Annotated in this window: 58 protein-coding genes, 1 tRNA gene and 1 riboswitch (2 of these 60 only partly in view); of the genes, 41 read left to right on the top strand and 18 right to left on the bottom strand. The window is 66.0% G+C overall.

Annotation, left to right across the window (positions count from 1 at the left end; all coding sequences use genetic code 11):
- Positions 1–925, bottom strand: partial view of a sialic acid TRAP transporter substrate-binding protein SiaP gene (locus QTH90_RS23390; RefSeq protein ID WP_286666956.1) — the 5' portion only. The gene continues 71 nt to the left of window position 1, outside the view; the window shows 925 of its 996 coding nt (coding positions 1–925); its start codon is at positions 923–925; the stop codon falls past the left edge of the window.
- 47 nt (positions 926–972) lie between these two features.
- Positions 973–1,680 carry a FadR/GntR family transcriptional regulator gene (locus QTH90_RS23385; RefSeq protein ID WP_286666955.1) on the bottom strand — a complete coding sequence of 236 codons (708 nt, stop codon included), beginning with the start codon at positions 1,678–1,680 and terminating at the stop codon, positions 973–975.
- A gap of 161 nt (positions 1,681–1,841) precedes the next feature.
- Between QTH90_RS23385 and QTH90_RS23380 the strand changes: the two genes are divergently transcribed.
- From QTH90_RS23380 to QTH90_RS23310, 15 genes are all read left to right on the top strand, one after another.
- Entirely contained in the window at positions 1,842–2,576 is a 735-nt protein-coding gene (locus tag QTH90_RS23380; protein WP_286666954.1) for an SDR family oxidoreductase, read from the top strand.
- Positions 2,573–3,319, top strand: coding sequence for an SDR family NAD(P)-dependent oxidoreductase (locus QTH90_RS23375; RefSeq protein WP_286666953.1), 747 nt, complete (start codon positions 2,573–2,575; stop codon positions 3,317–3,319). The genes QTH90_RS23380 and QTH90_RS23375 overlap by 4 nt, the downstream gene beginning before the upstream one ends.
- A 19-nt stretch (positions 3,320–3,338) precedes the next feature.
- On the top strand, positions 3,339–4,187 hold the full coding sequence (locus QTH90_RS23370) for a fumarylacetoacetate hydrolase family protein (RefSeq protein WP_286666952.1): 849 nt from the start codon (positions 3,339–3,341) through the stop codon (positions 4,185–4,187).
- A gap of 165 nt (positions 4,188–4,352) precedes the next feature.
- On the top strand, positions 4,353–5,114 hold the full coding sequence (locus tag QTH90_RS23365; RefSeq protein ID WP_286666951.1) for a carbonic anhydrase: 762 nt from the start codon (positions 4,353–4,355) through the stop codon (positions 5,112–5,114).
- Between the two features lie 56 nt (positions 5,115–5,170).
- Positions 5,171–5,689 carry a hypothetical protein gene (locus tag QTH90_RS23360; protein ID WP_286666950.1) on the top strand — a complete coding sequence of 173 codons (519 nt, stop codon included), beginning with the start codon at positions 5,171–5,173 and terminating at the stop codon, positions 5,687–5,689.
- A gap of 23 nt (positions 5,690–5,712) precedes the next feature.
- Positions 5,713–6,207: a hypothetical protein gene (locus tag QTH90_RS23355; RefSeq protein WP_286666949.1), complete on the top strand. Its 495-nt coding sequence runs from the start codon at positions 5,713–5,715 to the stop codon at positions 6,205–6,207.
- Between the two features lie 154 nt (positions 6,208–6,361).
- The gene (locus QTH90_RS23350) at positions 6,362–7,051 is read left to right on the top strand and encodes a TetR/AcrR family transcriptional regulator (protein WP_286666947.1); all 690 of its coding nucleotides are present in this window, start codon (positions 6,362–6,364) and stop codon (positions 7,049–7,051) included.
- A gap of 64 nt (positions 7,052–7,115) precedes the next feature.
- Positions 7,116–8,912 carry an acyl-CoA dehydrogenase C-terminal domain-containing protein gene (locus QTH90_RS23345; RefSeq protein WP_286666946.1) on the top strand — a complete coding sequence of 599 codons (1,797 nt, stop codon included), beginning with the start codon at positions 7,116–7,118 and terminating at the stop codon, positions 8,910–8,912.
- A gap of 5 nt (positions 8,913–8,917) precedes the next feature.
- Complete coding sequence (locus QTH90_RS23340) at positions 8,918–9,352, top strand: DUF2147 domain-containing protein (protein ID WP_286666945.1); 435 nt, start codon at positions 8,918–8,920, stop codon at positions 9,350–9,352.
- Between the two features lie 124 nt (positions 9,353–9,476).
- Positions 9,477–11,876, top strand: coding sequence for a 3-hydroxyacyl-CoA dehydrogenase/enoyl-CoA hydratase family protein (locus tag QTH90_RS23335; RefSeq protein WP_286666944.1), 2,400 nt, complete (start codon positions 9,477–9,479; stop codon positions 11,874–11,876).
- Between the two features lie 11 nt (positions 11,877–11,887).
- Positions 11,888–13,087 (top strand): acetyl-CoA C-acyltransferase, encoded by a 1,200-nt coding sequence (locus QTH90_RS23330; protein ID WP_286666943.1) that lies wholly within the window; start codon positions 11,888–11,890, stop codon positions 13,085–13,087.
- Between the two features lie 77 nt (positions 13,088–13,164).
- Positions 13,165–13,995: an acyl-CoA thioesterase gene (locus QTH90_RS23325; protein ID WP_286666942.1), complete on the top strand. Its 831-nt coding sequence runs from the start codon at positions 13,165–13,167 to the stop codon at positions 13,993–13,995.
- Positions 13,996–13,999: 4 nt separating this feature from the next.
- Positions 14,000–14,746: an SDR family oxidoreductase gene (locus QTH90_RS23320; RefSeq protein ID WP_286666941.1), complete on the top strand. Its 747-nt coding sequence runs from the start codon at positions 14,000–14,002 to the stop codon at positions 14,744–14,746.
- A 13-nt stretch (positions 14,747–14,759) separates the two neighbouring features.
- Positions 14,760–15,356: a 2-hydroxychromene-2-carboxylate isomerase gene (locus QTH90_RS23315; RefSeq protein ID WP_286666940.1), complete on the top strand. Its 597-nt coding sequence runs from the start codon at positions 14,760–14,762 to the stop codon at positions 15,354–15,356.
- Between the two features lie 26 nt (positions 15,357–15,382).
- Entirely contained in the window at positions 15,383–16,147 is a 765-nt protein-coding gene (locus tag QTH90_RS23310) for an enoyl-CoA hydratase (protein WP_286666939.1), read from the top strand.
- Between the two features lie 21 nt (positions 16,148–16,168).
- Here the strand turns inward: QTH90_RS23310 and QTH90_RS23305 are convergent, their stop codons facing one another.
- Complete coding sequence (locus QTH90_RS23305) at positions 16,169–16,591, bottom strand: acyl-CoA thioesterase (protein WP_286666938.1); 423 nt, start codon at positions 16,589–16,591, stop codon at positions 16,169–16,171.
- Between the two features lie 40 nt (positions 16,592–16,631).
- On the opposite strand from QTH90_RS23305, the gene QTH90_RS23300 reads away from it, so the two are divergent.
- On the top strand, positions 16,632–18,464 hold the full coding sequence (locus QTH90_RS23300) for an ABCB family ABC transporter ATP-binding protein/permease (protein WP_286666937.1): 1,833 nt from the start codon (positions 16,632–16,634) through the stop codon (positions 18,462–18,464).
- A gap of 79 nt (positions 18,465–18,543) precedes the next feature.
- Positions 18,544–19,482 carry a 2-hydroxyacid dehydrogenase gene (locus QTH90_RS23295; RefSeq protein WP_286666936.1) on the top strand — a complete coding sequence of 313 codons (939 nt, stop codon included), beginning with the start codon at positions 18,544–18,546 and terminating at the stop codon, positions 19,480–19,482.
- Here QTH90_RS23295 and QTH90_RS23290 read toward each other — a convergent pair.
- Positions 19,479–20,933 (bottom strand): amidase, encoded by a 1,455-nt coding sequence (locus QTH90_RS23290; RefSeq protein ID WP_286666935.1) that lies wholly within the window; start codon positions 20,931–20,933, stop codon positions 19,479–19,481. The two genes, QTH90_RS23295 and QTH90_RS23290, sit on opposite strands and share 4 nt — an antisense overlap.
- 58 nt (positions 20,934–20,991) lie before the next feature.
- Here QTH90_RS23290 and QTH90_RS23285 point away from each other — a divergent pair, with 58 nt between their 5' ends.
- The 5 genes from QTH90_RS23285 (at position 20,992) to QTH90_RS23265 (ending at position 25,316) form a co-directional block, all read left to right on the top strand.
- Positions 20,992–21,966 carry a LysR substrate-binding domain-containing protein gene (locus QTH90_RS23285; protein ID WP_286666934.1) on the top strand — a complete coding sequence of 325 codons (975 nt, stop codon included), beginning with the start codon at positions 20,992–20,994 and terminating at the stop codon, positions 21,964–21,966.
- A 202-nt stretch (positions 21,967–22,168) separates the two neighbouring features.
- Positions 22,169–23,071, top strand: a complete 903-nt coding sequence (locus tag QTH90_RS23280) for an amino acid ABC transporter substrate-binding protein (RefSeq protein WP_286666933.1) — start codon at positions 22,169–22,171, stop codon at positions 23,069–23,071.
- A 90-nt stretch (positions 23,072–23,161) separates the two neighbouring features.
- Positions 23,162–23,887 carry an amino acid ABC transporter permease gene (locus tag QTH90_RS23275; RefSeq protein WP_286601109.1) on the top strand — a complete coding sequence of 242 codons (726 nt, stop codon included), beginning with the start codon at positions 23,162–23,164 and terminating at the stop codon, positions 23,885–23,887.
- Position 23,888: 1 nt separating this feature from the next.
- Positions 23,889–24,554 carry an amino acid ABC transporter permease gene (locus tag QTH90_RS23270; protein WP_286666932.1) on the top strand — a complete coding sequence of 222 codons (666 nt, stop codon included), beginning with the start codon at positions 23,889–23,891 and terminating at the stop codon, positions 24,552–24,554.
- Positions 24,555–24,578: 24 nt separating this feature from the next.
- Positions 24,579–25,316, top strand: a complete 738-nt coding sequence (locus tag QTH90_RS23265) for an amino acid ABC transporter ATP-binding protein (protein WP_286667013.1) — start codon at positions 24,579–24,581, stop codon at positions 25,314–25,316.
- 143 nt (positions 25,317–25,459) lie between these two features.
- Here QTH90_RS23265 and QTH90_RS23260 read toward each other — a convergent pair whose 3' ends face one another.
- On the bottom strand, positions 25,460–26,305 hold the full coding sequence (locus tag QTH90_RS23260) for a GNAT family N-acetyltransferase (RefSeq protein WP_286666931.1): 846 nt from the start codon (positions 26,303–26,305) through the stop codon (positions 25,460–25,462).
- A gap of 46 nt (positions 26,306–26,351) precedes the next feature.
- Here QTH90_RS23260 and QTH90_RS23255 point away from each other — a divergent pair, with 46 nt between their 5' ends.
- On the top strand, positions 26,352–26,570 hold the full coding sequence (locus tag QTH90_RS23255) for a SlyX family protein (RefSeq protein ID WP_286666930.1): 219 nt from the start codon (positions 26,352–26,354) through the stop codon (positions 26,568–26,570).
- Between the two features lie 87 nt (positions 26,571–26,657).
- Positions 26,658–27,491 (top strand): DUF4399 domain-containing protein, encoded by an 834-nt coding sequence (locus QTH90_RS23250; protein WP_286666929.1) that lies wholly within the window; start codon positions 26,658–26,660, stop codon positions 27,489–27,491.
- On the opposite strand, the gene QTH90_RS23245 is transcribed toward QTH90_RS23250, so the two are convergent.
- From QTH90_RS23245 to QTH90_RS23235, 3 genes are all read right to left on the bottom strand, one after another.
- Positions 27,478–28,284, bottom strand: coding sequence for an HAD-IIB family hydrolase (locus tag QTH90_RS23245; RefSeq protein WP_286666928.1), 807 nt, complete (start codon positions 28,282–28,284; stop codon positions 27,478–27,480). The genes QTH90_RS23250 and QTH90_RS23245 overlap by 14 nt on opposite strands.
- Entirely contained in the window at positions 28,284–29,912 is a 1,629-nt protein-coding gene (locus tag QTH90_RS23240) for a peptide chain release factor 3 (RefSeq protein WP_286666927.1), read from the bottom strand. Before QTH90_RS23240 ends, QTH90_RS23245 begins: the two co-directional genes overlap by 1 nt.
- Positions 29,913–30,014: 102 nt before the next feature.
- A complete protein-coding gene (locus QTH90_RS23235; RefSeq protein WP_286666926.1) occupies positions 30,015–30,662 on the bottom strand; it encodes a hypothetical protein in 648 nt (215 codons plus the stop codon).
- Between the two features lie 100 nt (positions 30,663–30,762).
- Positions 30,763–30,832: riboswitch (S-adenosyl-L-homocysteine riboswitch) on the top strand.
- Between the two features lie 63 nt (positions 30,833–30,895).
- On the opposite strand from QTH90_RS23235, the gene ahcY reads away from it, so the two are divergent.
- The 4 genes from ahcY to QTH90_RS23215 are packed head-to-tail and all read left to right on the top strand — an operon-like array spanning position 30,896 to position 34,636.
- Entirely contained in the window at positions 30,896–32,332 is a 1,437-nt protein-coding gene (gene ahcY, locus QTH90_RS23230; RefSeq protein WP_286567922.1) for an adenosylhomocysteinase, read from the top strand.
- An 18-nt stretch (positions 32,333–32,350) separates the two neighbouring features.
- Positions 32,351–33,148: a TlyA family RNA methyltransferase gene (locus tag QTH90_RS23225; protein ID WP_286666925.1), complete on the top strand. Its 798-nt coding sequence runs from the start codon at positions 32,351–32,353 to the stop codon at positions 33,146–33,148.
- A complete protein-coding gene (metF, locus tag QTH90_RS23220; RefSeq protein WP_286667012.1) occupies positions 33,126–33,959 on the top strand; it encodes a methylenetetrahydrofolate reductase [NAD(P)H] in 834 nt (277 codons plus the stop codon). The genes QTH90_RS23225 and metF overlap by 23 nt, the downstream gene beginning before the upstream one ends.
- Positions 33,960–33,985: 26 nt before the next feature.
- Positions 33,986–34,636 carry a septal ring lytic transglycosylase RlpA family protein gene (locus QTH90_RS23215; protein WP_286666924.1) on the top strand — a complete coding sequence of 217 codons (651 nt, stop codon included), beginning with the start codon at positions 33,986–33,988 and terminating at the stop codon, positions 34,634–34,636.
- 133 nt (positions 34,637–34,769) lie between these two features.
- Here the strand turns inward: QTH90_RS23215 and QTH90_RS23210 are convergent, their stop codons facing one another.
- Entirely contained in the window at positions 34,770–35,720 is a 951-nt protein-coding gene (locus QTH90_RS23210; RefSeq protein WP_286666923.1) for a 23S rRNA (adenine(2030)-N(6))-methyltransferase RlmJ, read from the bottom strand.
- A gap of 194 nt (positions 35,721–35,914) precedes the next feature.
- Here QTH90_RS23210 and rplM point away from each other — a divergent pair, with 194 nt between their 5' ends.
- From rplM to mdtD, 4 genes are all read left to right on the top strand, one after another.
- A complete protein-coding gene (gene rplM, locus QTH90_RS23205; protein WP_028249522.1) occupies positions 35,915–36,346 on the top strand; it encodes a 50S ribosomal protein L13 in 432 nt (143 codons plus the stop codon).
- A 12-nt stretch (positions 36,347–36,358) separates the two neighbouring features.
- Complete coding sequence (gene rpsI / locus QTH90_RS23200) at positions 36,359–36,751, top strand: 30S ribosomal protein S9 (protein WP_093109516.1); 393 nt, start codon at positions 36,359–36,361, stop codon at positions 36,749–36,751.
- Between the two features lie 115 nt (positions 36,752–36,866).
- The gene (gene erpA, locus QTH90_RS23195; protein WP_007827949.1) at positions 36,867–37,232 is read left to right on the top strand and encodes an iron-sulfur cluster insertion protein ErpA; all 366 of its coding nucleotides are present in this window, start codon (positions 36,867–36,869) and stop codon (positions 37,230–37,232) included.
- 75 nt (positions 37,233–37,307) lie between these two features.
- The gene (mdtD, locus tag QTH90_RS23190) at positions 37,308–38,726 is read left to right on the top strand and encodes a multidrug transporter subunit MdtD (protein ID WP_286666921.1); all 1,419 of its coding nucleotides are present in this window, start codon (positions 37,308–37,310) and stop codon (positions 38,724–38,726) included.
- Between the two features lie 34 nt (positions 38,727–38,760).
- Here the strand turns inward: mdtD and QTH90_RS23185 are convergent, their stop codons facing one another.
- Together QTH90_RS23185 and QTH90_RS23180 are read right to left on the bottom strand one after the other, a co-directional pair.
- Positions 38,761–39,873: an anhydro-N-acetylmuramic acid kinase gene (locus QTH90_RS23185; protein WP_286666920.1), complete on the bottom strand. Its 1,113-nt coding sequence runs from the start codon at positions 39,871–39,873 to the stop codon at positions 38,761–38,763.
- Positions 39,874–39,922: 49 nt separating this feature from the next.
- On the bottom strand, positions 39,923–41,272 hold the full coding sequence (locus tag QTH90_RS23180) for a M23 family metallopeptidase (RefSeq protein WP_286666919.1): 1,350 nt from the start codon (positions 41,270–41,272) through the stop codon (positions 39,923–39,925).
- A gap of 159 nt (positions 41,273–41,431) precedes the next feature.
- On the opposite strand from QTH90_RS23180, the gene tyrS reads away from it, so the two are divergent.
- Positions 41,432–42,664 (top strand): tyrosine--tRNA ligase, encoded by a 1,233-nt coding sequence (tyrS, locus tag QTH90_RS23175; RefSeq protein WP_286666918.1) that lies wholly within the window; start codon positions 41,432–41,434, stop codon positions 42,662–42,664.
- A gap of 139 nt (positions 42,665–42,803) precedes the next feature.
- Here tyrS and QTH90_RS23170 read toward each other — a convergent pair whose 3' ends face one another.
- A complete protein-coding gene (locus QTH90_RS23170; RefSeq protein ID WP_286666917.1) occupies positions 42,804–43,412 on the bottom strand; it encodes an OmpA family protein in 609 nt (202 codons plus the stop codon).
- On the bottom strand, positions 43,409–43,897 hold the full coding sequence (locus QTH90_RS23165; RefSeq protein ID WP_286666916.1) for a FecR family protein: 489 nt from the start codon (positions 43,895–43,897) through the stop codon (positions 43,409–43,411). The genes QTH90_RS23170 and QTH90_RS23165 overlap by 4 nt, the downstream gene beginning before the upstream one ends.
- Positions 43,898–44,028: 131 nt before the next feature.
- Between QTH90_RS23165 and QTH90_RS23160 the strand changes: the two genes are divergently transcribed.
- Together QTH90_RS23160 and dtd are read left to right on the top strand one after the other, a co-directional pair.
- Positions 44,029–44,949, top strand: coding sequence for a cation diffusion facilitator family transporter (locus QTH90_RS23160; protein WP_286666915.1), 921 nt, complete (start codon positions 44,029–44,031; stop codon positions 44,947–44,949).
- The gene (dtd, locus tag QTH90_RS23155; RefSeq protein WP_286666914.1) at positions 44,946–45,389 is read left to right on the top strand and encodes a D-aminoacyl-tRNA deacylase; all 444 of its coding nucleotides are present in this window, start codon (positions 44,946–44,948) and stop codon (positions 45,387–45,389) included. Before QTH90_RS23160 ends, dtd begins: the two co-directional genes overlap by 4 nt.
- A 13-nt stretch (positions 45,390–45,402) precedes the next feature.
- Here the strand turns inward: dtd and ybeY are convergent, their stop codons facing one another.
- Together ybeY and QTH90_RS23145 are read right to left on the bottom strand one after the other, a co-directional pair.
- Positions 45,403–45,855 carry an rRNA maturation RNase YbeY gene (gene ybeY / locus QTH90_RS23150; RefSeq protein ID WP_286666913.1) on the bottom strand — a complete coding sequence of 151 codons (453 nt, stop codon included), beginning with the start codon at positions 45,853–45,855 and terminating at the stop codon, positions 45,403–45,405.
- A gap of 114 nt (positions 45,856–45,969) precedes the next feature.
- The gene (locus QTH90_RS23145) at positions 45,970–46,908 is read right to left on the bottom strand and encodes a PhoH family protein (RefSeq protein WP_286666912.1); all 939 of its coding nucleotides are present in this window, start codon (positions 46,906–46,908) and stop codon (positions 45,970–45,972) included.
- Positions 46,909–46,943: 35 nt separating this feature from the next.
- Between QTH90_RS23145 and ruvA the strand changes: the two genes are divergently transcribed.
- On the top strand, positions 46,944–47,516 hold the full coding sequence (ruvA, locus tag QTH90_RS23140; RefSeq protein ID WP_286666911.1) for a Holliday junction branch migration protein RuvA: 573 nt from the start codon (positions 46,944–46,946) through the stop codon (positions 47,514–47,516).
- Positions 47,517–47,525: 9 nt separating this feature from the next.
- Here ruvA and QTH90_RS23135 read toward each other — a convergent pair whose 3' ends face one another.
- Positions 47,526–47,960: a hypothetical protein gene (locus QTH90_RS23135; protein ID WP_286666909.1), complete on the bottom strand. Its 435-nt coding sequence runs from the start codon at positions 47,958–47,960 to the stop codon at positions 47,526–47,528.
- Positions 47,961–48,047: 87 nt separating this feature from the next.
- Here QTH90_RS23135 and ruvB point away from each other — a divergent pair, with 87 nt between their 5' ends.
- Positions 48,048–49,103 carry a Holliday junction branch migration DNA helicase RuvB gene (gene ruvB, locus QTH90_RS23130; protein ID WP_286666908.1) on the top strand — a complete coding sequence of 352 codons (1,056 nt, stop codon included), beginning with the start codon at positions 48,048–48,050 and terminating at the stop codon, positions 49,101–49,103.
- Here the strand turns inward: ruvB and QTH90_RS23125 are convergent.
- Positions 49,100–50,857 (bottom strand): lysoplasmalogenase family protein, encoded by a 1,758-nt coding sequence (locus tag QTH90_RS23125; protein ID WP_286666907.1) that lies wholly within the window; start codon positions 50,855–50,857, stop codon positions 49,100–49,102. The genes ruvB and QTH90_RS23125 overlap by 4 nt on opposite strands.
- Positions 50,858–50,994: 137 nt before the next feature.
- On the opposite strand from QTH90_RS23125, the gene QTH90_RS23120 reads away from it, so the two are divergent.
- The 3 genes from QTH90_RS23120 (at position 50,995) to QTH90_RS23110 (ending at position 53,442) form a co-directional block, all read left to right on the top strand.
- Complete coding sequence (locus QTH90_RS23120) at positions 50,995–51,873, top strand: UDP-2,3-diacylglucosamine diphosphatase (RefSeq protein ID WP_286666906.1); 879 nt, start codon at positions 50,995–50,997, stop codon at positions 51,871–51,873.
- Complete coding sequence (locus QTH90_RS23115; RefSeq protein ID WP_286666905.1) at positions 51,870–53,069, top strand: glycosyltransferase; 1,200 nt, start codon at positions 51,870–51,872, stop codon at positions 53,067–53,069. The genes QTH90_RS23120 and QTH90_RS23115 overlap by 4 nt, the downstream gene beginning before the upstream one ends.
- Positions 53,070–53,232: 163 nt before the next feature.
- The gene (locus tag QTH90_RS23110; protein WP_286666904.1) at positions 53,233–53,442 is read left to right on the top strand and encodes a hypothetical protein; all 210 of its coding nucleotides are present in this window, start codon (positions 53,233–53,235) and stop codon (positions 53,440–53,442) included.
- A gap of 63 nt (positions 53,443–53,505) precedes the next feature.
- Here QTH90_RS23110 and QTH90_RS23105 read toward each other — a convergent pair.
- Positions 53,506–53,582, bottom strand: a tRNA-Met gene (locus tag QTH90_RS23105).
- A gap of 172 nt (positions 53,583–53,754) precedes the next feature.
- On the opposite strand from QTH90_RS23105, the gene QTH90_RS23100 reads away from it, so the two are divergent.
- Positions 53,755–55,448, top strand: partial view of an RNA polymerase sigma factor gene (locus QTH90_RS23100; RefSeq protein WP_286666903.1) — the 5' portion only. 103 nt of this gene lie beyond the right edge of the window; the window shows 1,694 of its 1,797 coding nt (coding positions 1–1,694); the start codon lies at positions 53,755–53,757; its stop codon lies beyond the right edge, outside the window.

Below are 55,448 nucleotides of genomic sequence, written 5' to 3'. Positions count from 1 at the left end.
GCACCGCTTCGCGGAACGCGTTCTTGTCGACCGTGATCACGTTGTTGCCCTTCTTCTTGAACTCCTCGGTCAGGCGGGCTTCGGAGGCGATGATTTCGCGGCCGGTCTTCTCGGCGGCCTCCTGCATCACCTCGGTGAAGATCTTCTTCTCGTCGGGCGTGAGCTTTTGCCACAACGGGCCGGAGACCACCGTGAGCAGCGAATCGACGATGTGGCCGGTGAGCGAGATGTTCTTCTGCACTTCATAGAACTTCTTCGCCTCGATGGTGGGCAACGGGTTCTCCTGTGCGTCGACCGTGCCGTTCTGCAGCGCCAGATAGACCTCCGCGAAGGCGATCGGCGTCGGGTTCGCGCCGAGCGACTTCGGGAAGGCCAGGTAGGCCGGGGCGTCAGGCACCCGGATCTTCAGGCCCTTCATGTCTTCCGGCTTGGCGACCGGCTTTGCCGCCGAGGAGGTGACGTTGCGTGCGCCGTAGTAGTTGAGTGCGACGATGTGGTTGCCGCTCTTTTCGTCGTAGCCCTTGGCCAGCTCCGCGAACACGTCGCTCTTGGCGTACTTCAACAGGTGTTCCGAATCACGGAAGATGAAGGGGAAGTAGGTGACGGCCAGCGGCTTGTAAGTGTTGCCCGCGAAGCTCGCGCCGGTCAGGATGATGTCCACCGTGCCCAGCGTCAGGCCCTGGTTGATGTCCGATTCCTTGCCCAGGCTCGACGCCGGGAACACCTGGATCTCGTACTTGCCGTTGGTGCGCTTCTTGATCTCGTCGCCCGCCCACACCGAGTACTTGTGGAAGGGCTCGGAAGTTTCATAGACGTGCGCCCACTTGAGCTTCGTCTGCGCCTGCGCGACGCCGAAGGCGCCGAGCGCGCTGGCAGCGATGGCGCAAGCTGCGATGGTCTTGATGGCGAAACGTTTGCTGGTCATCGGTTGTCTCCGTTGTGGGTTGGAAAAGAGAACACACTGCTGGCGGATCAGGAAACCTTTGCGCGGCGCCAGCTCGCGCTGAATCTCTGGTGCGACTTGTCCATGTGCTCGTGCATCGCCCGGCGCGCGCCGTCTGCGTCGCGTGCGGCGATGGCATCGCGAATGGCTTCGTGCTCCTGGATGGCCGAGCGCCACGACTTCACGGTCTCGAAGTAGCCGCCGAGGCGCGTGAAGATCGGACCCTTGCGCGAATCCCAGAAGCCCTGCACGGTCTCGGACAGCACGACGTTGCCGCAGGCGTCGACGACGGCCAGGTGGAAGGCCCTGTCGCCTTCGAGCGGCATCACGTTGCGGTCAGCCATCTCGCGCATGGTTTCGATGGCGCGGGTCATGGCGTCCACGTCCTTGCGCTTGCCCATCGTGGCGGCTAGCGCCGCGGTTTCGCCTTCGACCACGCGGCGGGCGCGGATCAGCTCCAGCGGACCCCACTCGGCCCCCTCTACCGGCTCGGACGCGCGGTGCGAACGATCGAGCACGTAGACCCCGGAGCCCGTTCTCACTTCGACCCAGCCCTCGACCTCCAACGCGATCAGCGCCTCGCGCACCGAAGGGCGGCTCACGCCGAGTTGCTTGGACAGGTCGCGTTCCGCCGGCAGCCGTGCACCGACCGCGAACTCGCCGCCGGCGATCAGCGCGCGCAGCTGATCGGCGATCTGGCGATAGAGACGGCGGGGTTCGACGGTCTGTAGCGGCACGAGATGCGTATTGAGGGGGCTTAAGGGTTGTCCTGAATTGGACAAGTGGTCAGGCCAATTCAGAATACGATTGGCACCGCCCGGCAGCCATCCGGCGAAACCCTGAACGCTGCGGACCCCGGTGGCGCGACCATCCGACAAAGCTTCAACGAGGACATCCCATGAGACTCCAGGGCAAGACCGCACTCGTCACCGCGGCCGGACAGGGCATCGGCCACGCGAGCGCGCTCGCACTCGCGGCCGAGGGCGCCCAGGTGTGGGCCACAGACGTCAACGAGAAACTGCTCGATCGCTATGCGGGCGTCGCCAACATCAGGACGGCACGGCTCGACGTGCTCGACAAGGCCGCCATCGACGCCTTCGTGAAGACGCTACCCTCGCTCGATGTGCTGTTCAACTGCGCGGGCGTGGTGCACAACGGCACGGCGCTGGATGCCACCGATGCCGATCTCGAATTTGCCTTCCATCTCAATGTTCGCGCACAGTTCTGGACCATCCAGGCCGTCCTGCCGGGCATGCTCGCCGCCGGGCGTGGCAGCATCATCAACATGGCGAGCGTGTGCTCCAGCATGAAAGGCCTGCCGAATCGCTTCGTGTACGGCACGACCAAGGCGGCGGTGCTCGGCCTGACGAAGAGCGTGGCCGCCGACTTCGTGACCAAGGGCATCCGCTGCAACGCGGTGTGCCCCGGCACGGTCGATACGCCTTCGCTCGGCGATCGCATCAACGCCAATGCCGACCCGGAAGAAGCGCGCAAGGCCTTCATCGCGCGCCAGCCGATGGGCCGGCTCGCGAAGGCCGAGGAGATCGCGCCGGTGGTGGTGTTCCTGGCGAGCGACGAATCGGTCTTCGCCACGGGTCAGGCGTTCACGGTCGACGGAGGCATCACCATATGAACCAACTCGACTTCGCAGGGCGGCATGCCGTCGTCACGGGAGGCGCGACCGGCCTCGGGTACGGCGTCGTGCAGCGCCTGCTGGCGTCGGGCGGCAGTGTGACGATCTGGGACCGCGACGGCGAAGCCGCCACGAAGGCCGCGTGGTCGCTCGGTGCCAAGGCCTTCGCGCTCACCGTCGACGTGACGCAGCAGCCGTCCGTGGCCAAGGCCGTTGCCGCCACGCTCGCGCAGGCCGGGCGCATCGACGCGCTCATCAACAGCGCCGGCATCACGGGGCCGAACACCAAGCTCTGGGAGTACCCGGTCGACGCATGGCGTCAGGTGATGGACGTGAACCTCACCGGCCCGTTCATCTGCTGCCGGGAAGTCGTCTCGCAGATGCGCATGCAAGGCTACGGCCGCATCGTCAACATCGCCTCCGTGGCGGGCAAGGACGGCAACCCCAACGCCAGCGCCTACAGCGCCAGCAAGGCGGGTCTCATCGCACTCACCAAGTCGCTCGGCAAGGAGCTGGCCGACACGGGTGTCCGCGTGAACTGCGTGACGCCGGCGGCGGTGAAGACCGCGATCTTCGACCAGATGTCGCCGGACCACATCGCGTTCATGCTCTCGAAGATCCCGATGGGCCGCTTCGGCAAAGTGGAGGAGATCGCCGCGATGGTCGCCTGGCTTTGCACCGAAGATTGCTCGTTTTCCACCGGCGCCGTTTTCGATCTTTCCGGCGGTCGTTCCACTTATTGATCTCAGAAGAAAGGACAACATGAAACTCGTTCGCTATGGCAACCCGGGCAAGGAAAAGCCGGGACTCGTCGACGACGGCGGCCAACTGCGCGACCTCAGCGCCGTGGTCAAGGACATCGGCCCCGAGCAACTCGGCGATGCCGCGCTGGCCAAGCTGCGCAAGCTCAAGGTCGACAAGCTGCCGCTGGTCCGAGGCAAGCCGCGCTATGGCTGCCCCGTGGCGAGCGTCGGCAAGTTCATCGCCATCGGCCTCAACTACGCGGACCATGCGGCGGAATCGGGCATGCCCATTCCGAAGGAGCCGGTGGTCTTCACCAAGGCCATCAGCTGCATCCAGGGGCCGAATGACCCCGTGATGCTGCCCAAGGGCTCCGTCAAGGGCGACTGGGAAGTCGAACTCGGCGTGGTGATCGGCACCCGCGCGCGGTACGTGTCGCAGAAGGATGCGCTCAACTACGTGGCGGGCTACTGCACCATCAACGACGTCAGCGAGCGCGAATGGCAGCTCGAGCGCGGCCTGACCTGGGACAAGGGCAAGGGCTTCGACACCTTCGGCCCGATCGGCCCCTGGCTGGTCACGCGGGACGAGGTGCCCAATCCGCAGAAGCTCGCCATGTGGCTCGATCTCAACGGCAAGCGCGTGCAGACCGGCAGCACCAAGACCATGATCTTCAACGTCGCCAAGCTCGTGAGCTACGTCAGCCAGCTCAATACCCTGGAGCCCGGCGACATCATCACCACCGGCACGCCACCCGGCGTGGGCATGGGCATGAAGCCACCGGTCTTCCTGAAGAAGGGCGATGTGATGACGCTCGGCATCGAAGGCCTGGGTGAACAACGCCAGGAAGTCGTGCCTTTCAAGCTCTGACTGCAGGATCTGCACTCGGCACCAAGCCGTTTGCCTGCGAAGAATGAGACGAGTCCCGTCTCATTTTCAGACCGGTTGACCTTTGCTCCGGGTGAGACTTGAATAGCTTCCACGCAGTCGTGCTGCGTGAGGGGCCCATTCAATTCTCATTTCAAAGGTCACTCCATGTCCTGTGTCGAACGTCTCGCCGTTGCGGGCCTCCTGGCCTTCAGCTTCGGTTCGGTCGCGTCTGCGGCCGAACACTCGCACTGGTCCTACGCCGGCAAGACCGGTCCGAAGGAATGGGCTGCACTGGCTGAGGAAAACCAGCTTTGCGCTATCGGCCAGCAGCAATCGCCCATCGCGCTCCAGCGCAACAAGGCCAGTCACCTGGCGGACCGCGAGGTCGCGATCCGCTTCGGCAAGACGGCCGGCAAGCTGGTCAACAACGGCCACACCATCCAGATGGATGTGGGCGACAGCGCTCCCCAGGTGCTTGGCTTCAAGGGCGTCGACTTCAAGCTGGCCCAGTTTCACTTCCACACGCCGAGTGAACATCATCTCGACGGCAAGTCCTTCCCGATGGAAATGCACCTGGTCAGCAAGGACGCCAGCGGAAAGATCATCGTCGTCGGCGTGCTCATCAAGACGGGCAAGGAGAACCCGACCCTCGCGCCGCTGTTCGCCGATCTGCCGGCATCGGAAGGCGCCTCGCGCGACGCGGAGATCGACCTCGCAGCGCTGATGCCGTCCAGCCACAGGGCGTTGCTCTACGCCGGTTCGCTGACAACGCCGCCGTGTTCCGAGAACGTCAATTGGGTGGTGATGGAGCAGCCGATCCAGATGTCGCGCCGGCAGATCGCCGCCTTCCAGAAGCTGTTCCACGACAACCATCGCCGGATCCAGCCGACCAACAAGCGCAAGGTCGTCGAAGAGACAGCAGGCTGAACGCGGGCATACATACAGATTGAAGAGGGCCCGAAGGCCCCTACAGGGAAGAGCAGATGAAGAGATGGATGGGGGGCTGCGTATTGGCCGCCTCCGTGTTGAGTCTGAGCGGTTGCAGTTCACTCCTCGCCGAAAGCGCCTCGGCCGGCGCCGGCATTGCGGGCGGCGCCATTGCCGGCGCGATCACAGACAGCGCTGCAGTGGCCTCCGGCATCGGCATCGCCGTGCAGGCCATCGCGCGCGCCGGCGTTCAGTATCACGAGCGCAAGATCCACAGCGAAGTGCAGGAGCAGATCGCGCAGGTCGCCGGCCCGCTCAAGGTCGGCCAGGTCAAGGCGTGGAAGACGGTGCTTTCGCTTCCCCTGGAGCCTGAGGAATCCGGCCGGGTGGCGGTCAGTCGCATCATCAGTTCCGGCGAACTCGACTGCAAGGAGATCATTGTCTCGGTGGAGCAGAGCGGCAAGGATGCATTACCGGCCAGTGAGTTCTACGTGGCGGCCATCTGCCGCAGCGGCAGTCGCTGGGCCTGGGCCTCGGCGGAACCGGCCACCGAGCGATGGGGTTCGCTGCAATGAGAGGCCGGCATCGGGGGGCCAGGTTGGCGGGGCTGCTCGTTGCGTTTGCTGCCGTGGCTGCATTGACGGCTTGCGGTGCCGCCGGCGGACTCACTGGCGCGGTCGCGGGCCTTGCATCCGGTGCCGCCACTTCCAATCCGGCGGTGGGCGTGGCGATCGGGATCGGCGTACAGGCCGGGGTTGATGAATCCGTCAAGGCCGCGATGCGCTATTTGAGCCGTGAGGAGCAGGATCGCATTGCCGCGCTGGTGGGGGAAATGGCGGTTGGTGAGCGCCGGCCATGGGAAGTGCGCCATTCGGTGCCCTATGGCAACAAGCAGGGCGAGGTCACCGTGGTGCGCGCGTTCGCAACGCCGTTGGCAGCGTGCAAGGAAGCCGCGTTCTCGGTGGAGGACATCGATGCCGAGCCGACCGACGCGCCGCGGCCCCGATTCGTCACAACGGCTTGCCAAGGGGCGAATGGGTGGAAGTGGGCGATAGCGGAGCCGGCCGTCCCGCGCTGGGGCGCGTTGCAGTAGACGCCGGCACCGAGCCGTACCGACAAGCGGGGCGCGCTCCCCGAATTCCAAGCTTCAGACGAAAGACCTGCAACTATTGCAGGTCTTTCGTCTTTCCGAAGCCCCGAAACTGCTGCAAAATAGAACGACCGTTCGTATTATTTTCAGCCAACCGATGCCCGACACCGTCGCCACCGCCAAGACAGCCCGTGCGCCCCAGAAGGGCCAGCAGACCAAGGCCGTCATCATCGACGCGGCGTTGAACCTTGCCGCCCAGATCGGGCTGGAAGGCCTGTCGATCGGCGCATTGGCCGAAGTCACGCAGATGAGCAAGTCGGGCGTCTTCGCCCATTTCGGCTCGCGCGAGGAACTCCAGATTTCGGTGGTGCGCGAGTACCACACGCGTTTCGAGCAGGAAGTGTTCTACCCCGCACTCGATGCCGAACGTGGCCTGCCGCGCCTGCGCGCCATGTTCGCGAACTGGATGAAGCGCACCTCGGCCGAAATCGATTCCGGCTGCATCTACATCAGCGGCGCGGTCGAGTTCGACGACCGGCCCGGACCCGTGCGCGATGCGCTGGCGGATTCGGTCAACACCTGGCTCGCGGCGATGTACCGCGCCGTCGTGCAGGCCAAGGCCGAGGGCCACCTGCGCACCGATGCCGACGAGAAGCAGATCGCCTTCGAGATCCATGCCCTGATCCTCGCGCTTCACTATGAGGCGCGGTTCCTGCGTTCGCCCGATTCCCTGGCGCGCGCCAATGCCGGCTTCGACAACATCCTCGCGCGCTGTGCATCGCCTGATGCACCGCCCGCCGCCGCGACCGCCGCTCCGGCGCGCCGCCGCCTGAAGACCGTGCGCTGAGCGCACGGCCCAAGCGCCTCTTTCCTTTTTCTCATCAAACTTTTATTTCCCCGGAGATCCGCACATGCCCGCCTATACCCCTCCTCTTCGCGACATGCAGTTTGTGATGCACGAGGTGCTGAACGTCACCGAAGAGCTCAAGGCGCTCCCCAAGCATGCCGAGGTGGATGCCGAGACCATCAATGCGGTGCTGGAGGAGGGCGGCAAGTTCGCTTCCGAGGTGACCTTCCCGCTCAACATCAGCGGTGACGAAGAAGGCTGCGTGCTCGACAAGACCACGCACGAGGTCAAGACCCCGAAGGGCTTCAAGGACGCCTATGCGCAGTACGTCGAAGGCGGCTGGGCGGCGCTCTCCTGTGATCCGGCCTATGGCGGCCAGGGCTTGCCTTTCGTCGTGAACCAGTGCTTCTACGAGATGCTCAACTCGGCCAACCAGGCGTGGACCATGTACCCGGGCCTCTCGCACGGCGCCTACGAAGCCCTCGCGGCGCATGGCACCGACGAGCAGAAGAAGACCTACCTGCCGAAGCTCACGAGCGGCGAATGGACCGGCACGATGTGCCTGACCGAGCCGCACTGCGGCACCGATCTCGGCATGCTCCGCACCAAGGCCGAACCGCAAGCCGACGGCACCTACAAGCTCACCGGCAACAAGATCTTCATCTCGGCCGGTGAACACGACATGGCCGCGAACATCATCCACCTGGTGCTGGCTCGCCTGCCGGACGCGCCCAAGGGCAGCAAGGGCATCAGCCTGTTCGTGGTGCCGAAGTTCAACGTCAAGGCCGACGGTTCGCTCGGCAGCCGCAACGGCATCTACTGCGGCGGCCTGGAGCACAAGATGGGCATCCATGGCAATGCCACGGCCCAGATGGTGCTCGAAGGCGCTACCGGCACGCTGGTCGGCCAGCCCAACAAGGGCCTCGCCGCGATGTTCGTGATGATGAACGCCGCCCGCCTGGGCGTCGGCAACCAGTCGCTGGGCCTGACCGAAGTGGCCTTCCAGAATGCGCTGGCCTACGCCAAGGACCGCATCCAGATGCGCTCGCTCTCCGGCGTGAAGGCCAAGGACAAGGATGCCGATCCGATCATCGTGCACCCCGACGTGCGCAAGATGCTGATGACCGCCAAGGCCTACGCCGAAGGCGGCCGTGCGCTGGCCATCTACTGCACGCTGCTGCTCGACAAGGAACACCACCACCCCGACGAGAAGGTGCGCAAGGACTCCGGCGAAATCGTCGCGCTCCTGACGCCCATCGTGAAGGCCTTCATCACCGACAACGGCCACATCTCGACGAACGCCTGCATGCAGGTCTTCGGCGGCCACGGCTTCATCAAGGAATGGGGCATGGAGCAGTTCGTGCGCGACAACCGCATCAACATGATCTATGAAGGCACCAACACCATCCAGTCGCTGGACCTGCTGGGCCGCAAGGTGCTGGGCAACAACGGCGCGACGCTGAAGAAGTTCGGCAAGCTCGTCGGCAAGCTGGTGGAGGAAGAAGGCGTCAACGAGAAGATGAGCGAATTCATCACGCCCGTCGCCGTGCTGGGCGACCAGCTGACCAAGTTCACGACCGAGATCGGCTTCAAGGGCTTCCAGAATCCGGACGAAGTCGGCGCCGCCGCGGTGGACTACCTGCGCGTCGCAGGCCACTTCGTGTTCGGCTACATGTTTGCGCTGATGGCGCGCGCCGCGTTGCGCGAGATCGCCGCCGGCAACGCCGATCCGTTCTACCAGGCCAAGCTGCAGACCGCGCGCTTCTACTTCGCCAAGCTGTTCCCCGAGACCGCGACGCTGATGCGCACCGCACGCGCCGGCAGCGCGCCGCTGATGAACACCGACGCCGCACTGGCCTGAACGCCATGAAAGCGCTCTTCGCAGCCGTCGTCCTCGCCGCTGGTGCCGCGTCGGCCGCCGCGCAAATGAGTCCCGTGGGTCTCTGGCGCAGCGTCGATGACAAGACCGGCGAATCCAAGGCCGAGATTCGCATCGGCGAGCCGGGCGGTGCATTGCAAGGCCGCATCGAAAAGACGCTCCGCAAGGACGCGAAGCCCGACGCCGTGTGCGAGGAGTGCACAGACGACCGCAAGGGCAAGCCCATTGCCGGTCTGGAAATCATCCGGGGCGGCAAGAAGGCCGAGGGCAAGGACGTCTGGGAAGGCGGAAAGATCCTCGACCCCGAGAACGGCAAGGAATACCGCGCGAGCTTCACGCCCGTCGATGGCGGCAAGAAGCTCGAAGTGCGCGGGTACCTCGGTCCGTTCTGGCGCACCCAGACGTGGAACCGTGTTCCGTGAACCACCCCCGCTGCCTGCGCATTGCGTGTAGCCGCCTTCCCCTTCGAGGGGGCAACACCGGTGGACCGGCGAATCCGGTCCCAAGGTGTTTTTCGAATCAGTCAGAACTTTTGTAGGGCCAGTCATGTCCAGATTTCAAGTGAAGAAAGTCGCCGTGCTCGGTGCCGGCGTCATGGGCGCGCAGATCGCGGCCCACCTCGTGAACGTGCGCGTGCCGGTCGTGTTGTTCGACCTGCCCGCCAAGGAAGGGTCGAAGAACGGCATCGTCACGCGCGCCATCGACAACCTCAAGAAGCTCAAGCCCGCGCCGCTGGGTGATGTGGCCGATGCAGGCCTCATCGAAGCCGCGAACTACGAGGACGACCTCGCCAAGCTCGGCGAATGCGACCTGGTGATCGAGGCGATCGCCGAGCGCATGGACTGGAAGCTCGATCTGTACAAGAAGATCGCGCCCCACGTCGCCAAGCACGCCATCCTGGCCTCGAATACCTCGGGCCTGTCGATCACCAAGCTGAGCGAGGCGCTGCCCGAGGCGCTCAAGCCGCGTTTCTGCGGCATCCACTTCTTCAATCCGCCGCGCTACATGTTCCTGGTCGAGCTGATCAACACGCCGACCACCGAGCCGGAAGTGCTCGACCAGCTCGAAACCTTCGTCACTAGCGCGCTCGGCAAGGGCGTGGTGCGCGCGCACGACACACCCAACTTCATCGCCAACCGCGTCGGCATCGCCGGCATGCTGGCCACGCTGAAGGAAGTCGAGAAGTTCGGCCTGACGCCCGACGTGGTGGACGACCTCACGGGCAAGAAGCTCGGCCGCGCGAGTTCGGGCACCTTCCGCACCGCCGACGTGGTGGGTCTCGACACGATGGCGCACGTCGTGAAGACGCTGCAGGACAACCTCGACGAGAAGAGCGATCCGTTCTACCCCAACTTCGCGACGCCACCCGTGCTCGCCAAGCTGCTCGAGCTCGGCAACCTCGGCCAGAAGACCAAGGCCGGCTTCTTCAAGAAGGCCGGGCGCGACATCCTGCGCTTCGACCTCGCCAGGGGCGAGTACGTGCCCTCGGGCGACAAGGCCGACGAGGTCTATGGCCGCATGCTCAAGAAGCCAGCCGCCCAGCGCCTGAAGCTGCTGCGCGAGAGCGAAGGTGCGCAGGGCCAGTTCCTGTGGGCCATCCTGCGCGACAGCTTCCACTACGCGGCCGTGCACCTCGAAACCATCGCCGAGAGCGCACGCGATATCGATCTCGCGATGCGCTGGGGCTTCGGCATGAAGCAGGGCCCCTTCGAACTCTGGCAGGAAGCCGGCTGGACCCAGGTTGCCCAATGGATCCAGGAAGACATCGATGCCGGCAAGGCGCTGTCGACCGCGCCGCTGCCGAAGTGGGTCTTTGAAGGCGCGGTGGCCGAGGCCGGTGGCGTGCACACGCCCGAAGGCTCCTGGAGCGCTTCGAAGAGCACCTTCATCGCGCCGCGCCGCCTGCCGGTGCATGAACGCCAGTTGTTCCCCGAAAGCGTGCTGGGCGCCAACGCGCCCGATGCGAACAGCGCGGGCACGACCATCCAGGACGAAGGCGACGTGCGCCTCTGGACGCTGGACGGCGAAGTGCTCATTGCGAGCATCCACTCGAAGATGCACGCCATCAGCCCCGACGTCGCAGAGGCTCTGGCCGCTGGCGTCGAACTGGCCGAGAAGGACTACAAGGCCATGGTGATCTGGTCGCCCGACGAGATGTTCTCGGTCGGCGCCGACTTGCAGGCGATGCTGCCGGCCTTCGTCGTTGCCGGAATCGGCGCAGTCGAAGCTGCGGAGGAAGAGCTGCAGAAGGTCATGCTGAAGATCCGCTACGCCAGCGTGCCGGTCGTCTCGGCCGTGCGCGGCATGGCGCTCGGCGGTGGCTGCGAGCTGGCGATCCATTCGGCCAGGCGTGTTGCCGCGATGGAGAGCTACGTCGGCCTGGTGGAAGTCGGCGTCGGCCTGATCCCCGGCGCGGGCGGCCTGACCTACATCGCTCGCCGTGCCGCGGAGAACGCGGCCGCATCGACGGGCACCGACCTGCTGCCCTTCCTGACCGAAGGCTTCACCGCAGCGGCCATGGCCAAGGTCGGCACCAGCGCGCTGGAATCGAAGAAGCTGGGCTACCTGCTCGACAGCGACGTGATCGTTCCCAACAAGGACGAACTGCTCTACGTCGCGCTCCAGCAAGCCAAGGCGATGGCCGACGCCGGATGGCGCCCGCCGCTGCGCCGGCAGTTCAAGGTTGCGGGCCGCAGCGGCGCCGCGACCATCCAGGGCCAACTGGTCAACATGCGTGACGGCGGCTTCATCAGCGCCCACGACTTCCACATCGCGAGCCTGATCGCGGGCGTCGTCACCGGCGGCGACGTCGATGCCGGCTCGCTGGTGACCGAGGAATACCTGATGACGCTCGAGCGCAAGGCCTTCTGCTCGCTCATCGTTCATCCCAAGACGCAGGAGCGGATCATGGGGATGCTTTCGACCGGCAAGCCCGTGCGCAACTAAGGACAGACATCATGAGCAAGCAAATCCAGGACGCCTACATCGTCTCCGCCACTCGCACGCCGATCGGCAAGTCGCATCGCGGCTACTTCCGCAACTACCGGCCCGATGACCTGCTCGCGACCACGCTGAAAGCGGCGCTCGCGGCGGTGCCCGGGCTCGACCCCAAGGCGATCGAGGACATCATCTGCGGCTGCGCGATCCCCGAGGCGCAGCAAGGCCTCAATGTTGCGCGCATCGGCGCGGTGCTGGCGGGCCTGCCCAACAGCATCGGCGGCATCACCGTCAACCGCTTCTGTGCCTCCGGCCTGTCGGCGGTGCAGATGGCAGCCGATCGCATCCGCGTCGGCGAGGCCGAGGTGATGATCGCGGCCGGTGTCGAAAGCATGAGCATGGTGCCGATGATGGGCAATGCGCCCTCGCTGTCGCCTTCGATCTTCGAGCGCGACGGTGACGTGGGCATCGCCTACGGCATGGGTCTCACGGCCGAGAAGGTGGCGCAGCAGTGGAAGGTCAGCCGCGAAGCGCAAGACGCCTTTGCCCTGCAGTCGCACCAGCGCGCACTGGCGGCGCAGCAGGCCGGCGAATTTGCCGACGAGATCACGCCGATCGAAGTCACGGACCGCACGCCCGATCTCGCGACCGGCGAGCCGATCGTCAAGACCCGCACCGTCAGCCTCGACGAAGGCGCGCGTCCCGACACCTCGATCGAAGGTCTCGCCAAGCTGCGCACCGTGTTCGCGGCCCGCGGCTCGGTCACGGCGGGCAACAGCTCGCAGACCTCCGACGGCGCAGGCGCGCTGATCATCGCGAGCGAGAAGGCCTGCAAGCAGTACGACCTGAAGCCGCTCGCGCGCTTCGTGAGCTTCGCCAGCAAGGGCGTGCCGCCGCACATCATGGGCATCGGCCCGATCGAGGCGATCCCTGCCGCACTGCGCTACGCAGGGCTGACGCAGGACGCCATCGACTGGATCGAACTCAACGAAGCCTTCGCGGCGCAATCGATTGCGGTGATGAACACGCTGGGGCTCGACCCGGCCAAGGTCAACCCGATGGGCGGCGCGATCGCACTGGGCCATCCGCTGGGCGCGACGGGCGCGATCCGTTCCGCGACGGTGATTCATGCACTGCAGCGCAAGAAGCTGAAGTACGGCATGGTCACGATGTGCGTGGGCATGGGGCAGGGCGCGGCGGGCATCTTCGAGCGCGTGTAGGCCTCAGGGTTTGTGAGCAGGCGCAGGCGTCTCCGATACGACTGCACGATCCATCGGCACGGAGGCACACTGCGGCCATGAAATCACACCCTCTCGACAAGGCCCTTGCACTGGAGCACAGCGACATCCAGGCAGGGCTCTTCACCGGGGCCACGAGCCCCGACTACTGGAACATGGTGGGGCCTTTCGGCGGCACGACGGCGGCCGTGATGCTGCAGTCGGTGCTGCGGCATCCCGACCTGCTCGGAGAGCCGATCGCCCTGACGGTCAACTACGCCGCGGCGCTCGAAGCAGGCGCGTTCGAAGTGCAGGCCGTGCCGGTGCGCACCAATCGCTCGACGCAGCACTGGACCGTGCAGATGACGCAGTCCGGCAGTGAGGGCAAGACCCACGTCACGACGACGGCCACCGTGGTCACGGCGGTGCGGCGCGAGACCTGGGGCGTCAACGATCTACCGATGCCTGAAGTCCCTTCGCCCGAGCGGGTCGAGCGGCTGAGCATCGGGCCGGCCCGGGTCGCGTGGCTCGAGCGCTACGAGATGCGCCCGGTCAGCGGCTCGATCCCGACGCGCTGGGACGGCAGCGGCGACCACAGCGAGACGCGCATGTGGCTGCGCGACTGGGAGCCGAGGCCGCTGGATTTCGCCTCGCTGGCGGCGTTGAGCGACACCTTCTATCCGCGCGTCTGGCTCCGCCGCGCGACGCACGTGCCGATCGGCACCGTGTCGATCACGACCTACTTCCACACGGACGCCGGACTGCTGGCCGAGATCGGCACCGGCTACCTGCTGGGCCGCGCGACGGGGCAGCAGTTCCGCAACGGGTACTTCGACCAGGCCGCGCAGCTCTGGAGCGAATCGGGCGCACTCCTGGCCACCAGCAACCAGATCGTCTACTTCAAGGAGTGACTCCATGACGGGTACGAAAGCAGCACTGATCGTCGGCGCGGGCGACGCGACCGGCGGCGCCATCGCGCGCCGCTTTGCGCGTGAAGGCTACGCCACCTGCGTCACGCGGCGCAGCCTCGACAAGCTCCAGCCCCTGGTCGCCCGCATCGAGGCCGAGGGCGGCAAGGCACATGCCTTTGCCAGCGACGCGCGCAAGGAAGAAGAGGTCGTCGCGCTCGTCGAGCAGATCGAAGCGACCGTGGGTCCGATCGAAGTGCTGGTCTTCAACATCGGCGCCAACGTGCCCGAGAGCATCCTGACGGAGACGGCGCGCAAGTACTTCAAGGTCTGGGAGATGGCCTGCTTCTCCGGCTTCCTGAACGGGCGCGAGGTGGCCAAGCGCATGGTGGCGCGAGAGCTGCCGGAAGGCTCGCACCGCGGCACGATCATCTTCACCGGTGCCACCGCGTCGATGCGCGGCGCGGCCAACTTCGGCGCCTTCTCCGGCGCGAAGATGGCCCTGCGCGCGCTGGCGCAGAGCATGGCGCGCGAGCTGGGGCCGCGCGGCATTCACGTCGCGCACTCGATCATCGATGGCGCGATCGACACCGAGTTCATCCGCAGCACCTTCCCCGAGCGCTATGCGCTGAAGGCGCAGGATGGCATCCTCAATCCCGAGCACATCGCCGACGCGTACTGGATGTTGCATTCGCAGCCGCGCGACGCCTGGACCCACGAGCTCGACCTGCGGCCGTGGTCCGAGAAATTCTGAGGAGACAACCCGAATGACGACGCGATCGGTCGATTTCTATTTCGATTTTGGCAGCCCCGCCTCCTACCTCGCTGCCACGCAGTTGCCGCACCTGTGCGCCGACGTGGGCGCCGAGCTGGTGTGGAAGCCGATGCTGCTGGGTGGCGTGTTCCAGTCCACCGGCAATCATTCGCCGGCCACCATTCCTGCCAAGGGCCCGTACGTGTTCACCGACCTGGCGCGTTTTGCACGGCGCTACGGAGTTCCGCTTCGCCACAATCCGGATTTTCCGATCAACACGCTGCTGCTGATGCGTGGTGCCACCGGCATGCAGATGCATGAAGCCGAGCGCTTTCGGGCCTACGTTGATGCCATGTTCCACGCGATGTGGGTCGAGCCGCGCAACCTGAACGACCCCGCGACGGTGGGCGCCGTGCTGCAGGCCGCGGGCTTCGATGCCGCGAAAATGCTGGCACTCGCCAACGCGCAGGACGTCAAGGACCAGCTCAAGGCCACGACCCAGGACGCCGTGCGGCGTGGCGTCTTCGGCGCGCCGACCATGTTCGTCGGCGACCAGATGTTCTGGGGCCAGGATCGGCTCGACTTCGTGCGCGAGGCGCTCGGCGCCTGAACCACTTTTCTTTGCAAGGACTCACCATGAGCGACATCCTCGTCCACACCGAAGCCGGTGTGATGACCATCACTTTCAACCGCCTCGACAAGAAGAATTCGATCACCAGCGCGATGTATGGCGAACTGGCCGATGCGCTGGCCAAGGCCGATCAGGACAACGCGGTGCGTGCGGTGCTGATCCAGGGCGACGCGACGATCTTCAGCGCCGGCAACGACATTGGCGACTTCCTCAATGGTCCGCCTTCGACGCAGGAGTCGCCGGTGTTCCGCTTCCTGCGCGGCATCGCGACTTTCCCGAAGCCGATCGTGGCCGCCGTGTGCGGCCCGGCGGTGGGCATCGGCACCACGATGCTGTTCCATTGCGACCTCGTCTACGCGGGCGACAACGCAGCTTTCTCGATGCCCTTCGTGAACCTGGGCCTGTGCCCCGAGGCGGCGTCCAGCCTGCTGGTGCCGCTGATGTTCGGCTACCACCGTGCGGCCGAGGCGCTGCTGCTGGGCGAGCCCTTCATGGCCGAAGCTGCCTTGGAAGTGGGCCTGGTCAATCGCGTGGTGCCGCCGACCGAAGCCAATGCAATTGCACAGGCCCAGGCGCGCAAGCTGGCGGCCAAGCCGCTGAGCGCGCTGATCGAGACCAAGCGCCTGATGAAGAAGTCGCAGCAGGCGGTGGTGCTGGAGCGCATGGGCGAGGAAGGCCAGAGCTTCGGCCGCATGCTGCGTGAACCCGCCGCGCGCGAGGCCTTCACGGCCTTCATGGAAAAGCGCCGGCCCGACTTCTCGAAGGTCTGAGTCCGGCGGGCGGGGCGGGCGTCAGTCCTTTTCGATAGGTCTCGGGCGCCCGTTGTCGTCTATCGCGACATAGGTGAATGTCGCCTCGGTCACCTTGATGTACTCGCCTTGCGCCTTGAAGCGCTCGGCGAACACTTCCACGGTGACCGTGACCGAGGTGCGTCCGATCCGCTCCAGCTTGGAGTAGAACGACAGGATGTCGCCCAGCCGCACCGGCTGCTTGAACACGAATTCGTTAACCGCGACGGTCGCCATCCGGCCCTTGGCGTAGCGCGCCGGGATCACCGAACCGGCCAGGTCGCACTGCGCCATCACCCAGCCGCCGAAGATGTCGCCGTTGGCGTTGCAGTCGGCCGGCATCGGGATCACCTTGAGCACCAGCTCCATGTCGGCCGGAAGGCTTTTGAGCGTGGCGGTGAGGTTGGGACTGGAAGTGGCGGACATGGGCACAATCTGGATCAAATAACACCCACGATTGTCCCCCATGCGCCGCAGCGGCGAAGCAATTTCCTCTCCTCATCACGCCTCGGGCAGCCAGCCTGCCCGCGGCGACCGTTCCGACTGGGCCACGCTGCGCAGGCTGTTCCCCTACCTGTGGCACTACAAGTGGCGTGTGATGGCGGCGCTCGCCTTCATGATCGGCGCCAAGGTCGCCAACGTCGGCGTGCCGGTGCTGCTCAAGAACCTGGTCGATGCGATGTCGATCAAGCCGGGCAGTGCGGCCGCGCTGCTGGTGGTGCCGGTCGGCCTGTTGGTTGCCTATGGCTTGCTGAGGCTTTCGACGGCCGTTTTCAACGAACTGCGCGAACTGGTCTTCGCCAAGGCGACCGAGGGTGCAGCGCGCAGCATTTCGCTGGAAGTCTTCCGTCACCTGCACGCGCTGAGCCTGCGCTTCCACCTGGAGCGGCAGACCGGCGGGATGACGCGCGACATCGAGCGCGGCACGCGCGGCGTGCATTCGTTGATCTCGATGTCGCTCTACAGCATCGTGCCGACCATCATCGAGCTCACGCTGGTGCTGACGGTGCTGGGCGTGAAGTTCGATTCGGGCTTCGTCTGGATCACCGTTGCCGCGCTGGTGGTCTACATTGGGTTCACCGTCATCGTCACCGAATGGCGCACGCAGTTCCGCAAGACGATGAACGAGCTCGATTCCGTGGCGCAGAGCCACGCGGTCGATTCGCTGCTCAACTACGAGACGGTCAAGTACTTCAACAACGAGAACTTCGAGGCGGGCCGCTACGACGCCAGCCTGGAACGCTACCGCAAGGCCGCCGTCAAGAGCCAGACCACGCTGAGCCTGCTCAACGCGGGCCAGCAATGCCTGATCGCGGTCAGCCTGGTCGCGATGCTCTACCGCGCCACACAGGGCGTGGTCGACGGGCGCATGACGCTGGGCGACCTCGTGATGGTCAACGCCTTCATGATCCAGCTCTACATCCCGCTCAACTTCCTGGGCGTGATCTACCGCGAGATCAAGCAGAGCCTGACGGACCTCGACAAGATGTTCGTGTTGCTCGAGAAGGAGCGCGAGGTGCGCGACGCGCCGGACGCGACGCCGCTCGCAGGCGCCGATTCGACGGTGCGCTTCGAGAACGTGAGCTTTGCCTACGAGGCCGCGCGACCGATCCTCAAGAACGTGAGCTTCGAGATCCCGGCGGGCGAGACGGTGGCCGTGGTCGGGCCCTCGGGCTCGGGCAAGTCGACGATGGCGCGGCTACTCTATCGCTTCTATGACGTGCAGCAGGGCCGCATCACCATCGGCGGCGAGGACATCCGCAAGGTGACCCAGGCAAGCGTGCGCCAGTCGATCGGCATCGTGCCCCAGGACACGGTGCTCTTCAACGACACGGTCGAATACAACATCGCCTACGGCCGCCCCGGCGCGAGCCGGGAAGAGGTCGAGGAGGCCGCCCGCGCGGCGCGCATCCACGATTTCATCGTGCACACGCCGAAAGGCTACGAAACCACGGTGGGCGAGCGCGGGCTCAAGCTGTCGGGCGGCGAGAAGCAGCGCGTGGCCATCGCGCGCACCCTGCTCAAGAACCCGCCGATCGTGATCTTCGACGAGGCCACGTCGGCCCTCGACTCGGCGAACGAGCGGGCGATCCAGTCCGAGCTCAAGAGTGCGGCGCGCAACAAGACCACGCTCGTGATCGCACACCGTCTCTCGACGGTGGTCGACGCGCACGAGATCCTCGTGCTCGAAGGCGGCGTGATCGTCGAGCGTGGTACGCACGCCGACCTGCTGGCCCGGCAAGGCAAGTACGCGCAGATGTGGAGATTGCAGAAGCTCGAGGCTGCGCCCGTACTGTGACCCTCTTTTTTCCGGTCGCGCGGCATTCGGGCCGCGCGATGCGGCTCTTATTCAATTCAGCCATTTCAGGAGCAAGTGAATGTCCGAGAAGATTCCTCTTTTGGTGCTCAACAGTCTTTCGACCGCCCATCAGGCGCAGTTGGCCGCTGTCTATGACCTGACCTACGCGCCCACCCAGGCCGAGCGCACGGCGGCCATCGCCGCGAACGGCGCGAAGTTCCGCGCGGTACTGACCATCGGCGTGATCGGCATCACGGCGGAAGAGATCGCCGCCATGCCCAAGCTCGAGCTCGTCTGCGCCATGGGCGCGGGCTTCGAAGGGCTCGCGATGGATGCGATCCGTGCGCGCGGCATTGCGGCTGCCAACGGCGCCGGCACCAATGACGACTGCGTGGCCGACCACGCCTTCGGCCTGTTGATCGGAGTGGTGCGCGGCATCCGCACGCTCGACCGCCAATGCCGCGAAGGCGTGTGGCGCGAGGAAATCCCGCAGCCGCCCAATGTGTCGGGCAAGAAGCTGGGCATCCTGGGGCTGGGCACCATCGGCCAGAAGATCGCCAAGCGTGCGGGCGGATTCGACATGGAGGTCGGCTATCACAACCGCAAGCCGCGCGAAGGTTCCGCGCACCGCTATTTCGACAGCCTCAAGGCGCTGGCGGAATGGGCGGACGTGCTGGTGATCGCGACGCCGGGCGGCGCGGGAACGCGGCACCTGATCAACGCGGAGATCCTCGACGCGCTCGGCCCCCAGGGCTATCTGGTCAACATCTCGCGCGGCAGCGTGGTCGACACCGAGGCGCTGGCCGCGGCACTGCGCGCGAACCGGATTGCGGGGGCAGGACTCGACGTCTACGAAAGCGAACCCAAGCGGCCCGAGCCCCTGATCGGCCTCGACAACGTGTTGCTGACGCCGCACATGGCAGGCTGGTCGCCCGAGGCGACCCAGGCGTCGGTGAACCGCTTCATGGCCAACGCCGAAGGCCACTTCGCAGGCCGCGGCGTCGTGTCTCCCATCTAGGCCGGCAACTCTCCGAGCACCGACGGCTGGACGACGCCCCAGCCGCAGGCCCGGTCATAGGCGTGGCCGAGGCGCAGCACGTCGAGGTCACGATGGATCGGGCCGGCGATCTGCAAGCCCATCGGCAGGCCGCCTTCGCCGAAGCCCGCGCGCACGTTGAGAGTGGGAAGACCGGCGAGCGTGAAGGGCGTGACGATCTCCATCCAGCGGTGATAGGTGTCGCTCGCCACATCGCCGACCGCGGCGGGCCAGTCGAGCTTCGCGTCGAAGGGAAAGACCTGCGCCGTCGGGGCGACCACGACATCGAAGGCATCGAATGCACGCACGAAGGCGCGATAGACGTTCGAGCGATAGACCGATGCCTGGTACAGCGCCGCGGCGTCGAGCTGATGGCTTTGCTCGATTTCCCAGCGGGCCTCGGGCTTGAGCCGTTCGCGAAGCGAAGGATCGGCGTACGCGGCGCCCAGCTTGCCGCCGACCAGCAACTGACGCAGCCGCAGCCACGCGGTCCAGTTCTGTTCGCGCGGTACATCGAGCTGGAGCGGCTCGACCTCGCAGCCGAGATCCCGGAAGGTCTGCAGGGCGCCTTCGCAGAGTTCGCGCACGCCCGGCGCGAGCGGCAGATCCGGCCATACGCTGCCGAGCCAGCCGATGCGCAGGCCCTTCACGTCGCTGTCGAGCTGCATCGCATCAGGAGAGGGCAGCGCGTCGGAGAGCGACAGCGGCACACGCCGGTCGAAGCCCGCCTGAACGGCGAGCAGGCGGGCGGCGTCCTCGACGGTGCGGGCCATCGGGCCTTCGCAGCCGAGTTGCTGCAGGAACAGTTCCTCGTCCGGCGAGCCGGGCACCCGGCCTCGCGATGGGCGAAAGCCGATCACATTGTTGAACGCCGCCGGATTGCGCAGCGAGCCGCCCATGTCGCTTCCATCGGCCACCGGCAGCATGCCCAAGGCCAGCGCGACCGCGGCGCCTCCGCTGCTGCCGCCCGCAGAAAGCGTGGGCTGGTAGGCGTTCAGCGTGGTGCCGAACACCGTGTTGTAAGTGTGCGAGCCGAGCCCGAACTCTGGCGTGTTGGTCTTGCCGATGACGATGGCGCCGGCCCCGCGCATGCGCGATACATGCAGGCTGTCGCCGCGCGCCGGTGAGCGCGGCGCGAGCGGCGAACCCATCGAGGTCGGGAGACCCGTGGCATGGCTCAGGTCCTTCACTGCGAGCGGAAAGCCGTGCATCCAACCGAGCCGTTCGCCGCGCGCGAGCTGTGCGTCGCGCTCGCTTGCCTCGTCCAGCAGTTGCTGCGGATCGCGCAGCGACACGATGGCGTTGAAGCGCGGATTGAGCGCCTCGATGCGCGCCAGCGCGGCGGCCATCAGTTCACGGCAAGAGACCGCGCGCGCGGCGATTTGGCGGGACAGGGTGGTGGCATCCAGGTCGAGAAGGTCGTCAGCGTGCATGGCGAAAGCGGGCTCCGTGAGGTCCCGGAGTATGTCGCAGCCCTCGCATAATCAGTTCATGGAAACCAAGTGGCTCGAAGACTTTGTCAGCCTTGCGGAGACGCGCAGCTTCAGCCGCTCGGCCCAGTTGCGGCATGTGACGCAGCCCGCGTTTTCTCGCCGCATCCAGGCGCTCGAAGGATGGGCCGGCACCGACCTGGTGGATCGCAGTTCCTATCCGACGCGGCTCACGCCGGCCGGCCAGACGCTCTATGGCCAGGCGATCGAGATGCTGCAGGCGTTGCAGAGCACGCGCGCCATGCTGCGCGGCCATTCGGCGGCGGCGCAGGACGTGATCGAGGTCGCCATCCCGCACACGCTGGCCTTCACCTTCTTCCCGGCCTGGATCACGGGCCTGCGCGAGCAGTTCGGGCCGCTGAAGAGCCGGCTCATCGCGCTCAACGTGCATGACGCGGTGCTCCGCCTGGTCGAGGGAAGCTGCGATCTGCTCATTGCCTACCACCATCCCTCGCAGCCGCTGCCGCTGGATGCCAACCGCTACGAGATGGTGAGTCTCGGTCAGGAAGTCGTGGCGCCGTGGGTCAAGCCCGACGCCGAAGGTGCGCCGCGCTACCGGTTGCCGGGGCGCGCCGGGCAGCCGCTGCCTTATCTCGGCTATGCGCCGGGCGCCTACCTCGGTCGCGTGGTCGACCAGTTGCTCAAGGAGTCGGGCACCGCGATCCACCTCGACCGCGTCTACGAAACGGACATGGCCGAGGGACTCAAGGTAATGGCGCTCGAAGGCCACGGCATCGCCTTCTTGCCACAAAGCGCCGTGCGCAAGGAGATCCGCGCCCGCACGCTGGTGAGTGCGCTCCCGCCCGAAATCGACCGCCTCGAGGCGACGATGGAGATCCGCGCCTACCGCGAGCGGCCGTCCGCGGCTCACAAGGCGAGCGGCCGGCCGGGCAAGACCGATGCGTCCTCTCCAAGAGCCAAGGGCTCCGTGGACGCTCTCTGGGCCTATCTCGTGGGAACCCAGCCCGAGTCGTGACCTCGTGTTTCATTCGGGCACAAAGGGTGCTTTAAGAGAACGCATCCGCAGCCGGTTGCGAACTGGTGCGCCCGCGCAGTGCTGAAAACGGCCGCGCGCTGATCCATGGTGCGTGACGCACCGGGTTGGCCCGGGTATGGCGCAAAATGCGGGCGTCTAGAATTTCGTGTATCTGTATCTCTAAGTCACAGGAGTTTTCCATATGAAGAAGCAAATGTTGGCCCTGGCCGTAATGGCGCTCGCCGCGGGGGGCGCCTTTGCACAGGCCGGCGATACGCTGGCCAAGATCAAGTCCAGCGGCAGCGTCACCATGGGCGTGCGCGACTCCTCGGGCGCACTGGCCTACACCATCGGCGACGGCAAGTACGTTGGCTTCCACACCGAAATGTCGGAACGCATCCTGGCCGACATCCAGAAGCAGCTCGGTTTGCCCAAGCTGGAAATCAAGCGTCAGCTGGTGACCTCGCAGAATCGTGTTCCTCTGGTGCAGAACGGCACCGTGGACCTCGAATGCGGCTCCACCACCAACAACGCCACCCGCCAGAAGGACGTCGCCTTCGCCGTCACCACCTACGTCGAGGAAGTGCGCATCGCGGTCAAGGCCAATTCCGGCATCAACTCGATCAAGGACCTCAACGGCAAGAGCGTCGCCACCACCACCGGCACGACCTCGGTGCAGACGCTGCGCAAGAACGAGCGCGCGCAGGGCATCGACTTCAAGGAAGTCATGGGCAAGGACCACGCCGACAGCTTCCTGCTGCTCGAATCGGGTCGTGCCGACGCCTTCGTGATGGATGGCCAGATCCTGGCCGGCAACATCGCCAAGTCGAAGGCTCCGGCCGACTTCAAGATCGTCGGCGAGGCCCTCTCGGTCGAACCGATCGCCTGCATGATGCGCAAGGACGACCCGGCCTTCAAGAAGGCGGTCGACGACAGCATCAAGAACCAGATCAAGGACGGTTCGCTGGCCAAGATGTACGACAAGTGGTTCATGCAGCCGATCCCGCCGACCAACACCAAGGTCGGCCTGCCGCTGTCGGAAGCCACCAAGGCCGCGTGGGCCAACCCCAACGACAAGCCGATGGAAGACTACGCCAAGAAGTAAGTCGCGTGGGCTGACGCGTGAACGAACGCCCGCCTCTTTCGGCGGGCGTTTGTTTTGTGAGTTGCCTCCAACAATGATCGAGGAGTTGAAATGGGAAAATGGGATTGGCAAATCTTCCTGGAGGATCCGGGCGGCAAGATACCTACCTACTGGCAATGGCTGGTCTCGGCCTGGGGCTGGACGGTGTCGGTGTCCTTGTGCTCGCTGGTCGTGGCGCTGGTGCTGGGCTCCCTGGTCGGCGTGATCCGCACGCTGCCCGACAGCCCCTGGCTGGTGCGCTTCGGCAATGCCTGGGTCGAGCTGTTCCGCAACATCCCGCTCCTGGTTCAGATCTTTCTCTGGTACCACGTGGTGCCGAAGATATTCCCCGTCATGGCGGGCCTGCCGCCCTTCATCCTGGTGGTGTTCGCGCTGGGCTTCTTCACCTCGGCACGGATCGCAGAGCAGCTTCGCTCCGGCATCCAGGCCTTGCCCAAGGGCCAGCGCTACGCCGGCATGGCGGTGGGCTTCACCACCTTCCAGTACTACCGCTACGTCATCCTGCCGATGGCCTACCGGATCATCATTCCGCCGCTCACCAGCGAATCGATGAACATCTTCAAGAACTCGTCGGTCGCGTTCGCGGTGTCGATTCCCGAGATGATCCAGTTCGCCATGCAGGCCGGCGAAGAGACATCCCGCGTGACCGAGATGTACATGGCCGTGACCGTGCTCTACGTGATCTCCGCGATGATCATCAACCGCATCATGGCGTGGGTCGAGAAGAGAGTCCGCGTGCCGGGCTTCGTGGTCGCCGGCGGAACGGGAGGACACTGAGATGAATCTCGATCTGACATTCTTCAGCTGGCCCGTCATCAGCGCCTTCCTGCTCAAGGGCCTGTACTTCAGCGTGTTCCTGACCGTGGTCGCCACGCTGGGCGGCATCTTCTTCGGCACGCTGCTCGCGCTGATGCGGCTGTCGGGCAAGAAGTGGCTCGACATGCCCGCGGCCATCTACGTCAACGGCATGCGCAGCATTCCGCTGGTGATGGTGATCCTCTGGTTCTTCCTGCTGGTGCCCAACATCATCGGCCGGCCGATCGGGCCCGAGTACTCGGCCATCATCACATTCGTTGCCTTCGAGGCGGCGTACTTCAGCGAGATCATGCGCGCAGGCATCCAGTCGATTCCGCGCGGTCAGGTCTTCGCAGGCCAGGCCATGGGGATGAGCTATGGCCAGAACATGAAGCTCGTGATCCTGCCGCAGGCGTTTCGCAACATGCTGCCGGTGCTGCTGACCCAGACCATCATCCTGTTCCAGGACACCTCGCTGGTCTATGCGATCGGCGCCTACGACCTGTTCAAGGGATTCGACACGGCGGGCAAGAACTTCGGGCGGCCGGAAGAGGCCTACCTGCTGGCTGCGGTCGTCTACTTCGTGCTGTGCTATTCGCTCTCGTACCTCGTGAAGCGACTGCACAGAAAGATCGCCATCATCCGCTGAAGGAGAGAAAAGATGTCCGACAAAATGATTGAAATCAAGAACGTTTCCAAGTGGTATGGCCCGGTGCAGGTGCTCAACGACTGCTCCGTCAGCATCTCCAAGGGCGATGTGGTGGTGGTGTGCGGACCTTCGGGCTCCGGCAAGTCCACGCTGATCAAGACGGTGAACGCGTTGGAGCCCTTCCAGAAGGGCGAGATCACGGTCAACGGGATTCCGCTGCACGACCCCAAGACCAACCTGCCGCAGCTGCGCTCGAAGGTGGGCATGGTGTTCCAGCACTTCGAGCTCTTCCCGCATCTGTCGGTCACCGAGAACCTGACGATCGCGCAGATCAAGGTCCTGGGCCGCAGCCCCGATGAAGCCAAGACCCGCGGTCTGAAGATGCTCGACCGCGTGGGCCTGATGGCGCACAAGGACAAGTTTCCCGGCCAGCTCTCCGGCGGCCAGCAGCAGCGCGTGGCCATCGCCCGCGCGCTGAGCATGGACCCGATCGTGATGCTGTTCGACGAACCCACTTCCGCGCTGGACCCCGAAATGGTCGGCGAAGTGCTCGACGTGATGGTGGCGCTCGCGAAGGAAGGCATGACGATGATGGTCGTCACGCACGAAATGGGCTTCGCCCGCAAGGTCGCAAGCCGCGTGATCTTCATCGACGTGGGTGGACGCATCCTCGAGGACTGCTCGAAGGACGAGTTCTTTGGCCACCCCGAGAACCGGCAGCCGCGCACGAAGGACTTCCTCAACAAGATCCTGCAGCACTGAGCTCGCCCCCAGGCTGCGCGCACTTCGTGTCGCTTCGCCTTCCCGCGGCCGGGGGCGGTGACTGCAGACCGGCGGAGCCGGATCTGCGGCACCTCCCGAACTGAAAAGCCCCGCAGTGCGGGGCTTTTCTTTGGGCGCGTTCCTTAGCCCAGCTCGAAGGTGGTGATGCCGTAGATGCGGTTCAGTTCGCAATCGGGCTTGGTGCCGTGGTACATGCGCGCGGTTTCGAAGACGGCGCGCGTGCCCATCTTTTTCGCCAGCGCCACGGCGTCGGGATGGGACTGCGGAACGTCGAGGTAGATGGAGTCGCCCGCAGGGACGCTGGCGCTCAGGGCGGTGTAGAGGGCTTGGGCGACCGGGAGGTCTTCCGCCACGAGAGGACCGATCTTGTGGCCTTCGCGGCATCGGCGGATCAATCCCCATCCTGCCAGTCGTCCCTGGCGCAGCCACGCGAGGCCTGTCGCATCGGGCATCGTGGTCCAGCTGCGCAGGAAGGCGTCTCGCGGCGCGGGAAACACGCGGAGGTCGTCGGCGCACAGCGAGGCAAAGTCGATCGCGCCGAGCGGAACGATCTCATGGGCCGAGGCCATGCCTGCGCCCTGCGCAACCCCGGCGTAGCGGACGTTGTTCCAGGCCAGCTCGAAGCCGCTGCGGCGGTAGTTGTCCTGTTGGGCGGGCACGCCGTCGAGCCCGACGACATGACGCGACAAGCGGGCCATGCCTGCGCGCCAGAGGGTGATGCCGATGCCTTTTCCGCGCCACGCCGGCGCGACGATGTAGAGCCCGATGAAGCCGAAGCGCCCTGCGTACGAAACGGCGCTGATGCAGCCCAGCGGCTCGCCCTTGCGCTCGGCGACCAGAAAGCCGTCGGGGTCGGCCGCATGGAAGCAGTCGGCATCGTGGAGTCCCGGGTTCCAGCCTTCGTGCGCAGCCATGTCCATGACCCACGGCATCTCGTCGCGGCGCAGGGTGCGGATGGTGAAGTCCATGCGCGGCATTCTCACTCCGCGCACCGGATTCCTGTCCAATAGTGGGATGGAAAAACCGCACGACGTCGAACGCCGCCTGAACGACCTGGAGATCAAGGCCAGCTTCACCGAAGACCTGCTGGATCAGTTGAACATGACCATCTACAGGCAACAGCAGCAGATCGACAGCCTAGTCCTTCAGGTCACGCAGTTGCGCCAGCAGAGCCCCGACGGAGGCAGCGGTGGCCCGCGCAACTTGCGCGACGAGTTGCCGCCGCACTACTGATCGTGGTGCCGCCGCTGCGCGCCGCTGAAATTGTGATGTAACACTAAAGTCTGATGACACAATCCCCCGAAAACCGGAGGAGTGGGAATGACCGCAGGTGCACGTCACGGAATGTGGCAGGGATGGAAGTTGGCCGCGGCAGGGATTGCGCTGCTGGGTCACGGGGCCTTCGCGCAAGTGCAGCGGGGCGCGGAGGGCGCTGAACTCGTCGCGCACCCGTGGGTGGTGCCGCCGCCCAGCTGGTCGCCGGACGCGTATTTCACCAACCTGAAGGATGGCGTGACGCTCGAGGCGCCGTTCGTCGCCCGCTTCGGGCTCTCGCTGCGCGGAATCGTCCCGGCCGGCCAGACGGCGGGCAAGGCCGGCCACCATCATCTGTTGATCAACCAGCCGCTGCCGCTCGATTTCGCGAAGCCGCTGCCCTTCACCGAGCACTACATCCACTTCGGCAAGGGTCAGATGGAAACGGTGGTCGACATGCCGCCGGGCACGTACACGATGCGGCTGGTGCTGGCCGATCAGGGGCACATCCCGTACTTCGTCTACAGCAAGCCGTTGAAGTTCACGATCAGCAAACAGAACAAGGGCGTCTCGGCGGCCAGCGTGCTGGGCCAGCCGCGCATCGAGATCCTCAGCCCGGCAGATCGCACGACCGTGCAGTTGCCGTTGCGGGTGCAACTGCACGCCAGCGGCTACAACCTGTCGCACGCCGCGCCCAAGGTGCCGGAGACCGGACACTTCCGGCTCATCCTGGAACGTGCAGGCCTGAAGCCCGAGATCATCGAACTCGATGGCGGGCAGACCGAGTTGTGGATCAATCCGCCGAAGGGCGACTACAGCGCGAGGCTCGATCTAGTGAGCAATACGGCCCCGGGCGCCATCACGGCGCGAGCCAGGCCCGTCGCTTTCAGCGTGCGTTGACGCCGGCGCGGGCGCCGAGCACCGCCGCCGCGACTTCCGCGAAGCCGGCCCCTCGCTCGGCCTGCGCGACATAGCGCGGCAGGTGCGACAGTGCCGACTCGAAGCGGCGGACATTCGCGACGCCGATGCTGTGTTCGAAGTGCTCGAACATCAAGGCGTCGTTGGTCGAATCGCCCACGTAGGCCCAGCGCGGCATCTCGCCGCCGAGCTGCCGGCCCCAGAGCTCTCCCACGATCCAGCGGGCGCCAGCCAGCTTGTTGTGATCGCCATACCAGCCGTTGACGTGGATGCTGCTGACGGTGGCGTGCATGCCCTCGCTTCGCATCAGCGCGACGACGGCGGCGATCCGGGCGTCGTCCAGGTGCGTGAACTCGCTGTGGTCGATCGCGATGTCGCACTCGCGGCCTGCCGAGTCGGTGGCGCGTCGCGCGCCCGGGATCTCGCGCTCGATGCGCTCCAGCACGCCTTGCATGCGCTCGAAGTTGAGTGCGCGCGTCGCGGCGTCCTGCTGGTAGCGTTTCTCGAGCCGGCCCGAGGGGGACGGCACGAGCGCGACCGCGCCGTTCTCGGCGACGATCGCATCCAGGGGCCATGCACTGGCGAAAGGCTCGCTCCAACCCACGGGGCGGCCCGTGATCGCGACACTGTGGAGGCCGGCCGCCTGGATAGCGGCCAGTGCCTTCAATGCATCGGGCGTGATGGCGCCATCTGTCGTCAGGGTGTCGTCGATGTCGGTGAAGACACCCACCAGTTCACGCCGCGCCTCGAGCGGCCATCGCGTCAGCGGCAGCATCAGCCGGCCGTTTGAAGCGCCAGGCCCGCATGCTCGCGCAGCGGATGGAAATGGATCTTCGGGAAGCGCTCCTGCGCCAGCCGCACGTCGTAGGGCGAGGTGCAGAGGTACGCCAGGGTCTCCGCCGCATCGCGCGCCATGCGCGCGGGGTAGGCGTCCGTGAAGGCGCGCAGCTCAGCCGGCGTGTCGGCGGTGATCCAGCGTGCGCCGGTGTACTGGCACCCTTCGAGCCGAACGTCGGCGTCGTACTCGGTCTTCAGGCGATGCTGCACCACTTCGAACTGCAGTTGGCCGACCGCGCCGAGGAGCATCGGTCCGCCGACCTCGGGCCGGAACACCTGGATCGCGCCTTCCTCGCCAAGCTGGGCCAGCCCCTGCTGCAACTGCTTGGTGCGCAGCGGGTTCTTCAGGATCACCGTCATGAACAGCTCGGGCGCGAAGAAGGGCAGGCCGGTGAACTGCAGCGACGCGCCGTCGGTGATCGTGTCGCCCAACTGCACGCCGCCGTGCGTGGTGAAGCCGACGATGTCGCCCGCATAGGCTTCCTCGACCGCTTCGCGGCGCTGGCTCATGAAGGTCACGACACTGGTCGGGCGCAACTCCTTGGCGGTGCGCTGCACCTTGAGCTTCATGCCCGGCGTGTAGCGGCCCGATGCCATGCGCACGAAGGCGATGCGGTCGCGGTGGTTGGCGTCCATGTTGGCCTGCACCTTGAACACCACGCCGGCGAAGTCCTTGTCATCGGGCTGGATCTCCTTGACCACCGGCTGCCGGTTGACCAGCGTCGTGCTCACGCGCGGCTGCGGCGGCGGCGCGAGGTCGACCAGCGCGTCGAGCACTTCCATCACCCCGAAGTTGTTGACGCCGGACCCGAAGAACACCGGCGTCTGCTTGCCGGCCAGGAATGCCTCGCGGTCCCAAGTGGGGGATGCGCCGGTGGCGAGTTCCATGCTCTCCATCGCGGTGTCGAACTCGCGGCCGAAGCGCTTCTGCAGCGTGTCACTGCTGGCGAGCGGAATGGTTTCGAAATCCTGCGGCAGGCGTTCGCTGCCCGATTCGAAGACCGTCATCGCCTGGGTGCGGAGGTTCACGATGCCGCCGAAGGTCTTGCCCTGGCCGACGGGCCAGGTCATCGGCACGCAGGGCATGCCCAGCTCGCGCTCGATCTCATCGAGCAGCTCGAGCGGCTCGCGGACTTCGCGGTCCATCTTGTTGACGAAGGTGATGATCGGCGTGTCGCGCTGACGGCAGACCTCGATCAGGCGGCGCGTCTGGGCTTCGACGCCGTTGGCCGCGTCGATCACCATGAGCGCCGAATCCACCGCGGTGAGCACGCGGTAGGTGTCTTCGGAGAAGTCCTTGTGGCCGGGCGTGTCGAGCAGGTTGATGACGTGGTCGCGGTAGACCATCTGCATCACCGACGAGGCCACCGAGATGCCGCGCTGCTTTTCGATCTCCATCCAGTCGGAAGTCGCGTGGCGCGAGGCCTTGCGCGCCTTGACCGAGCCGGCGATCTGGATCGCGCCGGAGAACAGCAGCAGTTTTTCCGTCAGCGTGGTCTTGCCGGCGTCAGGGTGGGAAATGATCGCGAAGGTGCGGCGGCGGCGGGTTTCGGAGGCGAATGTCATGGGGGTGAACGCGGTGCGCGCTCACGGGCGCGGGCTGCTGGAGGCAAAGCCCACGATTTTACCGTTTTGGCCTCTCCTGAGTTGTCCCGGCGATCCTCGCGCTCACATGGGCGGGGTGAATCCGTTGCGGCCGACCAGCAGGCTCGAGGCGGTGGGCCGGCCGTCCTTCAGCTGCGCCGTGACGACGACCTTCGCACCCTGGACCACCAGCGCCGACTGGTCGTCGTTGCCGGGCTTGAAGGTGACGATCGGCGTGCCGCGCGGGACGATCACGGTCTTTTCGCCGTCCTTGTACTTGAGCACCAGCTTCTGGCCGCCCGGCACCGTGGCCGGCGCCGCCGACAGTTCGGAAACCGTGGCGTTGGTCATCGTGCCGTTGGGCATGTAGTCCCAGGGGCGGAAACCTTCGCCGGTGCCGCGCATGGCTTCGGGAAACACCAGGACTTCGACCGCGCGCTGGGTGCCGTCGGGCTGCGGCATGGAGCCTGCGCCGACAAAGCTGTTGGGCTTGATGGCCGCCACGGTCACCGGGAGCACCTCGATGACACGCATGTCGGCGGGGCGCGCCATGGTGACGACTTCCCCGCTGCGGTCCTTGACGGTCAGCGACTTTGCATCGACGTGCACGATGACGCCGCGCACGCGCACGTTCTGGGCCGCCGGGGCGGCTGGGGTTTGTGCGGGGACCACCATCGGCAACACGGCCGACGCGATCACGAGGGATGTGGCAAGGGCTCTGGCTTTGAACATGTTGTAACGCCTTGGCGGCGGGGCTGGGGTGAATCCGCCAGTCTAGGCCGATCGTAAAGTCGCTGCTGACGACCGACCGCCCGCACGCGCTAAAATGCCCCGTTCCGAGGAGCGTTGCAGCGCCGACAGGCGTGAGGCTCGGACCAACATCGCAACCACGCTCACCCGCTGTTCTCGCGGTGAGTCCTTTCCCCGAACGCAGTGGCATCTTTCAAACTTGCTTTGGAGCCAACATGAGCGCCGTTCTCAAATCCCCCGTTTCCACCGCCGACCAGGCCATCGCCGATCTGACCCTTGCCGCCTGGGGCCGCAAGGAAATCCGCATCGCGGAAACCGAAATGCCCGGCCTGATGGCAATCCGAGAGGAATTTGCCAAGAGCCAGCCGCTCAAGGGCGCGCGCATCACCGGCTCGCTGCACATGACGATCCAGACCGCGGTGCTGATAGAGACGCTGCAGGCCCTGGGCGCCACCGTGCGCTGGGCCTCGTGCAACATCTTCTCGACGCAGGACCATGCCGCCGCCGCCATCGCCGCCGCCGGCACGCCGGTGTTTGCGATCAAGGGCGAGTCGCTGGAAGACTACTGGGACTACACCCACCGCATCTTCGACTTCGGCGCCAAGGGCTCGGCCGGCGAAGGCCCGAACATGATCCTGGACGACGGCGGCGATGCCACGCTGCTGATGCACCTGGGCCAGCGCGCCGAAAAGGACCAGAGCGTCCTCGCCAACCCGACCAGCGATGAAGAGCGCATCCTGTACGCCGCGATCAAGGCCAAGCTGGCCGTCGACGCGACCTGGTACACCCGCAAGTCGGCGGAGATCATCGGCGTGACCGAAGAGACCACCACCGGCGTGCACCGCCTGAACGAGATGAGCGCCAAGGGCACGCTGCTGTTCCGCGCCATCAACGTCAACGACTCGGTCACCAAGAGCAAGTTCGACAACCTGTACGGCTGCCGCGAATCGCTGGTGGATGGCATCAAGCGCGCCACCGACGTGATGATCGCCGGCAAGGTCGCCTGCGTGGCCGGCTACGGCGACGTGGGCAAGGGCTCGGCCCAGGCCCTGCGCGCGCTGAGCGCACAAGTGTGGGTCACGGAGATCGACCCGATCAACGCCCTGCAGGCCGCCATGGAAGGCTACAAGGTCGTGACCATGGAGTACGCCGCCGACAAGGCCGACATCTTCGTGACCACCACCGGCAACCGCGACGTCATCCGCCATGAGCACATGGCTGCGATGAAGGACCAGGCCATCGTCTGCAACATCGGCCACTTCGACAACGAAATCGCGGTCGCGTCGATCGAGAAGTACGAGTGGGAAGAGATCAAGCCGCAGGTCGACCACATCACCTTCCCGGACGGCAAGAAGATCATCCTGCTGGCCAAGGGCCGTCTCGTGAACCTGGGCTGCGGCACGGGTCACCCGAGCTTCGTGATGTCGTCGTCGTTCGCGAACCAGACCATTGCCCAGATCGAGCTGTTCACCAAGCCCGACGCCTACCAGGCTGGCAAGGTCTACGTGCTGCCCAAGCACCTCGACGAGAAGGTCGCTCGCCTGCACCTGAAGAAGGTCGGCGCCATGCTGACCGAGCTGACCGATGCCCAGGCCGCCTACATCGGCGTGGACAAGAACGGCCCGTACAAGCCGGACACGTACCGCTATTGATCGCGCGGGCCTAGCGCTTTGCGCGCCGATCAATTGCTTGTCGAACGCGGCCTCGCCGCGTCGCGCTCGCAAGCCGTCCGGCTGATTGCCGGCGGTTTGCGCTGGCGCGACGGAACGGCCTGGCGCGTGGTCAACAAGAACCGTGACGAGGTGCCAGAGACGGCCGAGCTCGAACTGCTCGATGCCGCCGAGGCGCGCTACGTTTCGCGTGGCGGGCTCAAGCTCGAGGGTGCCCTGGCCGCGACCGGGGTCGACTCGCGCGGGCGGCGATGCCTCGACGTGGGCCAGTCGACGGGTGGCTTCACCGACTGCCTGCTGCAGCAGGGTGCAGAGCACGTGGTCGGCGTCGACGTGGGCCACGGCCAGTTGCATTCGCGCGTGCGCGACGATGCGCGCGTGACCGCCGTCGAAGGCGTCAACGCCCGCACGCTGAGTGCCGATGCCTGGGCAGACCAGTCGCCTGGCGATACGCATTTCGGGTTGATCGTGGGTGATCTCTCGTTCATCTCGCTCACGCTGGTGCTGCCGGCGCTGGTGCCGTTGCTCGCGCCGGGCGGCGACCTGCTGATGCTGGTCAAGCCGCAGTTCGAGTTGCAGCCCGGGCAAGTCGGCAAGGGCGGCATCGTGCGCGATCCCGCGCTGTACGCGGTCGTCGAGCAGCGGCTGCGCGATGCCTGCGCGGCGCTCGGCCTGCACGTGCAGCGGTGGCTCGACAGCCCGATCGCCGGTGGCGACGGCAACCACGAGTTTTTCATTCATGCCGTTCATGCAGACGGCGAACCAGGAGCCGGCCGTGCGCCTTCCGCTGAGCTTTGAATTCTTTCCGCCCAAGACGCCCGAAGGCGCGTCCAAGCTGCGCGCGGTGCGGCAGCAGCTCTATGCGCAGGCGCCCGAGTTCTGCTCGGTGACCTACGGCGCAGGGGGCTCGACGCATGACGGTACCTTCGGCACCGTTCGCGAGATCCTGGGCGAAGGCGTTGCTGCCGCCTGCCACTTCTCGTGCATCGGCGCGACCAGGGCGACCGTGCGCGAGCAGCTCGCCGAGCTGAAGGCGATGGGCGTCGATCGCCTCGTCGCATTGCGCGGCGACCTGCCGAGCGGCTATGGCATCGGTGGCGAATTCCTCTACGCGAGCGATCTGGTCGCCTTCATCCGCGAAGAGACCGGCCGCGATTTCCACATCGAGGTGGCCTGCTATCCCGAAGTGCATCCGCAGGCGCGATCGCCCGAGGCCGACCTGCACGCCTTCGCGGCCAAGGTGCGTGCCGGCGCCGATTCGGCCATCACGCAGTACTTCTTCAGCCCTGAGGCCTACTTCCGCTTCGTCGACGACGCGCGGGCCATGGGCCTCGACACGCCGATCGTGCCGGGCATCATGCCGATCACGAGTTCGACGCAGCTCATGCGCTTCTCCGACGCCTGCGGCGCAGAGATCCCGCGCTGGATTCGCCTGCGGCTGCAGAGCTTCGGCGACGACACCTCGTCGATCAGGGCCTTCGGCCTCGATGTGGTCACGGACCTGTGCGAACGGCTGTGCGCCGGCGGCGCACCGGCGCTTCACTTCTACACGATGAACCAGTCGGTGGCGACGCTCGGCGTGCTGCAGCGGCTCGGCTGGAGTGCATGAGTTTGGGTAGGCGTCTCGCCGGCAGCTTGCCCGCGCTCGTCGCGGCGCTGGGTCTGGCGGCGTGTACCACCCAGCCCTCGACGGGCGATGGTGCGGAAGGCGCGGCGCAGCTCAGGCTGCGACCCCTGGTCAAGCAGCTGACGGTGCCGCCCGGCGCGCCGCCGCGCTCCCAGGTGCCCTCCGTGCGTTACGACCTCGCGGTGTCCGGCACAGGCGAGGCGGCACTGGATGACGGCGTGCCGGGCGACGAGGGGCCGCGCGAGATTTTTGAACGTGGCGGCGCTTCCTGGTATGGCATCCAGTTCCATCAACGCAAGACGGCGAGCGGCGAGCGGTTCGACATGACGGAGTTCACCGCCGCCCACAAGACGCTGCCGTTCAACACGCGGGTGTGCGTTCGCAGCCTGGTGAACGGGCGGGAAGTGCTGGTCCGCATCAATGACCGCGGTCCCTACACCTCGGGCCGCATCATCGACCTGAGCCGCGCCGCCGCCGAGTCGATCGGCCTGCTGGGGCTCGGGATCAAGCAGGTGGCGCTGCATATCGTGGACAAGGACACGGATCGCTGTGGCGGGACGGTCGTCGGTCAGGTTGACCCACCAGCGGCGGCACCGGCAGCAGAGCCGACGCTCAAGGTGAAACCTGCGCGCAAGCTGATACCGCTCCATCGGAAGTGATGTTGCTCGCCCCCAGGCTTGCTCACTGCGTGTAGCCGCCTACCCCCTGCCGGGGGCAACACCAGCGGCCCGGCCAAGCCGGTTCCGCGGTGTTTCGCGGATGGGCACGGCATTGCGCCGGACGGCGCGGGTTTTATCCGCCGCTGTCGAGGGAGAAGGTGGCGTTGCGGTCCTGGCCGAGGCGGTCGGCCATTTGCGGCAGCGCGGCTGCAAGCAGGGGTTTCAGCGTGTAGGGCGGATTGATCAGGAACATGCCGCTGGCGGGCAGGCCCGGGCGGTGCGTGGCGCCGGTCGCGTCGGTGGTGATCTTGCTCGACTTGACCGTCAGCGTGGCATGCAGCCAGGGCTTGCCGGCCTTGGTGGCCATGGTCTTGAGGCGGCGGGGCAGGTCGTGTGCCTCGGGGCGCGGAATGATGGGGTACCACACGGCGTAGGTGCCGGTCGCGAAGCGCTTGAGCGCCTCGGCGACGAAATCCAGCACGCGGGCGTAGTCGCTCTTGATCTCGTAGCTCGGATCGCACAGGACCAGGGCGCGGCGCGACGGCGGCGGCAGGAACTTGGTGGCGCTGCCGAAGCCGTCGTCACGCAGCACGCTGATCTGGCGGCCGGCTTCGAGTTGCGCGATGTTCGCGTCGAGCGTGCGGGCGTCGGTCGGATGCAGCTCGAACAGCTTGAGCTTGTCGTGATCGCGCAGCAGGTGGTGGGTGATGAACGGCGAACCCGGATAGATGCGCGCGCCGCCCTTGGGATTGAAGGCGCGGATCACCTCGAGATAGCGCGAGAGGGCGTCAGCGAGGGGCTCGGGTGGCTTTTCGGCCGCCTTTTTTGCCGATCCCTTGGCGGGGCTGGCCTCGGCCGGGGCGGGCTTGGGATCGGAAAGCAGGCGCAGCACGCCGTCCGCCGCTTCACCGCTGGTGCCGGCATAGTCGCCGTCGAGCCGGTAGAGGCCGGCACCCGCGTGGGTGTCGACCACCGTCAGGGCAGCGTCTTTTTCGAGCAAGTAGTCGAGCGTGGCAATCAGCACCGTGTGCTTGAGCACGTCGGCGTGGTTGCCGGCGTGGAAGGCGTGGCGGTAACTGAACATGGCCCCGATGGTAACCGCCGGCCCCCCGAAACGGCGCCGGATTGCCTCGGAAGGGCGATTCTTCGTATAATCGAGGGCTTCGCAGCGCTTTTGTGGCCCCGCGGCGAAGGAACTGAACCCACCTAAGAGATTCCCGCCAGAGGAACGCCGACCGTGGAAAAGGGCCCGCCAAACCCTCTTCAAAGAGAAAACTCATGACCAAAACGTTCAGCGCCAAGCCCGCTGACGTGACGCACGAGTGGTTTGTGATTGACGCGACCGACAAGGTCCTCGGACGAGTAGCCAGCGAAGTTGCTCTCCGTTTGCGCGGCAAACACAAGGCCATTTACACGCCTCACGTCGATACCGGTGACTTCATCGTCATCATCAACGCAGCCCAGCTGCGCGTCACCGGCGCCAAGCCGCTTGACAAGGTGTACTACCGTCACTCGGGCTATCCGGGCGGCATCACGGCCACCAACTTCCGCGACATGCAAGCCAAGCATCCGGGCCGCGCCCTGGAAAAGGCCGTCAAGGGCATGCTGCCCAAGGGTCCGCTCGGCTACGCGATGATCAAGAAACTCAAGGTGTACGGTGGCGCAGAGCACCCGCATACCGCCCAACAGCCCAAAGTGCTGGAACTGTAAGGAGCCTTGAGAATGATTGGTGAATGGAACAATGGCACCGGCCGTCGCAAATCCAGCGTCGCCCGCGTGTTTCTGAAAAAAGGCACCGGCAAGATCACGGTCAACGGCAAAGACATCCAGGATTTCTTTGGCCGCGAAACCTCGATCATGATCGCCAAGCAACCGCTTTTCTTGACCAACAACGTCGAAACCTTCGACATCATGGTCAATGTGGCAGGTGGCGGTGAATCGGGCCAGGCCGGCGCAACGCGCCACGGCATCACCCGCGCCCTGATCGACTACGACGCGACGCTCAAGCCGGTGTTGAGCCAGGCTGGCTTCGTGACGCGCGATGCGCGTGAAGTCGAACGTAAGAAGGTCGGTCTGCACTCCGCACGCCGCCGCAAGCAGTTCTCCAAGCGCTGATCGCCTTTTGGGCTTATCGCTTGCACTGTCAAAAAGCCGCCTTCGGGCGGTTTTTTGCTGTTTGAAGTAGCATTCATCGATCGGCCGCACGTTCGGCCCCACAGGAGTCCCCTTAATGAGCGCCGTTGCAGAAAACATCCAGACCCAGATGCCCGAGCCCATCGTCTTCACGGACAGCGCCGCGGCCAAGGTCGCCGACCTGATCGCCGAAGAAGGCAACCCCGATCTCAAGCTGCGCGTGTTCGTGCAGGGTGGCGGCTGCTCGGGCTTCCAGTACGGTTTCACCTTCGATGAAATCACCAACGAAGACGACACGACGATGACCAAGAACGGCGTGTCCCTGCTGATCGATGCCATGAGCTACCAGTACCTGGTCGGCGCCGAGATCGACTACAAGGAAGACCTGCAAGGCGCCCAGTTCGTGATCAAGAACCCGAACGCCACCAGCACCTGCGGCTGTGGATCGAGCTTTTCGGCCTGATGTGCTGAGCTTTTTCGCGTTCCTTCAAGAAGCCGCCTCCGGGCGGCTTTTTGCTGCCCGTCACTTTCTGCCTTCATGACTTCATCGAGTTCCCCGCGCAAGAGCCTGCTGTGGCTGGTCGCCATCGGCTTCTTCATGCAGACGCTCGATGCGACGATCATCAACACCGCGCTGCCCTCCATGGCGGCCAGCCTGGGCGAGAGCCCCTTGCGCATGCAATCGGTGGTGGTGGCCTACTCGCTCACCATGGCGATGCTGATCCCTGCCTCGGGCTGGATAGCGGATCGCTTCGGCACGCGCCGGATCTTCTTCGCCGCCATCGTGCTGTTCGTGCTCGGCTCGGTGCTGTGCGCCTTGTCGCGGGGCATCGGGCAGTTGGTCGCGGCACGTGTCATCCAGGGGATGGGCGGTGCGCTCCTGCTGCCTGTCGGGCGCCTCGCATTGCTTCGCACCGTGCCGAGGGCCGAGTTCCTGGCCGCCATGAGCTTCGTCGCGATCCCCGGGTTGATCGGCCCGCTGCTCGGTCCGACGCTGGGCGGGTGGCTGGTGCAGTACGCATCGTGGCACTGGATCTTCCTGATCAACGTGCCGGTGGGCCTGATCGGATGCTTCGTCACGCTGCGTGTCATGCCGGACCTGCGGGCGGATCTGCTGCACCGCTTCGATGCGGTCGGCTACGCGTTGCTGGCCTTTGGCATGGTGTCGATCTCGCTCGCGATCGACGGTGTCTCCGGACTGGGATTGCGCCAGGTCGGCGTGCTCGTGCTGCTGGTCTTCGGCTTCGCAAGCATCACGGCCTATTGGCTGCATGCGGTACGCCGACCCTATCCGCTTTTCGAGCCGGCGCTTTTCGGCATCCCGACCCTGAGCATCGGCCTGCTCGGCAATCTGTTCTCGCGTCTTGGCAGCGGCTGCATGCCCTTCCTGATCCCGCTGCTGCTCCAGGTCTCGATGGACTATTCGCCGCTGAAGGCGGGGCTCATGATGCTGCCGATCGCGCTGGCGGGCATGGCGATGAAGCGCTTCGCCACGCCATTGATCACGCGATACGGCTACCGCCGCGTGCTGGTCGTCAATACCGCGCTGGTGGGGCTGACGATGGGGAGCTTCGGCCTCACCACGCCTTCGCAGCCGGTCGTGCTGCACATCGTCCAGTTGCTGGTGTTCGGAGCGGTCAATTCGCTGCAGTTCACCGCCATGAACACGATCACGCTGAAGGACCTGGACGGCAGCATGGCGAGCGCCGGCAACAGCCTTCTGTCGATGGTGCAGATGCTGGCGATGAGCCTCGGCGTGGCTGCTGCGAGCGCGGTCCTCGCGGGCTACACCGGGATCTTCGGCAGCGACACGCCGCTGGAGACGCTGCACGCGTTCGAGGCGACCTTCGCGAGCATGGGGCTGATCACGCTGGCCTCCGCGCTGATCTTCTGGCACTTGCCGCCGGAGGCGCGCGCAGTGCAGCCGGCGCAGCCGGAGGTTTCGGGTCAGGGGTGACGCGGATCGGCGATGGCGCCGGTCCAGCCGCAAATCAAGCGGGGTAGATAGCGCCGAGAACGCGCGCGCCGCGTGCGCCGGTGACGCTGGCGAGGTTGCCCGGCTGGCCGAGCATGGTGCTGCGCGCCAGCCACGCGAATGCCGCGGCCTCGACTTCCTGCGGCGGCAAGCCGCGTTCGGCGGACGAGACCACTTCCACCGATGGCAGCAGTGCGCGCAGCCGCGACAGGAGATGGAGGTTGAGCGCTCCGCCGCCGCAGACGATCAGCAACTGGCTGTCCGGTCCGTAGCGCGTCAGGTGGGTCGCGCAGACTTGGGCGGTCAGCTCAGTCAGCGTGGCTTGCACATCGGCATGCCTCGCATCCGACGTGCCCATGTGCGAGGCCAGCCAGTTCGGATTGAACAGGTCGCGACCCGTGCTCTTGGGCGGCGCCTTGGCGAAATAGGCATCGCCGAGGAGCCGTGACAGCAGTTCCGGCAGCACCTGGCCGCTGGCGGCCCATTGGCCGGCCGCGTCGAAGGGCTGGCCGATGTGTGTCTGGCACCAATGATCGATCAGTGCGTTGCCCGGACCGCAATCGAAGCCCAGCACCGTGCCGCTGCCCGCCGGCAGCAGGCTGAGATTGGAAATGCCACCGATGTTCAGCACGGCGACTGCCCGGTCGTCGCGTGCAAACAGCGCCCGATGGAATCCGGGCACCAGGGGCGCGCCCTGGCCGCCCGCTGCCAGATCGCGGCTGCGGAAATCCGCCACCACGGGAATGCCGGTCAGTTCGGCCAGCAGCGAGGGGTTGTTGATCTGCAGCGTGTACCCGACGTCGTCGAATTCACCGGGGCGATGGCGCACCGTCTGTCCGTGCGCGCCGATGGCGGTCACGGCGCCGGCCGAGATGCCTGCATCGGCGAGCAACTGCTGCGCCACGCGCGCATAGACCCGGGCGAGGCCGTTACCGGCGAGGGCGGCGCGGTGCAGTTCGTTGTCACCGCCGGGGGAATTGAGCGCCATCAACTCGGCGCGCAGGCTCACCGAAAACGGCGCTGCCGCAAAGCCCTGGACCGCAATGCGTCCGTCCGAAAAATCGGCCAGCACGCCGTCGACGCCGTCCAGCGAGGTGCCCGACATGAGGCCGATGAAGAGTTCAGCCATGGTTCGGGAGGATTGTGGAGGGATCACCCGGGCCGCCAGGGCCCGTTGCTCAATCCGCGCTGGCTTGCACCACCGAGAAGGCGGCCGAAAGCTCGGTGCGCGTCGCGAGGGCGAGGCGCTCGAACGCAGGGCGTGCCGCTGCAGTGATCGGAACGCCGCCTTCCTGTTGCGCAATGGTGGAAGGATCGTGGTATTCGCCATTCACCCGGAATTCGAAGTGAAGGTGCGGGCCGGTTGCCCAGCCGGTCGAACCGACGGCGCCCAGGGTCTGGCTCTGGCTGATGCTCTGGCCGGTCTTGACGTCGACGCGGCTCAGGTGGGCATAAGCCGTTTCCTGGTTGTTGCGGTGCTTGACGATCACGATGTTGCCGTAACCGCTTTGCGTACCCGCGAACTCGACCGTGCCATCGCCAACGGCGCGAACGGGCGTGCCCGTGGGTGCAGCGAAGTCGATGCCGTGGTGCTGGCGCCAGCTGTTGAGGATCGGATGCAGGCGCATTGCAAAGCCGCTCGATACGCGCGTGAATTCGACAGGCGAGCTCAGGTAGGCGCGGCGCAGGCTGTCACCGTTGGGGCGGTAGTAGCCGCCTTTCTGGCCGGGCTCCTGGAACCACAGCGCCTGGTGCAGCTTGCCGTTGCTTTCGAATTCGGCCGAGAGCACGCGGCCGCTGCGCAGCGACTGGCCGTCCGCGTCGAAGGTCTCGTACACGACGGCAAAGCGGTCGCCCTTGCGCAGCGAGCGGAAGTCCACGTCGCCGGAGAAGACGTCAGCCAGCTGGCTTGCCACGGAATCGGGAATGCCCGCGTCATCCGTTGCCGCAAAAAGCGAGGTGCGAACCACGCCGCTTGCGAGGCGGGTGCCGGGCGTCAGCGCGTCGGATTCGGTGCGGGCAATGAAGCCGTTGCCTTTTTTCTCGACCACGAGGCGCTTGAAGCCGCCGTCACTGTCGGGAATCCAGCGTGCGCTGAGCTTTTGCAGCGTGTTTTCCTGCGTGGCTTCCGCCGAGACCGTACGGCCAGGGCGACTGAGCAGGGCGGTGCGCGCCTCGGGGTTGCCCCGCACGAAAGCGGCGGCTGCCGGGTCGGCAATGCCCAAGCGCCTCAACAGCGCTTCGGCGGTGTCGCTCGAACGGGTGGTTTCGTTACGGAACAGCGTGAAGCTGTGGGTGTCCAGTGCTTCGACCTGCTCGGCGAACGACAGCGGCTTGACCGCTTCGAAGACCTGCCGGACAGGGAGGTCGGCCGCGTCGGGGCCGAGCGAGGCAACAGCAAAGGCACCGCCACCCGCGGACAGCAGCAACGCGGCGATCGCCGCCGTGATCTGCTTCGGATACGTCCGGAATGTGTGAGCCACGCGCGAAGCAATCAGCTCCTCGGCGGCCAGAATGCCGTTGATCAAACTTAGAAATTCCAACTCAGGTTCTGCAAATCCGTGCTGCGGAGGCCGTGTCGAACGGGCGGCAGGACGGTGCGGGCATACAGCGCCGCTTAGAATCCGGCGCTTGAAAAGTCGGGCTGAGTATAGCTTCGGCCATACAAAAATCAGCCAAAAAGCCCAATGAACCCCGGTTTTGTTACATCCGCAAGTCTGTCCGAAGGTGTAGGACGAGCCCTCGAAATTTCACTCCGTGGAACTGACGAGTTGCTCCCCCAGGATGAATGGGTGCGCAAGCTCCAGCGATCCGAAGCGACGGGAACGCCCCTGCGCATCAAGCTGGGCCTGGACCCCACCGCGCCTGACATCCATATCGGTCATACGGTGGTACTCAACAAGATGCGCCAGTTGCAGGATCTCGGGCACACCGTGATCTTCCTGATCGGCGACTTCACCACCACCATCGGCGACCCGTCGGGCCGCAACAGCACCCGGCCGCCCCTGACGCGCGAGCAAATAGAGGCCAACGCCCAAACGTACTACCGGCAAGCCAGCCTGGTGCTCGACCCCTCGAAGACCGAGATTCGTTACAACTCCGAATGGAGCGATCCGCTCGGCGCCCGCGGGATGATCCAGCTGGCGGCCAAGTACACCGTAGCGCGGATGATGGAGCGCGACGACTTCAGCAAGCGCTTCAAGGCGGGCCAGTCGATCTCGGTGCACGAGTTCCTCTACCCCCTGATGCAGGGCTACGACTCGGTTGCGCTCAAGTCCGACCTCGAACTCGGCGGCACCGACCAGAAGTTCAACCTGCTGGTCGGCCGCCATCTTCAGCAGGAATACGGCCAGGAGCCGCAGTGCATACTCACTATGCCGCTGCTGGAAGGCCTCGACGGCGTCGAGAAGATGTCGAAGAGCAAGAACAACTACATCGGCATCAGCGAGGACGCGAACACCATGTTCGCCAAGGTGCTGTCCATCTCCGACACCCTGATGTGGCGGTGGTACACGCTGCTGAGCTTCAAGTCCCTGGCGGATATCGCGGCCCTCAAGGCCGAGATCGAAGCCGGCCGCAACCCGAAGGACGCCAAGGTTGCCCTGGCCAAGGAAATCACCGCGCGTTTCCACAGCCCCGCCGCCGCCGAAGCCGCCGAGCAGGACTTCATCAACCGCAGCAAGGGCGGCGTGCCCGATGAGATCCCCGAGCTTGCCTTGACTGGCGCCCCCCTCGGCATCGCCCAACTGCTCAAGCAGGCCGGCCTGGCCTCTTCAACCTCGGAAGGCAACCGCCTCATCGACGGCGGCGGCGTACGCGTCGACTCGACCGTCATCAGCGACAAGTCGCTCAAGCTCCCCGCAGGCAGCTACGTCGTCCAGGTCGGCAAACGCAAATTCGCCCGAGTCACCCTGACCTGACCCGACCCGACCACGGCGGTCGGCGAAGCCAGACCCATCCGCGAAACACCGCGGAACCGGCTTGGCCGGCCCGCTGGTGTTGCCCCCGGCAGGGGGTAGGCGGCTACACGCAGTGAGCAAGCCTGGGGGCGAGCAACATTCACCGGACTTCGATCGTCACCCGCCGGTTCCGGGGCTCATTGACCTCATCGGCGGTCGGGACCGCCAATTCGCGTTCGCCACGGCCGACCGCATCGACGCGCGTCTGTGGAAAGTTGCGCTCCACGAAGAGTTGCCGGACCAGCAACGCCCGGTCGCGCGAGAGCTCGTCGTTGCGCGCGGCGGCGCCGATGGTGTCGGTATGCCCGGTCACCACGATCTCGCCGCCGCTGCGCGCCAGCGCCGCAGCCAGGGCCTCGCTCATCACGGCCAGCGATTCCGGCGTGAGGACGGTGCCGCCGACCTGGAAATACAGCGTGAAGCGCTGCGCCGGAGGCGGCATCAGATCGAACAGCGCCGGGTGATCGGACTTCACGCGTTCGGGGTCGGCCTTGTCGACGATGGGTGCGCCCCGCGTTCCGACGGCGGCCGTCGCTCGCTCGAAGGGGTGGGACAGCGTCTCCACGCCTTCTTCGGTGCTCACCATCACCGCCGACGGCTTGCCGTCAGGCTGGGGCAGCAGCACGACGCGAGTGCCGGGGGTGGAGCATGCCGCGAGCAGCGCGAACGAGAGCAGGGCGGATAGAAAGGCGAAGCGACGAAGGATCACGGCTGCCCGTCCGCCTGCACGATGAAATCCGTCCCTCGAATACCGATGACCGCCGTCTGCGTCTCGACCCGCACGGCGTCGGGATTGGTCTTGCCGATCAGGCCGGTGATCATGCGCAGGGAACCTCGCAGCAGCGACACCAGCATGCCGCCGTCCTGCGTGGTCGAATCGAAATGGAATTGCTTGAGGTCCAGTCTCGACGATGGACCGACGACCATCGAAGTGCCGTCGCGAAGCACCACGCTCGCGCCGGAATCGGGGCCGGTCACGATGCGATCGATGGGTGCGACCGCGTCCCCGGGCCCGGCGCCTCGTGCGGCACCATTCGCGCTCAGCAACTGAACCTCGCCGCGCACGGACTTCAAGGTCCCCGCCCGCATTTCTCCGACGGCCGCCGGAGACGCATCCGGTGCCGTCTGGGCCAACGCACAGGTATTGATGGCCAGGATGAGGCCGCTCAAGGTGATGGCAATACGCTTGTTCACGAACGCTTCTGCAAAAGTCTTGGGATGTCAGGCAATAGTACGCGAGAGAGGATTCGCTGGTCGTGCCCCGATAATTCGGCACAATTTTTCAGCTTTGCTGGCAATCATTTCCATCTCTCGCCGCCCCTGATTTGAATCTCGCCGCCCTGAGCCCCAAGCAGTTGCTCCGCGTCTCGATCGCGGTGGCGCTCATCACCATCGTGCTCAAGGGCGCGGCCGGGTACGTCACCAATTCCATGGGTCTCATCTCGGACGCGATGGAATCGTTCGTGAACCTTGCGAGCGCCACCTTTGCATTGGCGATGGTCACCGTCGCCGCGCGGCCTGCCGATGAAGACCATCCCTATGGCCATCACAAGGCCGAGTATTTCTCGTCGGGCTTCGAGGGCATCCTGATCATCGGCGCGGCCATTGCCATCCTCTGGGTGGCGGTAGCGCGGCTGTTGTCGCCGCAGCCACTCGAACAACTCGGCTGGGGCTTGGCGCTGTCCGTCCTCAGCTCGGCCTTCAACGGTGCGCTGGCCTTCGTGCTGTTCCGCGCGGCCCGTGCCCATCGTTCCATTGCGCTAGAGGCGGATGCGCGCCATCTGGTGACCGACGTATGGACATCCGCTGGCGTCGTGATCGGCATCGTGGCGGTCGGTTTGACCGGTTGGCTGTGGCTCGACCCGGTCCTCGCCATCGGCGTGGCGCTGAACATCGTGCGCGAAGGCGTGAAGCTGGTCTGGCGTTCGTCCCAGGGCCTGATGGACGAGGCGCTTGATCCCGAGTCCCTCGCGATGCTGGATGCGACGCTGGAGCGCTTTGCCCGTAGCGTGCCCGAAGGCGCGCAGCTGCGATTCGACGACATCGTCACGCGCCGCGCCGGCCAGAGGCGCTTTGCCGATCTGCACATGCACGTGCCAGGCACCTGGTCGCTCGAACGCGCCGCCGCCTTGCGCGATGCCCTCGAGCAGGCGTTGATGGACGCGGTGCCCGGCCTCCGCGTGACCATCCAGTTGCTGCCGCTCGGCATGGAAGCGCGGGCAACGCAGAAGGAGCCCACCGCATGAAGGCATTGCTCCAGCGCGTGACCAGTGCACGGGTCGACATCGCCGGCCGCACCGCAGGCGCAATCGAGGCGGGATTGCTCGTGCTGTTGTGCGCGGAGCACGACGACACTGATGCGCTGGCCGACCGCATGCTCGCAAAGATCCTGAAGCTGCGGATCTTCTCGGACGATGCCGGCAAGATGAACCGCAGCGTGCAGGACATCGGCGGAGGCCTGTTGGTGGTGAGCCAGTTCACGCTCGCCGCCGATGTGAGCGGCGGCAACCGACCCAGCTTCACGCAGGCCGCGCCCCCTGATGAAGGTCGGCGGCTCTATGAATATTTCGTGTCCCGGGCGCGCGCCGCGCATCCCGTGGTGGCGACCGGCGAATTCGCGGCCGACATGCAGGTGCATCTGGTCAACGACGGCCCCGTGACCATCCCGCTGCAGATGTCGCCCTGAGGGCCTTGCGACCTCAGTAGGGGTTGCGGATGCCGAGCCCCGCCAGGATCTCGATCTCGCGCGCTTCCATGGCCTCGGCGTCTTCCTCGCCGGTCTCGTGGTCCCAGCCCTGCGCATGCAGGGTGCCATGCACCAGCAGATGCGCGTAATGCGCGGCCAGCGTCTTGCGCTGTTCTTTCGCCTCCCTGGCAACCACCGGCGCGCAAAGCACCAGGTCCGCCATCACGACAGGCGCCTGCGCATAGTCGAAGGTCAGCACATTGGTCGCGTAGTCCTTCCCGCGGAATTCGCGATTGAGTTGCTGCCCCTCGTCGGCATCGACGATGCGTACGGTCAGTTCGCCATCCGCATCCAGCGCATGGCGAATCCAGCGCACCACGCTGTGCCGTGGAAGCGCCGCCCGATGCCGCTCCACCCCCTTGAAACGCGCGAACTGGAGCGACAAAGACAGTGATGCCAACGCCATCTCAGCCCCCCCATCCCAGGAATACCGCGGAACCGGTTCCGCCGGGCCGCCGGTATTGCCCCCGGCAGGGGGAAGGCGAAGCGACACGAAGTGCGCGAAGACTGGGGGTGAGCTTCATTTGCTTTTGCGCGCGTTGTCGTAGGCATCGACGATGCGGGCGACCAGCGGATGGCGCACCACGTCGGCGCTCGTGAAGTGCGTGATGGCGATGCCGTTGACCCGCTTCAGCACCCGCTCCGCATCGATGAGGCCGCTCAGTTGCGCCTTCGGCAGGTCGATCTGGCTCACGTCGCCGGTGACGACCGCCTTGGCGCCGAAGCCGATGCGCGTGAGAAACATCTTCATCTGCTCGGGCGTGGTGTTCTGCGCTTCGTCGAGGATCACGAAGGCGTTGTTGAGCGTGCGGCCGCGCATGAAGGCGAGCGGCGCGATCTCGAGCGCATTGCGCTCGAAGGCCTTCTGCACGCGGTCGAAGCCCATCAGGTCGTAGAGCGCGTCGTACAGCGGCCGCAGATAGGGGTCGACCTTCTGCGTCAGGTCGCCGGGCAGGAAGCCCAGGCGCTCGCCTGCTTCCACCGCGGGCCGGGTCAGCACGATGCGCTGCACGGCGCTGCGTTCGAGCGCATCGACCGCGCACGCCACGGCAAGATAGGTCTTGCCCGTGCCGGCGGGGCCGATGCCCAGCGTGATGTCATGGTTCGCGATGTTGTGCAGGTAGATGCTCTGGTTCGGCGTGCGGGCGCGCAGGTCGGCACGCCGCGTGGCGAGCATCACGGCGCCGTCCTCGGCCTCGGTCATCGAGCCGTCTCCCGCCAGCGTGAGCTGGACGACCGCGGCGTCGATCGGCCGCTGGGCAATCTCGTAGAGCGCCTGCAGGACGTCCATGGCGCGCTGCGCGTTGACCTTGGGTCCGTCGATCTTGAACTGCTCGTGCCGGTGCGCGATCTTGACGTTGAGTGCTTCCTCGATGCGCCGCAGGTTCGCGTCGAGCGGACCGCAGAGGTGGCCCAGACGCGTGTTGTTGGGCGGGGCGAAGGTGTGTCGCAGAATCACGCGGATTTCATTTTCAAAAAGCGAGAAGGGCACCCATGATAGGCAAACTCACCGGCATCCTGGCCGAACGCAATCCGCCGCAGGTGGTGGTGGACTGCAACGGCGTCGGCTACGAGGTCGATGTGCCCATGAGCACCTTCTACAACCTGCCGGGCGCCGGCGAGCGGGTGTCGCTGCTCACGCACTTCGTGGTGCGCGAGGACGCGCAGATTCTCTACGGCTTCGGCACCGCCGCCGAGCGCGCGGCCTTTCGCCAGCTGATCAAGATCTCCGGCGTGGGGCCGCGCACGGCGCTGGGCGTGCTCAGCGGCATGAGCGTGAGCGAGCTTGCGCAGGCCATCACGCTGCAGGAGGCCGGGCGCCTGGTGAAGATCCCCGGCATCGGCAAGAAGACGGCCGAGCGGCTGCTGCTCGAACTCAAGGGCAAGCTCGGCGCCGACATCGCGCTGCCCGCCCACGCGGCGAGCGACGCGCAGGCCGACATCCTGCAGGCGCTGGTCGCGCTCGGCTACAGCGACAAGGAAGCGGCGGCGGCGCTCAAGGCGCTGCCCAAGGACGTCGCGGTCGGCGAGGGGATCAAGCTGGCCTTGCGGGCGCTCGCCAAGTAGGGCGGCGGCTCAGCGCCAGTCCTGCATCGCGAGCGCCATCGCGAACAGGACGGTCTGCACGACCACCACGATCCCGTGGCGCTGCATCAGCTTGCGAGCCTCCAGCACGCGGTCGGCCAGCTGGCGCGATCCGTCGGAGCCGAGGCGCAGGCCGAGCTTTTCCAGGCCGCTGTCCAGCGCAGACGTCGAGGCGATCGCGCCTTGTACAAGCCCCTCGAACAATGAAGCGGCGAGCGCGAGGCGCAGCGCCAGATAGCGTTCGGGCAACCCGATCAGCCCGACCATCGCGTAGATGAACCAGGCCGCCGAAGGCAGCGAGCGCCCCGTGAGGGCGAGCACCAGCCCGGCGATGAAAGCGAGCGCGAGCCCCCAGAGTGCCAACGCGCCGCTGGCACGCAGCAGGCCGGCGGTGGTGGCGCACAGTGCGCGGTCGTTGTCATTCATGAGGTGGTTCGGCCCCTTCCCGGTGGCGCATTCTGCCGCAGGGCCGGCGCCGACAGGCCCTAAACTGCGCGCTCAGCCCATTGCCCCATGACCATCCAGACCGACGATTTCGCCCCGGCCCCGCAACGCGTGGTGTCCGCCGCGCCCGCCTCGCCCAACGAAGAAGCCATCGAGCGTGCGTTGCGGCCCAAGCTGCTCGACGAGTACGTCGGCCAGGCCAAGGTGCGCGAACAACTCGAGATCTTCATCGGCGCGGCGCGCCATCGCGCCGAGGCGCTCGACCATGTGCTGCTGTTCGGCCCGCCGGGCCTGGGCAAGACCACGCTCTCACACATCATCGCGGCCGAACTCGGCGTGAACCTGCGCCAGACCTCCGGCCCGGTGCTGGAGAAGCCCAAGGATCTCGCGGCGTTGCTGACCAACCTCGAGCGCAACGACGTGCTCTTCATCGACGAGATCCACCGCCTCTCGCCCGTGGTCGAGGAAATCCTCTATCCCGCGCTGGAGGACTACCAGATCGACATCATGATCGGCGAGGGGCCGGCAGCGCGCAGCATCAAGCTCGACCTGCAGCCCTTCACGCTGGTCGGCGCGACCACGCGGGCGGGCATGCTGACGAATCCGCTGCGCGACCGCTTCGGCATCGTCGCGCGGCTGGAGTTCTACACGGCCGAGGAACTGGCGCGCATCGTGCGCCGCAGCGCCGGCCTGCTGGCCGTGCCGATGGATGACGACGGCGGCCTCGAGATCGCGCGCCGTTCGCGCGGCACGCCCCGCATCGCCAATCGCCTGCTGCGCCGCGTGCGCGACTACGCGCAGGTCAGGAGCGACGGCCGCATCACCGTCGACGTGGCGCACAAGGCGCTGGCGATGCTCGACGTCGATCCGCAGGGCTTCGACCTGATGGACCGCAAGCTGCTCGAAGCCGTCATCCACCGTTTCGACGGCGGCCCGGTCGGCCTGGACAACATCGCCGCGAGCATCGGGGAGGAGTCCGGCACGATCGAGGACGTGATCGAGCCCTACCTGATCCAGCAGGGCTACCTGCAACGCACGCCGCGCGGCCGCATCGCGACGCTGGCCGCGTACCGGCACCTGGGCGTTGCAGCGCCGCAGCGCGACGGGGACATGTTCGGAAGCTAGATGGCCGCCAGTGCGGGTGAAGTGCGGGTCGCATTCACCGTCGATGCATTCGAGGCGATCAACCACTGTGCCGCGTAGTAGCTGGCCAGCACCCACAGCGACGCGACCGGTAACGGCCAGACGAAGCGGTTGGTCGCCAGCAAGGCGTCGCTCAGCATGAAGAGGCAGGCGCCTGCGGCGACCCGCCGCGCCGACGCGTTTCCGACAATCGTCGCCCGCCCGAGCGCCTGGGCCGCCATGCAGGCTATCACCACGACGTAGATTCCCACGGGCGCCCGTAGGCCGGGCGGCAAGCCGCCCGCCAGAAGGAAGGCGTACATCAGCACGCCGACGGCCAGCGTGGCGGCAAGGGCGCGCCGCCTTGGAAACAGGCCGACCCCCGAGGCAAACAGTGCGATGTATGCCAGATGTGCCAGCAAGAAGCAGACGAGCCCCGGCACGAAGAATTGCGGCCACATCAGAAGTACGTCACCGGCCAGGGAAGCCACGAGTCCGCCCACCAGCAGCAGGGCGAAGCGGCTCGGCATGTTCAGCGCGCGGGCGCGCATCGATGCAAAGGCGATGAGGATCACCAGCGCGAGCGGCTTGAAAACCAGATGAAGGCCTGTGATGCCCAGCGCGCCGCTCGCGGTGGCCAGCGCCGCCGCATCGATGAAGAGGACTTCGACCCACGACAGCCGGCCCTGAAGCACCGCGCCAGTCGCCCACAATCCGGCCGTCAGCGCGGTAAGCCACACCAGCGACGACGTGAACGGGAACGTGTCCGAGTACCAGAGGAAGGCGGTGGCGCCGCCCAGCAGCGCCATGAACTGGATCGCCGCGAAGACCTGCACGCCGCGGGAAGCAGGCGGCTCGTAGCGACGCACCTCCGCGATATCGAAAGGCGGCTTCGGGTCCAGCGCCGCCACGTCGGCCGGCCGCCAGCCCGGAGGCTTGAACCAGATGCGCAGCTTGTCGCGCCAGCGCCGCGTCCGCCATGTGTCGCGCGCGAGGGACCAATACACCTCGGCATTGGCCCAGACCGGATCCCAGCTCTGCAACGGACTGCGCGTGCCGTAGACGCAGGGCTCGTCCTCTTCCTTGAAGGTGCCGAAGAGGCGGTCCCACACGATCAGCACGCCGCCGTAGTTGCGGTCGACGTAGCGGTCGTTCACGGCGTGATGCACGCGGTGGTTCGAAGGCGAGCAGAACCAGCGGTCGAACCAGCCCAGCTTGCCGACCTGCTCGGTATGCACCCAGAACTGGTAGAGCAGATCGATCAGGGCGACCGCGCCGAAGACCAGCGGCGGCACGCCTGCCAGCGCCATCGGCAGATAGAAGATCCAGCCGAGCAGCGCGCCGCTGGAGGTCTGGCGCAGCGCGGTGGACAGGTTGTAGTGCTGGCTCTGGTGATGCACTACGTGTGCGGCCCACAGCACCGCGCTTTCGTGGCCGAAGCGATGAAGCCAGTAGTAGCAGAAGTCGTAGAAGACGAGCGCCAGCACCCAGCCGTACCACTGCATCCAGAAGTCATCGTTCCGAAACAGGGCGAAGGCCGACCAGATCGCGGTGTAGATGCCGATGCGCAGGAGACCGGTGATCGCCGCGCTGATCTGGCTGAGCATGCCCAGGCCGATGCTGTTGAGCGTGTCCGGCAGGCGGTAGGTGTCCTGGCCGGTCCCGCGCCGGGCGCGCAGGCGTCCCACGAGGAATTCGATCCCGATCATCAGAAAGAAGACGGGTGTCGCAAGAACGATGATCTGGCCGGGTCGCATGCGACGGATTCTCCCGTGCATGCGGCTCGACTTCGCTGCCGGCGCGTCATGGTTTGCCCGAAGAAACCCGCCGCTGTCATCGGCAAGTCATTCCTGTGCCATGGCCGCGTCACGCGTGGAAGCGATCGTGTCCGTCCATGCAACGCGACGACGCCTTTCTTCGCGCATGGCGCGATTCCGCCCCCCAGCTTCCCGACCCGGAAGACGGGGATGCCCTGCGCCCGCCGCAGAAGTACCGCACGCTCTGGATCTCCGACCTGCACCTGGGCACGCCCGGCTGCCAGGCACGGGCGCTGCTCGATTTCCTGAAGCACACCGAGTGCGAGACCCTGTTCCTCGTCGGCGACATCATCGACGGCTGGCAGCTGCGGCGTCACTGGTATTGGCCGCAGGCGCACAACGACGTGATCCAGAAGCTGCTGCGCAAGGCGCGCAAGGGCACGCGCGTGATCTTCATCCCTGGCAATCACGACGAATTCGCGCGCAAGTACCTGCATCACAACTTCGGCGGGATCGATGTCGCGGAGGAGTGGATCCACGAGACCGCGGACGGCCGCAAGCTGTGGGTCATGCATGGCGATCTGTTCGACGGCGTCATCCAGTGCGCGAAGTGGCTGGCGCATGTGGGCGACTCGCTCTATGAATTCACGCTCAAGCTGAACCGGCATCTCAACTCCCTGCGAGCGCGCATGGGGTTGCCGTATTGGTCGCTGTCGAAGTACCTGAAGCTGAAGGTCAAGCGCGCGGTGAGCTACGTGGGCGATTTCGAGAACGCGGTGGCGCGCGAAGCGCGCAGGCGGGGCGTGCAAGGCGTCGTGTGCGGCCATATCCACCACGCGGAACTGCGCGACATCGACGGCATCCTCTATGCCAACGACGGCGACTGGGTCGAGAGCCTCACCGCGCTGGCGGAGCATGCCGACGGGTCGCTGGAGATCCTGCACTGGGCGCAGCACATGCCCGTCGAGACCCGCGTCGGGCGTGCGGCTTCGCGGCGCGAGCCGGCGCACGCATGAAGCGCGCCGCCTTGCTTTCACCGCGCCGCACGGATCGGATCGTCGACCTCGTCTACTTCAACGCCGGCGGCGGGCATCGCGCCTCCGCGCTGGCGCTCGAGGCGGCCATCCACCGGGCGGGACTTCCGTGGACCGTGCGGCTGGTCAATCTGCGCGAAGTGCTGGACCCCAAGGACAGCTTCCGCAAGCTGACGGGCATGGACCCGGAGGACGTCTACAACAAGCGCCTGGCGCGCGGCTGGACGCTCGGCCTGGCGCAGGAGCTGAAGCTGCTGCAGGGAATGATCCGCTGGGGACATTCGACCCTGCTGCGGCAACTGCAGCAGCATTGGCTGGCGACCGAGCCTGACATGGTCGTGTCGTTGATCCCCAACTTCAACCGCGCTTTGTGCGAGGCGCTCGCTTCGACGTTGCCCGGCGTTCCGTATGTGACGGTGCTGACCGACCTGGCGGATCACCCGCCGAACTTCTGGATCGAAAAAGGCCTGGACCAACACTTCGTCTGCGGAAGCCCCAGGGCCGTGCAGCAGGCGCGCGAGGCCGGGTATGCGGACGAGCGCATCCACGCGAGTTCCGGCATGCTCATCCGCTCGGCATTCCATGACGCGAAGCCGATCGACCGTGCCGCAGCGCGGATCTCGATGGGGCTCGACCCCGACCGCCCGACCGGCATCGTGCTGTTCGGCGGGCAGGGCTCCAAGGCCATGCTCGGCATTGCGAAGCGGCTGCCCGACACCCAGCTCATCCTCGCTTGCGGGCACAACGCGAAGCTCGCCCGGGAACTGCGCGCGCTGCCGTCGCGGGCGCCGCGCCTGGTGCTGGAGTTCACGCCCGACATCGCCCAATACATGCAACTGGCCGACTTCTTCATCGGCAAGCCTGGGCCTGGCAGCCTCAGCGAGGCCGTGCAGATGCAGTTGCCGGTGATCGTCGTTCGCAATCGGTGGACCTTGCCGCAGGAGCGCTACAACGCCCAGTGGGTGCGCGAACGGGGCGTCGGGCTGGTCTGCGCGACCTTTGCCAAAGTGGCGGAGTCGGTCGATGCATTGACCCTGAACCTGGAGCGTTACCGGGCGGCGACACGCAGCATTCGCAACGAAGCGATCGTCGAACTGCCGCGAATTCTTCAGGGCATCCTCGAAGACGCGAGTGCGGTGTCGAGGACGGAAGCGCGCCGGATCGGGATTTGCATGTAACGAATTACTCCTAATCGATGGCACACTTCTGCAAAGTCAACGATGCAGTGCATTTTTGACACGCTCGCGAAAAATAAAACTTTAGAGTTACAACATAGTTACACTTGGGGCCTTCTGACGACCGGGCAGCGTCGTGCGAAGGCAGAACAACCGAGGAGCAACTGTGAAGAACTCATCCTGGTACGTGGTCGTGGGCCTTGCGGCAGTGGCGGCATGCCTTGCCGGCTGCGACGGCGGCGGGAGGGATGGTTCCATCGGCACCAGTGCTGCGTCGGCGGCTCCGTCGGGCTCATCGTCCCCTGTCGTGGTCACGTGGCAGCCGCCGGACAAGCCGGCTGAATTCCTCAGCGCCTGGAGGCGCCCCAAGGACTGAGCACCCACCGACTCCCCAATGCAAAAAAGCCTGCTATCGAAGTGATAGCAGGCTTTTCTTGTTTGGTGGCTCTTCACGGACTCGAACCGCGGACCTGTGGATTATGATTCCATCGCTCTAACCGACTGAGCTAAAGAGCCGAGCCCGAGATTATAGCCCGGCTTCGGTCCGTTTTCAGCGGCCCGACGGAAGTTTCCGGAAGTCGTCCGGAGGCGGGCCTCGCGATCAGACGGGCCATCGTCTCGACGGAATGCACTTCTTCCACCCCTGAACGGCGGTGCAGGCCGCAGAACGTGGGGTCAAAATCGGCCGATGCGCGCGCCCACTGAAATTCCCAGCCTCGACGACGCCACGCCGGACGATGAGTTGATGCTCGCGTATGCCGGAGGAGAAGCGTCCGCCTTCGACGCGCTCTATGCGCGCAACGAGAGAGCGCTTTACCGTTTCGTTCGGCGCCTGCTCGGCATCCGGTTCGCGGGCGAGGTCGACGAGGTGTTCCAGGAAACCTGGATGCGGGTGAGCACCGCGAGGGAGAGCTTTTCGCCTGAAAGTACCTCCTGGCGCGTCTGGGCCTTCACCATTGCGCACAACCTTGCCATGGACCGGCTCCGGCTGAGTGGCCGCGAGGTCGCGTTCTATGCGCACGACGAAGACGGCGATGGCCTCGATGCCGCGCAACTCTTCAGCCGCGGACTGCTCAGTGACGACGGCGGCGCTGCCAACGATCCCTCGCACCCTTCGGACGAGGAACTCGCCTTCTGGCGAGCCGCGGGGCGCCGGCTGCTGGCCTGCCTCGACGAATTGCCGAACGAACAGCGCGCCGCCTTCCTGTTGCAGCACGAGGAGGGCTTCACCGTCGAGACGCTGACCGGTGCGCTCGACGTCGGCGCCGAAACCGTCCGCAAGCGGTTGCGCTCCGGCTTGAAGAAGTTGCGGGGCTGCATGGAGCGCTATCTGTCGGTCCTGGAACAGGGCACCGGTACATCGGAGGACATCCCGGACGACCTGAGCGACCCGCATTTGTGGCGGGCGCTGGAACACGCTCCGGACCAGAACACGGCCCCTGACTGGCGGTATCGCAAGGCCATCCTGAAGAGGGCGGGCGATATCGTCGGCGCGCTCGATCCGGAAGAGGCGGAAGCCGAACTGGAAATGGCCGCGCGGCCATGGTGGCGGCGGATCGGTCCGTCGGGGGGCAAGCGCTCGCGCATACCTTGGGTGGCAGGGTTGGCCACGCTGTTGGTCGCGACGCTGGTGACGCTGCTCTGGCGGCGCGAACCGGCCGTCGCGCCGCAGCTCGATTCGGGGCTGCAAGCGTCCGCGTCAGGGTCTAGGGCCAGCGGGGCGGATGCGTCGCAGCGCCCAGCCCTGGCTGAATCCGGGCTGTCGAAGGATTCTTCGTCGGCATCGTCGGCATCGTCGGCGTCCCCGCCGTCCCCGCCGTCTCCTGCGCCGCCGGAGCCAAAGGCCCCGCCTGCGCCTGCGCCTGTGCCTGAGGCGAAGCCGCCAGCCGTTTCCGTCGCACCGCCGCCGCCGCCGCCACCGGCGAAGGTGCAAAAGGTGCCGCAGCCCTCATCGCCGGGACGCGAAAGCGCGGACGCTGCGAAATCCGTACAGCCGGTCCTGCCTGCCTCGCCACCGACCGCACCACCGGCCGCACCACCGGCCGGCGGCGCGCCCGGCGCCGCACGCGTTGCACCTCCGCCGGCCGTGCGCACGGAGGCGACCGATCCGCCAACGTTCGCAGCGCTTTCGCAGTGGAACCGCATCACGATCACCCGGCGCAACGGAGAAAGCCGCACGCTGCCGCGCGCCGAAGCGCGCGACCTGAATGCCTTGCTGGGTTCCGCCGCGATCTCTGCCGTCGGGTCGCAGCCGTTGTCCGGCACGCCGGAATACCGGATCACGCTGCAGCGCGATCGCGAAGTGCTGGCGGTGTTCGAGGTCGCACCGAAGCAGGTGCGCTGGCGCGAAGGAAAGACGCCGTCCGCCACCGGAGTGCCATC

Origin of the sequence: Variovorax flavidus (assembly GCF_030317145.1) — a bacterium.
In the GTDB taxonomy this organism is placed as follows: Bacteria; Pseudomonadota; Gammaproteobacteria; order Burkholderiales; family Burkholderiaceae_C; genus Variovorax; species Variovorax flavidus.
Note: the sequence above shows the minus strand (reverse complement) of the source record. Positions and strands in the feature narration are given on the sequence as shown.

Coding starts and splice junctions, on each gene's coding strand:
- QTH90_RS23380 (WP_286666954.1), top strand. CDS start 1,842: ATGAGACTCCAGGGCAAGACCGCACTCGTCACCGCGGCCGGACAGGGC.
- QTH90_RS23375 (WP_286666953.1), top strand. CDS start 2,573: ATGAACCAACTCGACTTCGCAGGGCGGCATGCCGTCGTCACGGGAGGC.
- QTH90_RS23370 (WP_286666952.1), top strand. CDS start 3,339: ATGAAACTCGTTCGCTATGGCAACCCGGGCAAGGAAAAGCCGGGACTC.
- QTH90_RS23365 (WP_286666951.1), top strand. CDS start 4,353: ATGTCCTGTGTCGAACGTCTCGCCGTTGCGGGCCTCCTGGCCTTCAGC.
- QTH90_RS23360 (WP_286666950.1), top strand. CDS start 5,171: ATGAAGAGATGGATGGGGGGCTGCGTATTGGCCGCCTCCGTGTTGAGT.
- QTH90_RS23350 (WP_286666947.1), top strand. CDS start 6,362: ATGCCCGACACCGTCGCCACCGCCAAGACAGCCCGTGCGCCCCAGAAG.
- QTH90_RS23345 (WP_286666946.1), top strand. CDS start 7,116: ATGCCCGCCTATACCCCTCCTCTTCGCGACATGCAGTTTGTGATGCAC.
- QTH90_RS23340 (WP_286666945.1), top strand. CDS start 8,918: ATGAAAGCGCTCTTCGCAGCCGTCGTCCTCGCCGCTGGTGCCGCGTCG.
- QTH90_RS23335 (WP_286666944.1), top strand. CDS start 9,477: ATGTCCAGATTTCAAGTGAAGAAAGTCGCCGTGCTCGGTGCCGGCGTC.
- QTH90_RS23330 (WP_286666943.1), top strand. CDS start 11,888: ATGAGCAAGCAAATCCAGGACGCCTACATCGTCTCCGCCACTCGCACG.
- QTH90_RS23325 (WP_286666942.1), top strand. CDS start 13,165: ATGAAATCACACCCTCTCGACAAGGCCCTTGCACTGGAGCACAGCGAC.
- QTH90_RS23320 (WP_286666941.1), top strand. CDS start 14,000: ATGACGGGTACGAAAGCAGCACTGATCGTCGGCGCGGGCGACGCGACC.
- QTH90_RS23315 (WP_286666940.1), top strand. CDS start 14,760: ATGACGACGCGATCGGTCGATTTCTATTTCGATTTTGGCAGCCCCGCC.
- QTH90_RS23310 (WP_286666939.1), top strand. CDS start 15,383: ATGAGCGACATCCTCGTCCACACCGAAGCCGGTGTGATGACCATCACT.
- QTH90_RS23305 (WP_286666938.1), bottom strand. CDS start 16,591: ATGTCCGCCACTTCCAGTCCCAACCTCACCGCCACGCTCAAAAGCCTT.
- QTH90_RS23300 (WP_286666937.1), top strand. CDS start 16,632: ATGCGCCGCAGCGGCGAAGCAATTTCCTCTCCTCATCACGCCTCGGGC.
- QTH90_RS23295 (WP_286666936.1), top strand. CDS start 18,544: ATGTCCGAGAAGATTCCTCTTTTGGTGCTCAACAGTCTTTCGACCGCC.
- QTH90_RS23290 (WP_286666935.1), bottom strand. CDS start 20,933: ATGCACGCTGACGACCTTCTCGACCTGGATGCCACCACCCTGTCCCGC.
- QTH90_RS23285 (WP_286666934.1), top strand. CDS start 20,992: ATGGAAACCAAGTGGCTCGAAGACTTTGTCAGCCTTGCGGAGACGCGC.
- QTH90_RS23280 (WP_286666933.1), top strand. CDS start 22,169: ATGAAGAAGCAAATGTTGGCCCTGGCCGTAATGGCGCTCGCCGCGGGG.
- QTH90_RS23275 (WP_286601109.1), top strand. CDS start 23,162: ATGGGAAAATGGGATTGGCAAATCTTCCTGGAGGATCCGGGCGGCAAG.
- QTH90_RS23270 (WP_286666932.1), top strand. CDS start 23,889: ATGAATCTCGATCTGACATTCTTCAGCTGGCCCGTCATCAGCGCCTTC.
- QTH90_RS23265 (WP_286667013.1), top strand. CDS start 24,579: ATGATTGAAATCAAGAACGTTTCCAAGTGGTATGGCCCGGTGCAGGTG.
- QTH90_RS23260 (WP_286666931.1), bottom strand. CDS start 26,305: ATGGACTTCACCATCCGCACCCTGCGCCGCGACGAGATGCCGTGGGTC.
- QTH90_RS23255 (WP_286666930.1), top strand. CDS start 26,352: ATGGAAAAACCGCACGACGTCGAACGCCGCCTGAACGACCTGGAGATC.
- QTH90_RS23250 (WP_286666929.1), top strand. CDS start 26,658: ATGACCGCAGGTGCACGTCACGGAATGTGGCAGGGATGGAAGTTGGCC.
- QTH90_RS23245 (WP_286666928.1), bottom strand. CDS start 28,284: ATGCTGCCGCTGACGCGATGGCCGCTCGAGGCGCGGCGTGAACTGGTG.
- QTH90_RS23240 (WP_286666927.1), bottom strand. CDS start 29,912: ATGACATTCGCCTCCGAAACCCGCCGCCGCCGCACCTTCGCGATCATT.
- QTH90_RS23235 (WP_286666926.1), bottom strand. CDS start 30,662: ATGTTCAAAGCCAGAGCCCTTGCCACATCCCTCGTGATCGCGTCGGCC.
- ahcY (WP_286567922.1), top strand. CDS start 30,896: ATGAGCGCCGTTCTCAAATCCCCCGTTTCCACCGCCGACCAGGCCATC.
- QTH90_RS23210 (WP_286666923.1), bottom strand. CDS start 35,720: ATGTTCAGTTACCGCCACGCCTTCCACGCCGGCAACCACGCCGACGTG.
- rplM (WP_028249522.1), top strand. CDS start 35,915: ATGACCAAAACGTTCAGCGCCAAGCCCGCTGACGTGACGCACGAGTGG.
- rpsI (WP_093109516.1), top strand. CDS start 36,359: ATGATTGGTGAATGGAACAATGGCACCGGCCGTCGCAAATCCAGCGTC.
- erpA (WP_007827949.1), top strand. CDS start 36,867: ATGAGCGCCGTTGCAGAAAACATCCAGACCCAGATGCCCGAGCCCATC.
- mdtD (WP_286666921.1), top strand. CDS start 37,308: ATGACTTCATCGAGTTCCCCGCGCAAGAGCCTGCTGTGGCTGGTCGCC.
- QTH90_RS23185 (WP_286666920.1), bottom strand. CDS start 39,873: ATGGCTGAACTCTTCATCGGCCTCATGTCGGGCACCTCGCTGGACGGC.
- tyrS (WP_286666918.1), top strand. CDS start 41,432: ATGAACCCCGGTTTTGTTACATCCGCAAGTCTGTCCGAAGGTGTAGGA.
- dtd (WP_286666914.1), top strand. CDS start 44,946: ATGAAGGCATTGCTCCAGCGCGTGACCAGTGCACGGGTCGACATCGCC.
- ybeY (WP_286666913.1), bottom strand. CDS start 45,855: ATGGCGTTGGCATCACTGTCTTTGTCGCTCCAGTTCGCGCGTTTCAAG.
- ruvA (WP_286666911.1), top strand. CDS start 46,944: ATGATAGGCAAACTCACCGGCATCCTGGCCGAACGCAATCCGCCGCAG.
- QTH90_RS23135 (WP_286666909.1), bottom strand. CDS start 47,960: ATGAATGACAACGACCGCGCACTGTGCGCCACCACCGCCGGCCTGCTG.
- ruvB (WP_286666908.1), top strand. CDS start 48,048: ATGACCATCCAGACCGACGATTTCGCCCCGGCCCCGCAACGCGTGGTG.
- QTH90_RS23125 (WP_286666907.1), bottom strand. CDS start 50,857: ATGCGACCCGGCCAGATCATCGTTCTTGCGACACCCGTCTTCTTTCTG.
- QTH90_RS23120 (WP_286666906.1), top strand. CDS start 50,995: ATGCAACGCGACGACGCCTTTCTTCGCGCATGGCGCGATTCCGCCCCC.
- QTH90_RS23115 (WP_286666905.1), top strand. CDS start 51,870: ATGAAGCGCGCCGCCTTGCTTTCACCGCGCCGCACGGATCGGATCGTC.